The sequence below is a fragment of the Pseudomonas lijiangensis genome (assembly GCF_018968705.1).
GTDB classification, from domain to species: Bacteria; Pseudomonadota; Gammaproteobacteria; order Pseudomonadales; family Pseudomonadaceae; genus Aquipseudomonas; species Aquipseudomonas lijiangensis.
Map to the genome: position 1 here is coordinate 5,702,501 of NZ_CP076668.1, position 57,671 is coordinate 5,760,171.

Sequence of the window (57,671 nt, forward strand, 5' to 3'; positions counted from 1 at the left end):
ACCTTCGTCTTTCATGCGCCCCAGTCGCAGACACCCTTGCAGCGCCAGAGTGATTTCGGTCTGCATGTCAGCGAGCTTTTTCTGGATCAACTGATTTGCGGCCAGAGGACGCCCGAACTGCTTGCGGTCCAGCGTGTATTGCCGCGCCGTGTGCCAGCAGAACTCCGCCGCCCCGAGCGCCCCCCAGGAGATTCCGTAGCGGGCCGAGTTCAGGCAAGTAAAAGGGCCTTTGAGACCGCGCACATCCGGGAAGATGTTTTCTTCAGGCACAAAGACGTTGTCCATCACGATCTCGCCGGTAAGGGATGCACGCAATCCCACCTTGCCATGAATCGCTGGGGCACTCAGCCCGGCCCAGCCTTTCTCCAGGACGAAGCCACGAATGTCGCCCTCGTCATCCTTGCCCCAGACCACGAACACATCCGCGATAGGGCTATTGGTGATCCACATCTTGCTGCCGGTCAGGCGATACCCGCCGTCGACCTTGCGCGCCCGGGTGATCATCGCACCCGGATCGGAACCGTGATCAGGCTCGGTCAGACCGAAACAGCCGATCCACTCGCCGGACGCCAGCTTTGGCAGGTACTTCTGCTTCTGGGCCAGGGTGCCGAACTCATTGATCGGCACCATCACCAGAGAAGACTGCACACTCATCATGGAGCGATAACCCGAATCGACGCGCTCCACTTCCCGCGCAATCAGTCCGTAGCTCACGTAATTCAGGCCGCTGCCGCCGAACTCTTCCGGAATGGTCGCACCCAGCAAGCCGACCTCGCCCATTTCACGAAAGATGGCGGGATCGGTCTGCTCATGACGAAAGGCTTCAAGCACCCGGGGAGCGAGCTTGCTTTGGGCGAACTGTTCAGCACTGCGCATCACCATGCGCTCTTCTTCTGTGAGCTGTTGATCCAGCAGCAGCGGATCGATCCAGTTGAAGCTTGCTTTACCACCCATGACTCACTCCTCGCGTCGCTCGCAAATGTTGTGAAGTGATCCTAGACCCGCTTTCACAGGGCGACAAACGACGATTACTCAAGCTCTTGTGCTAATTTCTCACTCCGTAATCCCTATAACCGCCATATTTATCAACGACGAGTGAGGCCAGCGTATATGCGGCGAAAAATCCCCAGCACAGCCGCACTCGTCAGTTTCGAGTCCGCCGCTCGCCACGAGAGCTTTACCAAGGCGGCAAACGAGCTTTCACTGACCCAAAGCGCCATATGCCGACAGATCGGCAGCCTGGAAGAGTTCCTGGGCGTAGAACTGTTCCGACGTTCCAGGCGTGGCGTGAAGCTGACCGAAGCCGGCCTTTCCTACAGCCGTCGCGTTGCCGCGCAACTGGATGCAGTGGAGCGCGATACGCTGTCGATCATGGGTCAGCAAGGTGCCAATGTGATCGAACTGGCAGTCGTGCCTACTTTCGGCACGCAATGGCTGCTGCCGCGACTCAAGGATTTCCAGCAGCGCCACCCTGAAGTCACGGTCAACCTCACCAACCGGACTCGCCCCTTCCTGTTTGCCGACACCGATTTCGACGCCGCCATCTACTTTGGCGATGCCGACTGGCCAGGCACCGAAGCCCATCGCCTGATGGGCGAAAACCCCATGCCGATCTGCAGTCCGGCGTTCATGCAAGGTCGTGACAACCTGGATGCCAAGCAGATCGCCGAGATGCCATTGCTGCAACAGACCACGCGCCCTTACGCCTGGCGGCAGTGGTTCAACGCGCAGCACCTGAATATCCCCCGCGACATGACAGGTCCTCGGTACGAGCTATTCTCCATGCTTGCCCAGGCAGCGATGCATGAGATGGGAATAGCCCTGATCCCTCCTTTTCTGATCCAGCGTGAGTTACAGGAAAAACGGCTGGTCATCGCCAACACCCACGCACTCGACAGCATCAAGGCCTACCACTTGATGATTCCGGAGCGAAAAGTCGAATCAGCGTCTTTACGCGCATTCAGGGATTGGCTGATTGAGCAGGCAAAAGGCTACAGGCTGCCGCCAGCAAGGGATTGAGACACGAAACCAGAAAGTAGTGCAGCCTTATAAACACCTACAAATGTAAGGTTTTGTCGCTTCATGACAATCTTTCACCACGTCGCAAAAAATTGACTCATGCTCTTTATTTACGGGCTCTCTAGCTTATTTTTAAGAGTTGAGGGCAAATCACTGAAAAAATCCTCTTTTCCACACTTTCCAGATGGAATCTCCTGAAAGCCCTATAAATAAAGGCTTACAGCCATTACTTGCGACAATAGGTCACAGGATGACTTGTAGTTAATTTATAGTCTCGTTACAGAATGTGTTGAAGCCCTCCCGACTTCAATTGCAGAATGCTCCGCCCCCAAGGCTTTCAAGGCCTCGAGGCATGCTGATCGGCCACCCCAGACGCACCAGCCGTAGTGCGCTGGCCTATTTATGAAGATAAAAAGATCACGCAGGAGATTTGACGTGCACATTGGTGTTCCTCTTGAAACCCAAACGGGTGAAACACGGGTTGCTGCCACCCCGGAAACCATCAAAAAGCTGATCAGCCAAGGCCATAGAATCACTGTGCAAAGCGGAGCGGGCATCCATGCCAGCGTGCCGGACAGTGCCTATGAAACAGCGGGCGCCACCATCGGTGGAGCAAGCGAAGCCTTCGCAGGTGAGCTGATCCTCAAGGTCACAGCCCCCAACGACAGCGAACTGGCTCTGATAAAGAGCGGCACGATCGTCATCGGGATGCTCAACCCGTTCAATAACGAGACCATCGCCAGGCTGGCCGAACGCGGCATCACCGCTTTCGCTCTGGAAGCGGCACCGCGCACTTCCCGCGCGCAAAGCCTCGATGTGCTGTCGTCCCAGGCCAACATTGCCGGCTACAAGTCTGTGCTGCTGGCAGCCCATCACTACCCCCGCTTCATGCCGATGCTCATGACAGCTGCTGGCACCGTGAAAGCTGCCCGGGTTCTGGTGCTCGGTGCCGGTGTTGCCGGGTTGCAGGCCATTGCCACTGCCAAGCGACTGGGTGCGGTAGTAGAGGCTTCCGACGTGCGACCTGCCGTCAAAGAGCAGATCGAGTCCTTGGGCGCCAAATTCATCGACGTGCCGTACGAAACCGATGAAGAGCGCGAGTGCGCCGAAGGGGTTGGCGGCTACGCACGTCCAATGCCTGCAAGCTGGATGCAGCGTCAGGCCGTCGCCGTGCATGAACGCGCCAGACTGTCGGACATCGTGATCACCACCGCACTGATCCCCGGCCGCAAGGCGCCGGTGCTGCTCAGTGCCGAAACCGTGGCACAGATGAAGCCCGGCTCGGTGGTCATCGATCTGGCTGCGGCACAAGGCGGCAACTGCCCGCTGACAGTGGCCGATCAGGTGGTGGTGGAGCACGGCGTGACCATTGTCGGCCATACCAACCTGCCCGCTATGGTCGCGGCTGACGCCTCGGCGCTGTACGCACGCAACCTGCTGGACTTCATGAAGCTGCTGTTCGACAAGGACGGCCAGTTGCAGATCAATCTCGAAGACGACATCGTCGCCGCGTGCCTGATGTGCCGCGACGGCCAAGTCATTCGCAAGAACGGCTGAGGACAAGACAATGGAAGAGTTGATCTCCCCTGGTATCTATAACCTGATCATTTTTGTACTGGCGATCTATATCGGTTACCACGTGGTCTGGAACGTGACGCCTGCCCTGCACACGCCGCTGATGGCCGTGACCAACGCCATTTCCGCCATCGTGATTGTCGGCGCCATGCTCGCCGCCGCCCTGACGGTGACGCCGCTGGGCAAGATCATGGGCACGCTTGCCGTGGCCCTGGCTGCCGTGAATGTGTTCGGTGGCTTTCTGGTCACCCGGCGCATGCTGGAAATGTTCAAGAAAAAAGCACCCAAGGCAAAAGACGAGGTGCAGAAGTAATGAGCATGAATCTGGTCACCCTGCTGTATCTGGTCGCTTCGGTCTGCTTCATTCAGGCGCTCAAAGGACTCTCGCACCCCACAACCTCCCGTCGCGGCAACCTGTTCGGCATGCTGGGCATGGGCCTGGCGGTGATAACCACCGTCGGCCTGGTCTTCAAACTGGCGGCCCTTTCGACCGTCGAAGGCACCAGCGCGGGCATTGGCTATATCGTGGTCGGCCTGCTGGTCGGCGGCACGGCGGGGTCGATCATGGCCAAGCGTGTCGAGATGACCAAAATGCCGGAACTGGTCGCCTTCATGCACAGCATGATCGGCCTGGCAGCGGTGTTCATCGCCATTGCCGCCGTGGTCGAGCCGCAATCGCTGGGCATCGTGCGCAACCTTGGCGATTCGATCCCCACCGGTAACCGCCTGGAGCTGTTCCTCGGCGCAGCCATCGGGGCAATCACCTTTTCCGGATCGGTGATCGCCTTCGGCAAGCTGTCGGGCAAGTACAAATTCCGTCTGTTCCAGGGCACACCGGTACAGTTTGCCGGACAGCACAAGCTGAACCTGATTCTCGGGCTCGCCACGCTGTTCTTTGGCCTGACGTTCATGTTCACCGGCAACCTGACCGCCTTCGCCATCATGCTGGCCCTGGCCTTCGTGATCGGCGTGCTGCTGATCATCCCGATTGGCGGCGCTGACATGCCCGTGGTGGTGTCGATGCTCAACAGCTATTCGGGCTGGGCGGCAGCAGGTATCGGCTTTTCGCTGAACAACTCGATGCTGATCATTGCCGGCTCGCTGGTGGGCTCTTCGGGCGCGATTCTGTCCTACATCATGTGCAAGGCCATGAACCGCTCGTTCTTCAACGTGATCGGTGGCGGTTTCGGCGGCGCAACCGAAGCCGGTGGCCCGGCAGGTGCCAAGGAAGCGCGTCCGGTCAAATCCGGTTCGGCCGACGATGCCACGTTCCTGCTGACCAACGCCGACACCGTGATCATCGTTCCAGGCTACGGCCTGGCAGTCGCACGGGCGCAGCATGCACTCAAAGAGCTGACTGAAAAGCTGACCCATCACGGCGTCACCGTGAAATACGCCATCCACCCGGTCGCGGGCCGGATGCCCGGGCATATGAACGTGCTGCTGGCCGAGGCCGAAGTGCCTTACGACCAGGTGTTCGAGATGGAAGACATCAACTCTGAGTTCGGTCAGGCTGACGTGGTGCTGGTGCTGGGCGCCAACGACGTGGTCAACCCGGCAGCCCGCAACGACCCCAAATCGCCGATTGCCGGAATGCCGATCCTCGAAGCCTTCAAGGCCAAGACGATCATCGTCAACAAGCGCTCCATGGCCAGCGGTTATGCCGGTCTGGACAACGAACTGTTCTATATGGATAAAACCATGATGGTGTTCGGAGACGCCAAAAAGGTGATCGAGGACATGGTTAAGGCTGTGGAAAACGCTTAGCCTCCAACCCGCCTGAAAGAGCCCCAGTGCGTTCTGCGCCTGGGGCTTTTTGCATTCCGCGTAACAGTGTTTTGCCTTGAAAGGCCCTAATTAGAGCCCTCCAATGCGACCTTGGTCGCGGGACGGAAAAACCCCAAGTCTCTAGACTTGACCCTCGCTTCCACCTTCGAGACAGAATCCATGTACCGCGACCGTATACGTTTGCCTTCTTTGATGAGCAAGGTAATGAGCGCAGCAGAGGCTGCAGCGTTGATTGAAGATGGCATGACCGTCGGCATGAGCGGCTTCACCCGCGCCGGTGAAGCCAAGGCCGTTCCCCATGCACTGGCCGAACGCGCCAGAGTGTCGCCGCTCAAGATAAGCCTGATGACCGGCGCCAGCCTGGGCAACGATCTGGACAAGCAGTTGACCGAAGCCGGCGTGCTGTCTCGTCGCATGCCCTTCCAGGTCGACAATACGCTGCGCAAAGCCATCAATAACGGTACGGTCATGTTCATCGACCAGCACCTGTCCGATACCGTTGAACAGTTGCGCAACCGCCAGATCAAGGCAGTGGATCTGGCCGTCATCGAATGCGTGGCGATTACCGAAGAAGGCCATCTGGTGCTGAGCACGTCGGTCGGCAACTCGGCCAGCTTCGCGATCCTGGCCAAGCAGGTCATCGTGGAGATCAACCTGTCACAGCCGCTGGAGCTGGAAGGCCTGCACGACATCTATATTCCCAGCTATCGGCCGACCCGCCTGCCGATTCCGGTCCTGGATGCCGATTCGCGCATCGGCAGCAGCGCCGTCAAGATCGACCCGGCGAAGATCGTCGGTATTGTCATCAGCGATCAGGCCGACTCACCTTCAACTGTACTGCCGCCGGATGCCGAGACCCAGGCCATCGCCAACCATCTGGTGGAGTTCTTCAAGAAGGAAGTGCGCGAAGACCGGCTGACCAACCAGTTGATGCCGCTGCAGGCGGGGATCGGCACCATCGCCAATGCCGTGATGCACGGCCTGCTGGACTCGCCGTTCCATGACATGACCATGTATTCCGAAGTGCTGCAGGACTCGACTTTCGACCTGTTCGATGCAGGCAAACTGAGCTTCGCATCCGGCAGTTCCATGACCCTGTCCGCCGCCAAGCACGAGCAGGTGTTCTCGGACTTCAATCGCTACAAGTCACGCCTGGTGCTGCGCCCGCAAGAAATCTCCAACCACCCTGAAGTCATTCGCCGCCTGGGCATCATCGGCATCAACACGGCACTGGAGTTCGATCTGTACGGCAACGTGAACTCGACCCACGTCTGCGGCACCCGGATGATGAACGGCATCGGCGGCTCCGGCGACTTCTCGCGCAATGCCCACCTGGCCATCTTCGTCACCAAATCCATCGCCAAGGGCGGCTCGATTTCCAGTGTGGTGCCCATGGTGAGCCATGTGGACCATACCGAACACGATGTGGACATCCTCGTGACCGAGCAGGGTCTGGCCGATCTGCGCGGCCTGGCACCTCGCGAACGCGCCCGGATCATCATCGACAATTGCGTGCATCCAGACTATCGCGAGGCTCTGAATCAATACTTTGCGGCCGCCTGCGCCATCGGCGGACACACCCCGCACATCCTGCGCGAAGCACTGAGTTGGCACATCAATCTGGAAGAGACGGGTCGCATGCTGCCGACCTGAGGAACACAGTTGCAAGTTAGCAAGAGGTTTCTTTGCTCACTTTCCAGCTTCACTCAACCCATCTGAAACAAACTGTACTTCTGTACTGGTCAAAAAACGGCTCAAAACAGCAAAACTCACCAAGCTCGACCACAAAATGCACCATATAAGTGCTAACCGGTACAGTTGCCCCATTTATGAACAAAACAGTGCCTATAAACAGTTAACTGAACCATCACAATACAAATGAACTGTGTCTATAGATACTGGCCGACTGAGAGGAAGATAGGCACCAGTCAAGTCATTCTCTAAACCCGCCACAAGCGGAAGGAAGTCACACCATGGAACGTACAGTCAGTTCCGACCTGTTCAACGAAAGCACCGTCAACACCGCTCAAGCTGCATGGCCTCTGCGCGTACTCGCCAACCTGATGCTCTGGCAGCGTCGCCTCTCCAGCCGCCACCAACTGGCTCGCCTGGATGCACGTCTTCTCGCCGACGCAGGTATCAGCGAAGCACAGCGTTACGAAGAGCTGAGCAAGCCGTTCTGGCGCTAACTGAAGCGCCCGCTGGTCCAGACCTGAAAGGTCTCTCACCAGCACCCCAAATTGTTTAACACAAGGCCCGTCTCAGGTAACCGAGACGGGCCTTGTCGTTTGTGGACTGAAATATCCCGGAACAGGTACAGTTTTACCAAAGAGAATAAATACCTGTACAGTTTGGCCCATGGCTGCTGACAGGTGGGACCGGATTCATCCGGGAAGCTTCATTCGCTGCCAACAGAGATACAGAGAATGTACGGGCCTCTTCCCGGATAAATCCGGTCCCACACAGCCTGCACATCAACCATTCGCCCACCGGCCTGCACCCTGCAATGACAATCTCATGACGGCTGCGATAGGCTAATGCCCACTCCGTCACACTTTGGAATTCCACCATGACTCTGTTCCGTATCCTCGCTGCAGCCGCACTGCTGACAGCGGCTGCCAATGCAAACGCCACCAGCTTCATCGTCACGACCGATGCTGTCGTGGGTGCTGTGGCAGCTTCCAGCGAAGCCACTTCCGATGCCTCTTCTTCCTTGAGAGACGACAAGATCGTCCGCGCCGCCCGTGACGAAGCTGCCAGCTTCGTGGCCAGCGAAGGCGACATCCGCGGTGCTCAACTGGAAGGTGCGTTCCAGCACATTCGCCAGCAATACCCGAACCTGAGCGCAACAGATACACAACTGGCCCAGGCCATTCTGGCCATCTGAACCAGCGACCGGGGGTAGCTCAAGGCCAGGCATTGCGCTAGCCTTGGGCCTCGTTTTGCCAGCCATTGAAAGCCATGCGTTTATTACCTCTTCTGTTTGCAGCTCCAGTCGCCAGCCTGATCTGGGTCAGCCCGGCTCAGGCCTTCGATACGACAACACAGAGCCTGGTCATTACCGGATACGTCACCACTCAGGTCACCACGGCGCCTTTCGACAGAAAGCTGATCCTGGCCGCTCAGGATGATGCGGCTGCCTTCGTCGCCACTGACGGCCAGATCCGTGGTGTCCGGTTGGAATCAGCATTGCGCAACCTGCGAAACACCCAGTCAAAACTTCATGCCAGCGACCTTGAACTGGCAGAAACAATCCTCGTCCAATAGTCACTTTCGACCTCTTTGCGTAACTGGAGACGTTACATGCGTACCCCGCTGATTGCCGCTACCCTTGGCCTGCTAGTAATGGCAGACATTGCCCAGGCCCAGACCGTCGTGGCCACGAGCAATATCATCGTTCGCGCTTTCGGTCGTTCCATCGACTTCACCTCGGACACCACGACCTCCATTCGCGACTCCAAGGTCGTGATCCAGGCCAAAGACGACGCCGCCAGCTATGTCGCCAGCGACGGTGACATCCACGGCGCGCAACTCGATGCCGCTTTCGATACCCTGCGCACCCGCGTGCCTGAAGCACGTGATGCCAGTGACCGGACACTCGCCGAAGCCATTCTCGCTCTGTGAGACGACTTGGCGCCTGGCTGCTTGCCGGCGCATTGTCGCTGGTCGCATCCCATGCTCTTGCCAGCCTGACGCTTGAGCTGCAGACCGACGGCCTGACCCCAGCCCAACAACATGCGAGCCAGACACTCCTTGATGAAGCCATGCGCGCCCTGCCGCCCAGCTTCATCAAGGATCTGGACCGGCGTGTCGAAGTGCGCTGGTCGGGCGATATGCCTGAGAACGCCTATGGCCAGGCTGCCGGTCCCTACCAGCTTTATCTCAATACAAAACTGCTGGCGCCGTTGACCGACGGCTCGGCAGCCAACACCCAGACCGGACGCCCTCACGGCACGGTCCGGCGCGAAATGCTCGCCACGGTTCTGCACGAGCTGACCCACGTCTACGACCGCGCCCGCCTGTGGTCTTCAACGCAACGCGTCCTGATATTCCGCTGCTCACGCCAGCACAGTTCAGCAGGCAACATCGGCCTGCCTGACAGTTGCCGTGGCGAAACCGAGCGACGCTTCACCCTCAGCGATGACCCGCGCCTGCTGGACCTGGCAGGCTGGCCGCAATATGTCGGCCGACGCGGCGAGCGGGAGGAACACAACGGGCAGGTCGCACGCAGCCCGGACATCTACGAAACCACCAGCCCGCTGGAATTCGTGGCTGTGAACATGGAGTACTTCCTGCTCGATCCGGCCTACGCCTGCCGTCGTCCGGCCCTGTACGCCTACTACAAGGAACATTTCGGCTGGGCTCCGCCACAGAAAGACGAATGCCCGTCCTTCTTCCCGTACCTGAATGCGGGGAGCGATTTCGGACGCGAACCTCTGGGCAAGCTTGATCCGGAACGGGTCTATGAAGTCGACTACCTGCTGGCTGAAGCCAACCAGAACTGGGTAAGCCGCTGGGGCCACAGCATGTTGCGTCTGGTGATCTGCAAGCCGGGACGACCACGCGGGCCTGATTGCCGTCTGGATCTGGATCAGCATCTGGTCCTGTCTTACCGGGCATTCGTGGGCGATGTGCAACTGTCCAGCTGGGACGGCCTGATGGGCGCCTACCCGTCGCGACTGTTTGTGCTGCCGCTGGCCCAGGTCATCGACGAATACACCAAGACCGAACTGCGCAGCCTCGCCTCCGTGCCGATCAAACTGTCCCGCCCGGAAATCGAAGGGCTGGTGCAGCATGCGGCCGAGATGCACTGGAGTTACGACGGCAACTATTACTTCCTGTCCAACAACTGTGCTGTGGAAAACCTCAAGCTGCTACGCAGCGGCACCCATAATCCCAAGCTTGTCGGCCTGGACAGCATCCTGCCCAACGGCTTGCTGGAGGTGCTCAAAGGCCGTGGCCTTGCCGACACCAGCGTGCTGGACGATCCAAAGGAAGCGCTGCGCATGGGTTATCGCTTCGACTCCTATCGCGACCGCTATCAGGCGATGTTCGAGGTCTTGAAGAAGCATCTGCCCATCCCGCAGACCACGGTCGAAGACTGGCTGCTGCTGTCAGCCAAAGAACGCAGCCAGTGGTTCGATAAAGCCGATCTGCGCACCAGTGCCGCCATTCTGCTGTTGGAGCAGGCAAGCCTGCGCCGGCAATTGCTGCTGGCCCAGGACGAAGTGAAGCAACGCTATCTCGGAGCAAGGGAGCAGAAAGACGGCAGCGTCTCCCAGGCGTCAAAGACGCTGCAAGAGATTCTCGCCAGCAGCGGCTTTCTCAGCCGTCCGGCCGAACTGCTGGGCAGCAGTGGTTATGGCTTGCCACAGGCGGGCGAGTGGCAGCGGCTTGAAGCCGAGAGCAGCCAGCGCCAGAAGCAATTGAAGCGTCTGACCGGCGATCTCGACAAGGAAGTACGTGCCTTGCTTGAGCCGGAACGCGCCACTGAAATCGCGGCCAACGAAGCCAATCTCAAACAGATGGGTGAACACTTGCGCGAACTTCACAAAGCCGCAGGCGGCTTGCAGTTGCCTTGAATCAGCTGGCCTTCTTTTTAGGTTTCGGTTTCAGGTACTTGGTCAGGCCCTGAAACCACATCACCAGCGAGGTATTACCCTTGATCTGGATGTCCTTGTCCTGAATTCCCTTCATGAACGCCAGTTGCTTGTTGCTGGCCTGCATCGTGGCAAACCCGAAGGCCGCGTCGCGAAAGACAATGGCAAATGCAGGTTCGGCAACTACGCCACCGGCACTGCGAATGCGCTGGCCACTGACGATGAAATGACGAGCGACCTTGCCATCGGCAGTCTGCAACTGAAAGGTCAGCTCCTTGTCGGCAAGCTGCTGCTGAAACGCAGGATTGGTACGGCTGGCCCGAGCCATCAGAAGGCCCAGCATCCAGAGCAGGAAACGAAACTTCATACACATTGCCTCAGCAGAAAGTCAGCTCGGTCAGAGCGAATGGTGGGCAGTGTAGCGGGTTATAGCGGGCAATCGTGTAGGACAATCGTATTTTCGGCGAAGATCGGATCATTACTCCGGAAACGCCGCCCCGCGGGGAGAGCAGCGTTACCGAGCAGATCAGATCAGCGGATGCTGCTGATGCTGCCTTTGTTGCCCGTGACCTTCACATTCACCTTCTTGAAGATGAAGTAGTCCTGAACATTGACTTCATAGCGCGGCGCGACGATCAGGTCGGCACCGGACGATTTGACAGCCTTGTAGGCAGCCGCAGCCTTGGTTGTCGAAACCGGATCAGGCAGAGGCAGGCTCAGACCGCCACCACCACTGGCGCCACCATAAACAACGCCATCGGCGTAGTGGTTATCGCCACCAAAGCTCAGGAAGTTGAACAGAATGTTGGTCGACGATTCGCCGCTGATAGCATCGCCCACTTTGACGTCAGCCTTGAGATCCGTTTTGACCACGCCTTCCAGCGGTGCAGTCGGCTGGCTCACGTTGTAACTCACACAGCCACTGGTGGTAGCGATCAGAGTTGCAAGCGCAGCAGTCATCCATAATTTTTTCATTCTTGATTCCAAGGGTCATTTTTAATGAGGTGCAGCAGGGGCGGCACTTTAAGGAAATGAACCGTTGGAAAAAGTCAGGAGATTCCTACGCTAGAAGAGACAAATAACACCTTGAGGTAGGAAATTTCTAAAAACAATTCGAAAACAGTCAGGCCACTCAAAAACCTAATCAAACGACCATTTATGGCTGTATCAGACAAAAAAACGGGCACCCCATCCAATGGGTATGCCCGTCCGGTGACTGCTCGCCTCCCGCCAAGGCGCGCAGTGGATGTTATGGATTGACGCTGTCTTTCAGAGCCTTGCCAGGCTTGAAGGCAACGGTGTTGCTGGCTTTGATTTTCACAGGTTCACCCGTTTGCGGGTTCTTGCCGGTGCGGGCACCGCGATGGCGTTGCAGGAAGGTACCGAAGCCCACCAGTGTCACGCTGTCCTTGCGGTGCAGTGCGCCGGTGATTTCTTCGAGAATGGCGTTGAGAACGCGGTTGGATTGCTCTTTGGTGAGATCCGCTTTTTCAGCAATAGCGGCTGCGATATCTGGTTTACGCATGTATGAAGCCTCTTTACGGTTTTTTGTTTTTATGTCCCGTACTGCCTTATGCAAAGCAGCGACAAGGTGCCGCAACGGCTCTACGTAGCGGCAGACGTAACCGAGGATGGCATGCCGACGAGGCACGCGCCAGTACATGCGTAACGTTTATAGGACGAAAAAAGCGACCTATCCGACAAAACGCCCCATATTCAGGGCAATAACGCAGGTAACGTCTTGTTCAGGGCCAGTTTTTCCGACACCGCGGCTCCCGTCAGGGCGTAACCCAGCAATCGGCCTTCGGCGTCATGGCAGAGGGCTTTTATCTCTGCACCCTGGCCTTCGACACTCCAGGTTCCTTCGGTACCACGAGGAGGTGGCGAAACCACCAGAGGGCAAACCGGCGTCTTTACAGTGATTGGCATCGGGCCATATTTCACGGCAGTCGGCGTACCCGCGAGAGTCTGCGCCAAGGCACGGGCGCAGCTCATCAACGGCATGACGTACAACAGGTTCAGACCATCGACTTCAGCACAGTCACCCAGGGCATGGATATTGGCGTGGGAGGTCTGCAGGAGCCGATCAACCACGACGCCGCGCCCGGTCAGCAAACCTGCTGCGGCAGCCAGATCGACTCGTGGACGCAGGCCGATGGCCGAGACGACCAGATCGCAGGCAATCACTTGCCCATCGGAGAGATGCGCTTCAAGTGTCTGTTCATTGCGCTGAAGACGGGTAAGAACCGGCCCCAGATGGAAGCGAGCGCCAATGCCTTCGAGTCCCGCCTGCACGGCAGCCGCAGCAGCGGGAGGCAACAGGGTCGGCATGACCTGCTCGCAAGGCGCGACCAGATCGACTTCATAGCCGCCAATAATCAGATCGTTGGCAAACTCACAACCAATCAGGCCGGCACCCAGAATCAGGACCCGTTTTTTGCCTGCGGCTGCAGCGCGAAAACGGGCGTAATCCTCAAGGTCGTTGATCGGGAAAATAACGTCCTGTGCATCCCCTTCCACAGGCACCCGAATGGTTTCCGCTCCCAAGGCCAGCACCAGATCGCGGTAATACACCGCCTCTTCACCGATCCACAGCCGCTTGTGGCCTGGATCGATACCGCTGATGCGGGTATGAGTGCGCACCTCTGCCTTGAGCTGATCTGCCATGGCTCCGGGTTGCGCCATGCTCAGCTCGTCGGCTTGCTTGTTCTTGCCAAAGCCGGTGGACAGCATGGGCTTGGAGTAGGAGCGGCCATCATCGGCCGTAATGAGCAACAACGGCGTTTCGCCGTCCAGTTTGCGAAACTCGCGGGCGAGGTTATAACCCGCAAGGCCGGTGCCGATGATGACGACAGGTGCGCTCATTACTTCTCTCATCAAAAATCCAACGTCATGGTCAGACGCATTACTGTAGGACCGGATTTATCCGGGAAGGGCCTTTACGCTCACTGCATCTTCATCGTCAGTCACAGCGTTCCCGGATAAGTCCGGTCCTACACAAATCAGCCGATTTCAATCATTTCAAAGTCGATCTTGCCGACGCCGCAATCCGGGCAAAGCCAGTCTTCGGGTACATCTTCCCAGCGAGTGCCGGGCGCAATACCGTCATCGGGCCAGCCATCGGCTTCGTTGTAGACAAGGCCGCAGACAATGCATTGCCACTTTTTCATGGTTCGGGTCCCTCGATGATCAGGCTAAATACTGGCGCAGCGGTCGATTGCCACCGGTCCGGGTGCAGGAGTCAAATCCCCGCGAGGTTTGTACTGTCCACGGCAAGCATATGCAAGCCTGTTTGTGATACCGGGTACTCTGCCCATCGTCGGTCAACCCCGGCAATCATGCTAAGCTCGCACTCCTTGATGGCTGCCGATAATCGCTTACCGTGTCCCAGCAAAACCCCGCACTGCCTGCCCCCGTCTGGCTTGAACACGAGCAAATGGCCGATGTGCCAGGCCCCTTGATTCTCGACTGGCTGTTCAACCAGGACTCCCTGACCCGACGCCTGACGCGCCTGTCGTCAGACGGTTTCAGCGTCACGCTGCTGTTTGAAGGCTGGCAGCCGCTGCGCCCTGACGAATGCACCGCGCTTGAGCTACCCGACGCCAGCCTGGGCTGGGTGCGTGAAGTGTATTTACGTGGTAACGGCGAGAAGTGGGTATTCGCCCGCAGCGTTGCAGCACGCAGCGCTTTGCTCGAAGGCGGCTTGAACATGGATGAATTGGGAACACGCTCGCTGGGCGAGTTGCTGTTCAGCGACAAGGCCTTCGAGCGCGGACCGCTGCAGGTCTGTCGCTACCCAGAGGCCTGGCTGCCCGAAGCGGATGCCGCCTGCGATCTGTGGGCACGCCGCTCGTGCTTCAGCCGTGGCCCGCTGAGCGTGCTGGTCGCCGAGATTTTCCTGCCAAATTTCTGGAACGTGCTCATGAGCGAGGAACACTCCTGATGTACCTGTCGCTGCTCAAATCCCTCAATCGCCTGAACCCTCGCGCCTGGGACTTCATCCAGTTGACCCGCATCGACAAGCCGATTGGTGTCTACCTGCTGCTGTGGCCAACGCTCTGGGCCTTGTGGATTGCCGGTAAAGGCTCGCCCTCGCTGGGCAATGTGCTGATTTTCGTGACCGGCGTGTTCCTGATGCGTGCCGCCGGCTGCGTCATCAACGACTTCGCGGATCGCAAGGTGGATGGCCATGTAAAACGCACCGAGCAGCGTCCGCTGGTCAGTGGCAAGGTCAGTTCGCGAGAGGCACTGGCACTGTTCGCCATTCTGGTGACATTGAGCTTTCTGCTGGTGCTGTTGACCAATTCGACGACTGTCTGGCTGTCGTTCGGCGGTCTGGCGCTGGCCGCCTGTTATCCGTTCATGAAGCGTTATACCTATTACCCGCAAGTGGTCCTGGGTGCCGCGTTCTCGTGGGGAATGCCCATGGCCTTCACGGCAGAAACAGGCGCATTGCCTGCCGCCGCCTGGCTGCTTTACATCGCCAACCTGCTGTGGACTGTGGCTTATGACACTTACTACGCCATGGTTGATCGCGACGACGATCTGAAAATCGGCGTGAAATCCACTGCCGTGCTGTTCGGGGATGCCGACCGCATCATCATCCTGACGCTCCAGGGGCTGGCACTGGGCTGCCTGATCCTGGCCGGCGTGCGTTTCGAACTCGGCGCCTTTTTCTACACGGGTCTGCTGGTGGCCGCCGGCTGTTTTGCCTGGGAATACCGGACCACCCGCTTCAAGGACCGGGACGCCTGTTTCAAGGCTTTCCTGCATAACCACTGGGCAGGCCTGGTCATTTTCCTGGGTATTGTGGCGGACTACGCACTGCGCTGATTTCAGGCCCCATGCTAGCCTCATCCGAAGATGTCACACGACTGCAATAATTCCGTTATCTAATGCGCCCCAAGACAGTTAAATGACAAGAGGTTCGAGCATGGCTGGCAGGAGCATCCTGATCGTTGACGACGAAGCCCCCATTCGTGAAATGATCGCAGTCGCACTGGAAATGGCTGGCTATGACTGCATTGAGGCGGAAAACTCCCAGCAGGCCCACGCGATTATCGTTGACCGCAAGCCGGACCTCATCCTGCTCGACTGGATGCTGCCCGGCACATCCGGTATCGAACTGGCCCGTCGCCTCAAGCGCGACGAGCTGACCGGTGACATCCCGATCATCATGCTGACGGCCAAAGGCGAAGAGGACAACAAGATCCAGGGCCTGGAAGTCGGTGCCGACGATTACATCACCAAGCCGTTCTCGCCACGGGAACTGGTTGCCCGCCTCAAAGCCGTATTGCGCCGGGCGGGCCCGAGCGACGGCGAAGCGCCCATAGAAGTCGGCGGCCTGCTGCTCGACCCGGTCAGCCATCGCGTGACCATCGATGGCAAGCCCGCGGAAATGGGCCCTACCGAATACCGCCTGCTGCAATTCTTCATGACCCATCAGGAACGCGCCTACACTCGAGGCCAATTGCTGGACCAGGTCTGGGGGGGCAACGTCTATGTCGAAGAGCGCACCGTGGACGTCCATATCCGGCGCCTGCGCAAAGCTCTGGGCGATGCCTACGAGAATCTGGTACAAACCGTGCGCGGCACCGGCTATCGCTTTTCCACAAAAAGCTGAGAGCCGTTTGCATAGAGACACAAGGCAGCAGCCAATGTGTACCCGTCAAGGATGTACCTTTAATTGAATCGAAACTGGCACGGCACGCTGATACGCCACATGTTGCTGCTGGTCACCGCCTGCATGGTGGTCGGCCTGATCAGTGGCGAGTATGGCTGGAGCCTGGCTATCGGGCTGGGGCTTTACCTGGCCTGGACCCTCAAGCAACTGCTGCGCCTGCATGAATGGCTGAGCAACCACAGCACCGACGAGCCGCCACCTGATGGTTACGGCCTGTGGGGCGAGGTCTTTGACAGCATCTATCACCTGCAGCGCAGGGATCAGCGCGTACGGGGTCGCCTCCAGGCAGTCATCGACCGTGTCCAGGAGTCCACCGCCGCCTTGCGTGATGCGGTCATCATGCTCGACAGCGAAGGCAACCTGGAATGGTGGAACCGCGCCGCCGAAACGCTGCTGGGGCTCAAGACGCCTCAGGACAGCGGCCAGCCGGTCACCAACCTGGTGCGCCATCCACGCTTCAAGGAATACTTCGCTCAGGGCAACTACAGCGAACCGCTGGAAATCCCCTCGCCGACCAAGGATCACCTGCGCATCCAGCTGTTGATTACCCGCTACGGCAACAACGAGCACCTGATGCTGGTGCGCGATGTCACACGGATTCATCAGCTGGAACAGATGCGCAAGGATTTCGTCGCCAACGTTTCCCATGAGCTGCGGACACCGCTGACAGTAATCTTCGGCTATCTGGAAACGCTGCTCGACAACGTCGAAGAGGTCAATCCGCGCTGGGTTCGCGCGCTGCAACAGATGCACCAGCAAGGCGGGCGCATGCAGACGCTGCTCAACGATTTGCTGCTGCTGGCCAAGCTGGAAGCCACCGACTACCCCTCGGACAACCATCCGGTGGCCGTAGTGACGCTGCTCAAGACCATCAAGGCCGATGCTCAGGCCTTGTCAGCCAGCAAGAATCACCAGATCACCCTCGACGCGGAAAGCGACATGCAGCTCAAGGGCAGCGAAACCGAGCTGCGCAGCGCGTTTTCCAACCTGATCTTCAATGCCGTGAAATACACGCCGGCCGAAGGCAATATCCGTATTCGCTGGTGGACCGACGACCGCGGTGCGCACCTGAGTGTGCATGACTCGGGTATCGGCATCGAAACCAAGCATCTGCCGCGTCTGACCGAGCGTTTCTATCGCGTCGACACCAGCCGCGCCTCCAATACCGGCGGTACCGGCCTGGGCCTGGCCATCGTGAAGCATGTGCTGCTGCGCCATCGCGGCACACTTGAAATCAACAGCGTAATGGGCAAAGGCAGCGTATTTACCTGCCATTTCGCCGCCATTCAGTTGGCAAAACCCGGAGATGTGGATCCAGACTACTAGGCAAGCTTGCTGCGAGCCGCTACATTGCCCCGTTCATGGCGCCATTTCCTGTGCTGCACGCCCTTACCTTGAATAAAACGGATTCCGCAAAACCCCACCATGGACCCATCCCCTAGTTTCACCACGGCTTCACTCTTCGCCGATTTCGGCATGATTCTTTTCGCACTGTTCCTGGTCCTGCTCAACGGCTTCTTCGTTGCAGCAGAGTTCGCCATGGTCAAACTGCGCTCGACCCGCGTCGAGGCCATCGCCAAGAAAAACGGTTGGAGCGGCCACATCCTGCGCACGGTTCACGGGCAACTGGATGCTTACCTGTCGGCCTGCCAGCTGGGCATCACCCTCGCCTCCCTCGGCCTGGGCTGGGTCGGTGAACCGGCCTTCGCCCACTTGCTGGAGCCGCTGCTCAGTGCGATGGGCGTGGAATCCGCAGAAGTGATCAAAGGCGTGTCGTTCTTCACGGCGTTTTTCATCATTTCCTACCTGCATATCGTGATCGGTGAACTGGCTCCCAAATCCTGGGCCATTCGCAAGCCTGAGCTGCTGTCGCTGTGGACTGCGGTGCCGCTGTATCTGTTCTACTGGCTGATGTACCCGGCCATCTACCTGCTCAACGCCAGCGCCAACGCCATTCTGCGCATTGCCGGCCAGGGCGAGCCCGGCCCGCATCACGAACACAGCTACAGCCGCGACGAGCTGAAACTGATCCTGCACTCCAGCCGTGGCCAGGACCCCAGCGATCAGGGCATGCGCGTGCTGGCTTCGGCCGTGGAAATGGGTGAGCTGGAAGTGGTCGACTGGGCCAACTCCCGCGAAGACCTGGTTTCCCTGGACTGCAACGCGCCGCTCAAGGAAATCCTGGCCCAGTTCCGTCGCCACAAATTCAGCCGTTATCCGGTCTACGATGCCGAGAACAACGAATTCGTCGGCCTGCTTCACATCAAGGATCTTCTGCTGGAGCTGGCGGCACTGGACCATATTCCGGAGTCCTTCAACCTCTTCGAACTGATCCGCCCGCTGGAGCGCGTTTCACGGCACATGCCGCTGTCGCAACTGCTGGAGCAGTTCCGCAAGGGCGGCGCGCATTTTGCGCTGGTGGAAGAGGCTGACGGCAAGATCATCGGCTACCTGACCATGGAAGACGTGCTGGAAGTGCTGGTCGGCGACATTCAGGACGAGCACCGCAAGGTCGAGCGCGGCATCCTCGCCTACCAGCCGGGCAAACTGTTGGTACGTGGCGATACCCCGCTGTTCAAGGTCGAACGCCTGCTGGGCATCGACCTGGACCACATCGAGGCCGAAACCCTGGCTGGTCTGATCTACGAAACCCTGAAACGGGTGCCGGAAGAGGAAGAGCAGATGGAAGTCGAAGGCCTGCGCATCATCATCAAGAAGATGAAAGGCCCGAAGATCGTACTGGCCAAGGTGCTGAAGATCGATTGATTGCGTTCGCGAATGAATTCGCTCCTACGGTGGGAGCGAATTCATTCGCGAAGCTACAGAAGCCCTAATTCCCGCCCACAGCGAAGTTGGGCAGGCTCTGGACCGGCGTGGCGAATTCATAAGGAATGGATTCCAGCGCATTACCCGTATTGCGCTGGATGACAAAGTGCAAATGCGGGCCGGTGCTGTTGCCGGTATTGCCGGACCGCGCCAGCGGGCTGCCGACATGCACTTGCTGCCCTTCCCTGACACTCACCGAACCGCGCATCAGGTGCAGATAGACGCCCATGGTGCCGTCATTGTGCAGGATCCGCACAAAGTTGCCTGACGGGTTCGAGCCTCGGCCTGTCTGGTTGTTCTCGACTTTCACCACCGTGCCTGCACGCGCTGCGATGATGGGCGTGCCTTCCGGCATGGCGATGTCCATCGCGTAACGCCCTTTCGGACCGTAATGGCTGTATTTGCCACCAGGCCCCTGAGTCAGGCGGAACGGCCCGCCCACCCAGGGCAAAGGATACTTGTAGGCCTGAGTGGCCCGCTTCGAATCGCCCAGCGTGGAAGTCAGTATCGAGGCATAGTTCATGGCCTTGCCCGCCTGTTTGGGGCTCAGCACGATCATGCGTTCGTTGCTGCGCGCAGGCACCGTGCGGCGGATGGTTGACGAGGATCCCGTAATCCCCAGCACGTTACTCAGCCCGGAAAGCTTGAGCTCCACTTCAACCGGCGCATACAGGTCGTTGCGCACATACAGGCTATGCACGCCGCCTTCTTTCTTGACGCTCAAATGCACCTGCTTCTCGAAATGCTCGACCATCCGGTCCCGGAACACCACCACAGAAGCACCGGCGGTGGGACGGTCGGAAAAGGCAACGACGCCATCGGCATCGACGGTTTTATAGATCGTGACTGCTGCGGCCATTTGCGAGGCCAGCGTCAGGGCAGTCAGGATCAGCAAGCGTTCGAGCATCGGAAGTGTTCTGGATAATGGGCAACAGGGGCCAAGCCTAGCAGCGTTGGGGACAGAAAAGGACACTGCCGTATCAATAGGCCATGGACCGAGCGTCAATAAATGCACGCCAGGGTGCTGCTGCGCGGTATGTCCGGCACACCGCGCAGGTCAGGATAAATTATGAAAAGGTGTAATTTTTCAGGTAGGTCACGGAAAACAGTGCGTCAGGGAAGTCCAGTTTCAAACGCGGCAAGACAAATCCGCCGCACGAGCGACAGGTGTCGAGCACGGTAAAGAATCTGATATGGGTCAGGCGCGTGGTTGCCATGTCCTCTTTCAACACCGTCGCGATCAATCGCTCCGCATCGAGGTCACGGCTGAAATCCCGGATCACTGTACGAGAGGCATCCCGCACAACCGGCAGGCTGGTAAATCGTGGATCGGGATTGCGACCTGCCATTCGGCCACGGGCATCGCGGAATATGATGCCATCCAGTATCTGCTCGGTAGTTTCAGCAGAGTCGATCCGCAATTTGAGAGGTTTCGCTTTCTCTCCTCCGGAAAGCGCGTAATACACCACTCGATCCCCGGACTCGGTATAAACCTGTGCAAAGGAAAGATTTGCCCCCTTGATCTGTTTCAGAATCGCTTTTGTGGCCTTGGGAGTAACAATGCTCTGAATATTCAGCGCCTCCCATTTGTCTTTTGAACCCGCTACCGGCAAAAGCCTGTTGAGCACCTCCATGATGTGCTGCTTTTCGGGCACGCTTCTCTGGGCAATCTTCTTGAAGTCGGGAATGCATTGCTTGGCAAGTTCCACGAACTTCTTCTGGATCTCTTCGCCTGCCAGGATGTTACTGGCAAACCCCAGAAGCGCATTATCTTCCTTGTTGGCAAGACACCACTGCACATAGTCATCATAGGAAGAGATCTGCTGCCCCCATGAAACCTTCCACGCACTCCGTTCAGACTCATCGAGCAGATCGAACAGCAGACGCGCGATATTTTCACGATCCGTCTCTATATTCGGACGCTCCCGCACCAGCCTGTATTTCTCCGACACACGAATAAACTCATTGATCTCGTCAGCATCTGTAACACGGGAAAACCTCAACGCAGTCTGGGCAGACTCAGGGGTTCGCGTCTTGTAGAAAACACCCGTGTCAGGCTCCACGAAAATCCAGTCTGTATTCGCATGCTGCAGTCGCGCTCCGCGCAGCGTGCGAGTGTCCTTGACGCCATGAGCGATGGCTCCAAATTCGACAACAGGAGCGAACTCATAAATGAAGGCCGTATCTTCGGGGGAATAGTTTGGCGGCACCCCCAATCGACCTGAACCCGAAAGCACCCCATCCAGTTCCGGCAGGTAAACCGGTATTTCAGGTAATGAGAAAAGCTCCAGTTCCTCCTGGGAAAGCGGCATGACCATCTTCCCGACCGCTGCGGTCTGTGCCGACGTCGAGGGGGTTACTTCAGGTTGCTCGGCCCATTTGCAGAACTTCCCCTCATAAACGAAGACATCGAGACTTTGAGAGGTTTCTCCGGCCCCCGTGGTCAGTCTTTCCAGTGTGAACTCACGGGCATCCATGGCATGACTCGGATATTTGCCGGTTCGCTTGGGAGAGGTCGACCCAGGTACCAGTGGCTCTGGAACCGGCGTCGCCAGCTTGATACCAGTCGCGCAGGGCACCAGCTCCAGGTTGCGGCGTGCCCGGCACGCACTTTCGATTTCCTCCAGCCCGTATGCCTCGCTGGAGAGCTTGCTGACCGCCAGCTTGCGCATGGCAGCATCCGGTTTGCCAGCTTCGAGATGATAGCGTTCGCCATCGACCAGGATATCGAACACCCCTTCCCCTCTTTCAATGACATGGACACGACAGCCTTGGGCAATAGACAGCTCGGTGAAGCCATCCACTTTCGAAGTGACCGGCAATACAGTCGGATAGTGGCCAGGAACAATGCCTTCGCTTGCAGACAACACTGAAAACTCCAGCGGTCCGGTTTTCGAGATCGTTGTCAGTTTTTTCCCGAAAACTGCATCGGACTCAGGATCGAGCAGTCTGAAATCCGGCTCCTGCGCAGTACCGATATTGCGTACAACGACATCAGGTCGGCCATCGACAATGGCACGTCTGTCGAGCGCCTTCACCTTGGGGCTCCATGGGTGCTCAGCACTGTCCGTTACCCGATACATGCCCTTGTCGAAGCAAAGGCCGCTTTCCAGAGCCCCCCGGGAAGCAAAGATCCTTTTCAACGAGGGCACCTGCTCCAGTAACCTCGTCCAACCCAGCTTGCCAGCCTTGAAAGCGAGCCTGCCCACATCTCGCACGGCAAACAGGGCGCTCTGTTCTGCCAGCCCGACTATCAGACGAGCCACCGCCTTGCCAGTCAGGCTGAATATCGACAGCACACTCATTTCACCGGCCTTCAGGACAATCCGCGCCGTCGAGCCGACGAATTGCCCGGCAGGAATCAATGCGAAAGCCACCTCCGCCACACAGCCGACAATGACTCCGGCAGAGTGATTGTCGTGAGCCAGATCGGTGATACAGCCATAGAAGGGAATGATCAGACGTGCCGCAATATCGGCATATTCCCGCTCTTTGGCCCATAACTGTTCCCACTGGGTCACATGTTCATGTTCAGCCCTGCTTCTTTCCAGAAAGCGGGCGAGCAAATGGCCTGCGGCAACCTGCACAAAAGCATCAAGCCTGGCCTGCTCACTCCCGCCGGGAAGATAAATGAGTCCGGGGGCCGGAATCAGTGTTCCCAGGCGCGGCTGGTGGTATATCGCCGAAGAGCGAGAAGCCGTGCCCTTGAGATAAGCGTCGCTATCGAGGGGTAACAATGGGGTAATCGGTGCCTGGGCGATTTTTTCGGCATTACGCTGCCTTTTCTCGACCGTTTCCACGATATTCCCGCTAAAACCGGTTTCGAGTTGAACGGTGTACTGGAAGCGTTGCTGGACTTTACGGATGACCCCGCCAGCGGGGATCAATTCATGAAACACCTCCTCGGCGACCTTGTGCTCGTGAAAGTCAGCCCGATGATCACCCGGCTGGCAACGAATGAAGAGCCCCTGGACACCCTCTCCGTCAGCAAAGGCTACCCGGCTCACTTCACAGGTCGAGTTCAGCAGGGCCGTTCGATCTGCGACCTGCATCTCGGACAACAGGCGCCTCATGACTCTGGCTTCAGCACGGATCAGCGCTTGCCGGAATGAGTCGAACGCACCGTCATAGGCCTCGGGAATCGACGGTTTTCCTTTAATGTAAGCCTCTCCCATCATCACCAGCTCCACGATTGTGGCCTGTGGGCGCCCCACAGCCAGCAGACGATCAATGGAGTAGGTGTTCGAGATGGTAAAGCCATGTTCCTGCAGTATTGGCCAGTTGTGAACCTTGATGGCGACCTCCCAGAGTCGACGGTCAACATTGGCCTCGATCAGCATTTGTTCGGCAAGGCGCTTGCGATCCGGCGGTTTGATACTCAACAAGTCATTCAATTCAGAGGCGTGCAGCTCCTGCTGAGCCTTGAGATAGCTCAAGGCCTGCCTGACCTGCGCGGGGCTTGCCCGGTCGAGATCGTCGATACTCCACTCAATGGCGCCATGCGCAATGGCGTAACGCAAAGCCGGAATGACCAGGCTGTTTGCCCACAAGGCATGGACAGTGGCATCGGTTGACCGGGTCAACTGCGCGCTGATCTCGATAACCTCATCGTATTGAAGCGCAAGGGAATGGCCCGTTCGCAGGCTTTCGAGCAATGCCACACCATGAGTCAGCGCCACGCTTTGCAGCGATCGGCCGTATTGCAGATGATCGGGAACACCTTCCACCAGCAGCTCGGGCATCGTTTCGCGTAGCAACAGGTAATGCAGCATCTCGAGCACCGGCGAGGACACGCCGGGCAGGCGAGTCTTGATATCGTCCCGCAATCTCGCGCAAAGCTGGACATGACTGTAGCCACAGACCCACGCGCCGCGCAGCGTCTTTGCCAGCGGCTCGGCAAAGGCATCGGTGGCCCCGAGGAAGTAATCGACTATGGCACGCCCGGCCAGCGCCTGGGTAATACGCGGCGAGGCCTGCTGACTGCTCAGGGCTCCGAACCACTGCATGCGGTTGAGCAGCGAGGTAAACATGGCCTTGAACCGAGCGGTCTGGATCAACGCATACCAGGTATGTGCGGGCCTCCAGCGCAAGGCATCGGTTTCAGGCCTGCACAACAAACCGATCCCAAGCTCCCGGAACAGCTCATCGGCATTGTGCACTGCGCTCCAGGTGTCCAGGCGCGGCACATGAACATCCAGCCCCCGTGACGTGAGCATCAATTCGCTGACCTCGGGACTGGACTTGAGCGCCGAATCCAGCAGCACTGTGGCCAGCGCAATGGCTGACTCGAACGTCAGACCTGCATGCTTGAAACGCAGCTCGATCGCCAGCGAGAGCGCACGCATGCCAGGGGCAGCCTTTGCAGTGGCGATGGCCTGGGATAACCAGGCATCGTCATCGGAGTTCACGGCATAAGCGACTGCCTTGCGATAGAACTCGGCCCGACTGGCGAAAGGTGTGGGTGTCAGGAAGTCGATCTGCAAACCTGCGCAACGCGGGTCGTTTTCGGAGGTTGCCTTCAGATAGAACTCAAGTTGCCACCATGTCGCAACTTCCGCCAGCTTCTGATCGAGCGCAACCGACAAGGGCCGGTCACGGTATTCGCCGGACGGCAACATCCGGGCAATCGCGTCATAGACCACGCTCAACGGAGCACGGTCTTTTTCGTCCCTGGCGGCAGATATACCGCTATAAAGCACATGCCCGGAACTGTGCGCGATCCACTCACCGATAGACATCAAGCGGGCGCCACGCCTGAACTGCACCATCCACAGGCGAAGATCCTGCGGGACTGCCGTCAACAGCCCGCCAAGTTCAGGATAATCCTTGAGGTCCAGTACAACCTCCTCGCCCCGATAAGGGCGAAGCCCGTACAAATAGTCATTCAGTTGCGCCCTGCCCGTTTCGGAGCTGACCGTCGACTCGTCGAGCCACGCCAGTCGGGAAAAGAACTGATGCACCAACCAGGGCGTCACCTCGGACAGAGAGGTCGCCATTGCATCGGCATAGAGCTTCCAGGCTTTTTCGCTCTGGTAAATCAGAAACAGTTTCTGTCCCTGAGGCGCTCTGGGGTTTGCAATGCTGGCGTTCGAGAAACTGCTGTCATCCCCGAGCAGATGCTGGAGAACGAGTCGGGTCACCCGAAAATGCTCTTCGGGCAAGGCCTGAGCATCGACCCTGTAGTGTTCGCCAGCATCGACGCCCAGGGCGTGATGGATATTGAAGAACAATCGACGGGCACTGATGGTCTGGATATTCAGCGATTGAGTTATGGTAGGCGTCATTTGGGTAGTCTCGTATGCATATTTCATGCGGCGAGACAGACGGAACAGGCAATAACCAGCCTCCGAAACCGGAAAGCCAGCATTTATTACGCAGGAAAGTTCTGAAACGGGGATATCTGGAAGATCGTCTCGCGGATAAATCCGCTCCTACCACAGGAGCGAATTCATTCGCGAAGGGGTCGACAATCAGGCGCCAGGAACGAAATGCTTCTGGGCGGTGCCGCGGGCGATCAGGCGCGACAGGTAGTCGAGCTTCTGGGCATCCTGGTCGACGAAGCGGAAGGTCACTTGCAACCATTCGCTGTCAGGCTTCTGCTCGAAGGCGACGACGGCATGCAGGTAGCCATTCAAGCGTGCCACCTCATTGTTCTCACCCTGCTCAAGGTCAATCACGGCGCTGTCGAGAATCTGCGGCAGTGCGTCGGTGCGACGAATCAGCAGCAAGGCTTCTTTCAGGCTCAGGGTCTTGATGACGCATGGCTGATTACCGTTGGGCAGACGCAACTGGCCTTGGCCACGCCCTGCCGGCTCGGAGGTCTTGGCGGCCACTGGCGGTGCCTTGGCGATGCCTGCCGATGCAGGTGCCGCCGGTGCAGCAGGTGCTGCGCTACGGACCACTTCGGCCTTGCCGCCGGTCAATGCGCTCAGGGAGTCATTGAGCGGAGAGTTCATGCGCGCCGGAGCACCGGACATCACCAGATCAAGCTTGCCCACCTTGGCCAGGGCCTTCTTGACCTTGGTCAACAACTGTTCGTTGGTGAACGGCTTGCCAACGAAATCGGTTACGCCAGCCTGGATGGCCTGGACGACGTTTTCCTTGTCGCCACGACTGGTCACCATGATGAATGGGACGGTCTTGAGGTAATTGTCTTGCTCACGACACCAGGCCAACAGCTCCAGCCCGGACATTTCAGGCATTTCCCAGTCGCAGAGAATCAGATCGTAGGTCTCGCGAACCAACAACGCCTGGGCCTTGCGGCCGTTGACCGCATCCTCGGTATGAATACCGGGGAAATAATTGCGCAGCCCTTTTTTTACCAAGTCGCGGATGAAAGTCGCGTCATCCACCACCAATACACTGACTTTACTCATCGACGCTCCTGCGGGCGTGTTCACCTTGAAGGTGAACCGCGGTATGCCAACACGCCCTTTGTTTCGGCAAGCATAGCGTTGGTAGGTAGCCAACTGCCATATTGAATGACTGCGCCAGCACGGAAGTTCGCGGGCGGTTGCAAATCTTAATCCTCTGAACGAAAAACGCCCAGCTTATGCCGGGCGTTTTTTCGCAGGCAATCTTAATTATCGTCAGTCTTACCCGGAACATTAGAGGTTTCGCTCAGGATACCCTGTACTTCTTCCTTCATGCGCTTGAGACCCATGTGGCGTACGTCCGTACCACGCACCAGATAGATCACCAGCTCGGAAATGTTACGGGCGTGGTCACCGATACGCTCCAGCGAACGCAGGACCCAGATCACGTTCAGTACACGGGAGATCGAGCGCGGGTCTTCCATCATGTAGGTCGCCAGCTCACGCAGCGCGGTCTTGTATTCGCGGTCGATGATCTTGTCGTACTGGGCGACAGACAGTGCCAGCTCCGCATCGAAGCGTGCGAACGAATCCAGCGCATCGCGAACCATGTTGCGCACCTGGTCGCCGATATGACGCACTTCCACATAACCGCGCGGCGCTTCGCCCTCTTCGCACAGTTGAATGGCGCGACGGGCGATCTTGGTGGCTTCGTCACCGATACGCTCAAGGTCGATCACCGACTTGGAAATGCTGATGATCAGGCGCAGGTCGGAAGCCGCAGGCTGGCGACGGGCAAGAATGCGCAGGCATTCTTCGTCGATGTTGCGCTCCATCTGGTTGATCCGGTCGTCGACTTCCCGGACCCGCTGGGCCAGGCCCGAGTCGGCTTCGATCAGGGCCGTGACGGCATCGTTGACCTGCTTCTCGACCAGGCCACCCATTTCGAGCAAGTGGCTGCGAACTTCTTCGAGTTCGGCGTTGAACTGTTGCGAGATGTGATGTGTATGGCTGTCTTTGTGGATCATGCTGGGTGTCCTTGGAACGTCCGGTTAATTGCGAAAACGCAGCGGTGGTTCAGGGCTGACGGAGCACGTCCTAGCCGTAACGACCGGTGATGTAGTCTTCTGTCTGCTTTTTGGTCGGGTTGGTGAACAACGTATCCGTATCACCGAACTCGACGAGTTTGCCCATGTGCATAAAAGCGGTGTAATCCGAGACCCGTGCCGCCTGCTGCATGTTGTGGGTAACGATCACAATGGTGTATTTGGATTTCAGTTCGTAGATCAGTTCTTCAACTTTCAGCGTCGAAATCGGATCGAGCGCCGAACAGGGTTCGTCGAGCAGCAGGACTTCCGGCTCCACGGCGATAGTGCGGGCAATCACCAGACGCTGCTGCTGACCGCCGGACAGACCAAGCGCCGACTCATGCAGCCGGTCCTTGACCTCATCCCACAAGGCCGCACCTTTGAGTGCCCACTCGACAGCCTCGTCGAGTACGCGCTTTTTGTTGATCCCTTGAAGACGCAGGCCGTAGACCACGTTCTCGTAGATCGTCTTGGGGAACGGGTTCGGCTTCTGGAACACCATGCCGACGCGGCGGCGCAGCTCGGCAACTTCCTCGCCCTTGCTGTAGATGTTGTGCCCATAGAGGTTGATAGCGCCTTCTACCCGGCAGCCATCGACCAGATCGTTCATGCGGTTGAAGGTGCGCAGCAGCGTCGACTTGCCGCAACCGGACGGGCCGATGAACGACGTCACCTTCTGCTTGGGAATGTTCAGGCTGACATCGAACAGCGCCTGCTTTTCACCGTAAAACAGGTTCAGGCCCGGAACTTCAATTGCCACGATTTCATCGGCCAGATGCAAACCTGACTTGTTGCGCCCCAGGGCCGACATGTTGACGCCGCGGTTTGAGCCTTCGTGTTGCATGGATTGCTCCTGTGCGAACTTTTCGCATCATCGAACCGCCCTGCCAGTGCGGGGCGGTACTTTCGGATCAGTTGTCGAGCGCCTTGTACTTCTCGCGCAAATGGTTACGAATGGCGACCGCCGACAGGTTGAGCAAGGCGATCACCAGCACCAGCAGCAAGGCCGTGGCATATACCAGCGGACGTGCGGCCTCGACATTGGGGCTCTGGAAGCCCACGTCATAAATATGGAACCCCAGGTGCATGATCTTCTGATCCAGATGCAGGTAGGGGTAGTTGCCATCCAGCGGCAGAGACGGTGCCAGCTTGACCACACCCACCAGCATCAAGGGCGCGACCTCGCCTGCGGCACGGGCCACCGCCAGGATCAGACCGGTCATCATTGCCGGGCTGGCCATGGGCAAGACGATTTTCCACAGGGTCTCGGCCTTGGTCGCACCCAGCGCCAGCGAACCTTCACGCAGACTCAGGGGAATGCGCGCCAGACCTTCTTCGGTGGCCACGATCACCACCGGAACGGCCAGCAGTGCCAGAGTCAGCGACGCCCACAACAGGCCCGGCGTGCCGAAAGTCGGCGCAGGCAGCGCTTCGGGGAAGAACAGGTGGTCCAGAGAGCCGCCCAGCACATAGACAAAAAAGCCCAGGCCAAACACGCCATAGACGATGGCAGGCACACCGGCCAGGTTGTTCACGGCAATGCGGATCAGCCGCGTGACCGTGCCCTGGCGTGCGTACTCACGCAGATAGACCGCTGCCAGTACGCCAAACGGGGTGACAATCACGGCCATGATCAGCGTCATCATCACCGTGCCGAAAATGGCCGGGAAAATGCCGCCTTCGGTGTTGGCTTCCCGTGGATCCTCGCTCAGGAATTCCCAGAGTTTCTTGAAGTAGAAACCGATCTTGGTGAAGAACCCCATGGCATTGGGCTGATAGGCATGCACCACTTTGCCCAGACTGATCTCCACCTCTTTGCCGTTGGCATCGCGGGCGGTCAGGCTGTCCCGGTCGAACGCCTGATGCAGGCCGCCAAGCCGCTCTTCGATCACTTTATAGCGGGCATCCAGCTCGGCCCGCTCGGCAGCCATGTCCGCCTGAGCCGTCGCATCGAGCCGGCCTTCCAGCTCAAGTTTGCGGGCCTGCAGGCGCAGACGCTCGATACCGTAGTTGATGGCGCCAATATCTTTCTTTTCCAGGCTGTAAAGCTCGTCGGCCAGCTTCTCGACACGCTTGATGCGCTCTTGCAGGGTCGGCCAGGCCGCTTCGCCTTCAGCCACGACCGTGCCGTTTTCCTTGACGTTGACCAGATAGCCGTAGAAGTTGCCCCACTCACGTCGCTCCAGGGTCATCAGTTCGGCAGGCAGGCTCTCTCCGGTCAGCCATTCACCGACCACCCAGGTGAAATCGCTGGGGTTCAGGTCACGGTTGCCGACCTTGAACAGCTCGCGGGTCATGAATTCGGGGCCATTTTCCGGGACAGGCAAGCCAGCCCCTTTGAGACGCGCAAGCGGCACCTGCTCCTGCTCGACCCGCTCGCCGATCAGCACATGCGGGGGCTGACCGGGCACATCGTATTGCGCATGCACCAGATCCGCCGGCCAGAAATGCCCCAGGCCACGCACGGCAATCACCGCCAGCAGCCCGATGGTCATGATCACCGCGATGGAAACAGCGCCCGCACTCAGCCAGACGCCGGGGGCGCCGCTTTTGAACCAGCTCTTGAGAGAGTCCCGTTTCACTAAGTTCTGCCTTCCTTAAAGCGACGAGTATTTCTTGCGCAGGCGCTGACGAATCAGCTCTGCCAGGGTGTTCATGACAAAAGTGAACACCAGCAGCACCAGCGCCGCGAGGAACAGCACGCGATAGTGACTGCCTCCCACTTCCGACTCGGGCATTTCCACGGCAACGTTGGCCGCCAGAGTGCGCATGCCCTCGAACAGGTTCATGTCCATGATCGGCGTGTTGCCGGTGGCCATCAGCACGATCATGGTTTCACCCACGGCACGGCCCATGCCGATCATCAGCGCCGAGAAGATGCCGGGGCTGGCCGTCAGGATCACCACGCGGGTCAGGGTCTGCCAGGGCGTCGCGCCAAGGGCCAGCGAACCCAGGGTCAGGCTGCGCGGCACGCTGAAGACCGCATCTTCGGCAATCGAGTAGATATTGGGGATGACCGCAAAGCCCATGGCGATACCCACGACCAGTGCATTGCGCTGATCGTAGGTGATGCCCAGGTCATTGCTGATCCACATGCGCATGTCGCCGCCGAAGAACCAGTTCTCCAGATGCGGGCTCATGCCCAGGGAGAACCAGCCCACCAACAACACCACCGGCAGCAGAATCGCGCTTTCCCAGCCATCGGGCACACGCAGGCGGATCGACTCGGGCAAGCGGGTCCACAGGAAGCCTGCCAGCAGAATGCCGATAGGCGTCAACAGCAGCAGGCTGAAGATGCCGGGCAAATGGCCTTCCAGATACGGCGCCAGGAACAATCCGGCAAAGAAGCCGAGGATCACCGTCGGCATCGCTTCCATCAGCTCGATGACCGGCTTGACCTTGCGGCGCATGCCCGGTGCCATGAAGTAGGCGGTATAGATCGCGGCAGCAATGGCCAGCGGCGCAGCCAGGATCATGGCGTAGAACGCGGCTTTCAACGTGCCATAGGTCAGCGGCGCGAGGCTCAGCTTGGGCTCGAAATCGCTGTTGGACGCCGTGGACTGCCAGACATACTGAGGCGAATCGTAGTTTTCGTACCAGACCTTGCCCCACAACGAACTCCAGGACACTTCCGGGTGCGGGTTATCCAGCGTCATGGGCAGCAGCAGGCCTGAACTCTCGACCAGAATCTGGTTGGCCCGTGGCGACAACGCAAGAATGCCCGAGCCTTCCACCACCTGATCGACCAGCAAGGTGCGATGGGCCGTGCTGTGGAATACGCCCAGCTTGCCGGAAGCATCGAGAGCGATGAAACCCTTGCGACGTTGCTCGGCCCTGATCTGCACGATCGGCGCGTGGCTCATCTTGAAGTCGCGAACGCGCATGAAGCGCTGCTCGCCATCGGTATCACGGGCCATGAACCACTGGCTCATGCTGCCCTTGGAGTTACCGATGATCAGTGAAATGCCGCCCACCAGTTGAGCGCTGGCGGTGATTTCCGCGTTGCCGTCTTCCAGCAGCTTGTAACGACCATTGAGGGTACGGTCACGCAGGCTGAACACATCGGCCTGGGCACGGCCATTGATCACATACAGCCATTGCTGGCGAGGATCGATATAGATGGCTTTGACGGCAGCGGACATCTGCGGCAGATCGATATGGCTCTGCTCGCGGGTCATCTCGCCCGTCATCATGTTCTCGGTCTGCTCCAGCGCCAAGACGTGCAACTGGGTGCCGGTTGAACCTGCAACCTTGAGATTGTCGCCACTGGCGCTGACGGTAACGTACTCCACCGGCCGGCCCTGATCGTCCAGCACCAGCGGCGTCTCGCCGTAAGGCCAGGCAATGCTCGGGGTGATGGTTTTCTTGTTGTCCGGATAAGTCGTCTGGTAGGCATGCTTGAAGATCAGCACCTGACCATTGGACAGACCCAAGGCAATCAGCGGCGCGCCGGGCTGATCCTTGCCGATGGACGCAACGGTCACTCCGGCCGGCAGCGGCAGGCTGATGCGCTGCAGTTCGCTGCCCTCCTTGATATCAAAGAAGATCACTTCGCCCTTGTCGGAAACCCGCATGCCGATCTGGTTCTGCTCTTCGATGGTAATCATCAGCGGCTTGCCCGCGTCCTGCATCCAGGTAGCGTTCAGCGGCGTCTTGACGCTCAGGCTGGCACCCTTGAACAACGGCGCGACGACATAGGCGAGGTAGAAAAAGATCAGCGTGATAGCGGCCAGCACGGCAAGGCCACCGATGGCGACATACCAGCGGGTCAGGCGGTCCTTGAAGGCACGAACGCGGCGCTTGCGCAGCATCTCGGGCGTATTGAAATCAATGCGCGCTGGAGGTGAACTCTGATTCATTCTCGATTTAGCCAGATCATTCATGCGCGCACACCGTAACGGCCTTATATGACAAAAACATTACAGTAAGGTGACGCAAAAAAGCCCGCCGCCCAGGAAAACCGGCAGCGGACTGTTCAATTGCTTGCGAGGCCAATCCTTCAGCCTCCCCTCATGCTGCTGTTATTTCGAAGCGACACCCGAGGTACCTTGCAGGCCCAGATCGGCCAATGCCTTTTCCACCACGCGGGACGGCAACGGGATGTAACCGTCCTTCATCACCACTTCCTGGCCCTGTCTGGACAGCACCAGCTTCAGAAATTCGGCTTCCAGCGGTGCCAGAGGCTTGTTCGGCGCCTTGTTCACATATACGTACAGGAAACGCGACAACGGGTAAGTGCCATTCAAGGCGTTGGCTTCATTGTCCTCGACGAACTCTGTGCCTTCCTTCTTGGCCAGCGGTACAGTCTTGACGCTGGAAGTCTTGTAGCCGATACCCGAGTAACCAATGCCGTTCAGCGAGCTGCTGATGGCGCTGACCACCGAAGCCGAACCCGGCTGCTCGTTGACGTTGGCCTTGAAGTCACCTTTGCATAGCGCCTCTTCCTTGAAGTAGCCATAGGTGCCGGACACCGAGTTACGGCCAAACAACTGGATCGGCTTGCTCGCCAGGTCGCCGGTCACGCCGACATCGCCCCAGGTTTTGGCATCAGCCTTGGCACCGCACAGACGGGTCACGGAAAAAATCGCGTCCACTTGCTGCATGGTCAGGCCCTTGATCGGGTTGTCCTTGTGCACGAACACGGCCAGGGCATCCACGGCGACCGGAATGGCGGTCGGCTTGTAGCCATGCTTCAACTCGAACGCCGACAACTCGCCGTCCTTCATCTTGCGGCTCATCGGCCCGAGGTTGGCAGTGCCTTCCGTCAGGGCTGGCGGCGCAGTGGAGGAACCTGCGGCCTGAATCTGGATGTTCACGCTTGGGTATTCTTTCTTGTAGGCCTCGGCCCACAGGGTCATCAGGTTTGCCAGGGTATCGGAACCCACGCTGGAGAGGTTTCCGGACACACCCGTGGTTTTTGCGTAAGGCTTGATCGCAGGGTCAACAGCAGCGAAGGAATTGGCTGTCGCAACTGCGGCGGCAGCGAATGTCAGTGCGGTCATCCAGCTCTTGAGTGTCATGCCTTGCGCTCCTGCAGGGGATGTAGAGGATCTGAGACCTGCCGTCATTGGTGGGCCGTATGAATACTCTATGAATTGATTGTGACAATAAGATGAAAAGGCCGTCCCCCTTTCGGGATGACGGCCTTCATGCAAGACAAAATGCTTCAGCGAGAGGCAATCAGCGCTTCTTGGAGAGCAGATACAGGCCCAACGCCATGCCCAGGCCGCTCAGCGCCGCCACGTACCAGGCCGGAGCCATCGGGCTGGTCTTGAGCATCAGGGTCACGACCATCGGGGTCAGGCCGCCGAAGATGGCATACGCGACGTTGTAGGAGAACGACAGCCCCGAGAAACGCACCACAGGCGGGAACGCCTTGACCATGACGTACGGCACGGCGCCGATGGTGCCGACGAACAGACCGGTCACGGCATACAGCGGGAACAGCCAGTCCGGATGGGCGGCCAGCACATGGTAGAAAGTCCAGGAGCTGATCAACAGACCCGCGCTGCCCAGCAGCAATACCAGGCCCGCGCCGATACGATCCGCCAGCGCGCCCGCACCGATACAACCCAGACTCAGGAAAATGATCGCCAGGCTGTTGGCCTTCAAGGCAGTGGCCGCCGGAAATTCGTATTTGGTCTGCAGCAGGGTCGGCGTCATCAGGATCACGACGATGATCCCGGCCGACAGCAGCCAGGTCAGCAGCATCGACAGCACAACGGCACCGCGATGATCACGCAGCACGCCCTTGAGCGGCAGCTCTTCGGCCAGCGCCTTGCGCTGTTGCAGTTCGGCAAACACCGGGGTTTCGTGCAGCAGACGACGCAGGTAGACCGACATCAGGCCGAACACACCGCCCAGCAGGAAAGGAATGCGCCATGCGTAGTCGGAAACCTCGACCGGTGTGTAGATGCTGTTGATCACGGTCGCCACCAGCGAACCGATCAGGATGCCCGCCGTCAGGCCGGCCGTCAGCGTTCCACAGGCATAACCGACATAACGGGCCGGAACGTGCTCGGACACGAATACCCAGGCGCCCGGCACTTCACCGCCAATCGCAGCGCCTTGAATGACGCGCATCAACAGCAGCAGGATCGGTGCCCACATGCCGATTTGAGCGTAGGTTGGCAGCAGACCCATGATCAGGGTCGGCACGGCCATCATCAGAATGCTCAGGGTGAACATTTTCTTGCGGCCCAGCAGGTCACCGAAGTGCGCCATGATGATGCCGCCCAGCGGTCTTGCCAGATAACCGGCAGCAAAAATGCCGAAGGTCTGCATCATGCGCAGCCAGTCGGGCATGTCCGCCGGGAAGAACAGCTTCCCGACCACCGCCGCGAAGAAGACGAAAATGATGAAGTCGTAAAACTCCAGCGCCCCACCCAGGGCTGAAAGCGACAAGGTTTTGTAATCGCTGCGGGTCAAAGGCCGCGCTGGCTTCGCGGAATCTAAAGGTACGGATGACATGACAAGGCTTCTCTTTGGGCTTTTCTTTGAATGAGCGAACGACAGCTACGCTGGCTGCGGCGGGGTGGCGTGCAGAAGCGATTGTCCGGGGCAATTGTGCAGATAGGCACCAAAATTGCGTGTACAGGCAGTCTTGTCACCTGTAGAGGTCAGGCAAGATAGCAAATTGTTTCAAAAAACACCTAGCAGAAGCGGCGCTCGGTAAAAAGAAAGCCCAATGGTCGTGCTGTGACGCAACGCCCGATATACTCGCAGACCGTCACGCGCATCGGGAAACTGCGCAAAAACCTCTTTAGCCAGCGGCTTTCGCAGAGTTTCCCTTTTGGAGCCATAGGTCGGCTGAACACACAATGTTCACCGACGTAGTTTTGAATGGCACCTGTCAACCGCGGTAGAAAACAATGAGAGTCATGGGTCAGAGGCACCCTAGGCATGATTGAGCTCGAACAAGAAGATCCAACCCCACAAGGCGACCTGGCCTTGCAAATTACAGCCCTGCCCCGTGAAACCAATGGTTTCGGCGATATCTTTGGCGGCTGGCTGGTGTCACAGATGGACCTTGCAGGCACCGCAATGGCCAGCAAGATCGCCGGCGGGCGTGTCGCCACCGTTGCGATCGACCGCATGGCATTCCTGGTGCCGGTGGCCGTTGGCGAACAGCTTTCCTTCTATACACGGACCCTGGAAGTCGGCCGTACCTCGATCAAGATGATGGTCGAAGTCTGGAGCGACGACCCGTTGAGCAGCGAATGGCGCAAGGTCACCGAAGCCGTGTTCGTCTTCGTGGCCATCGACAGCAGCGGCCGGACACGTTCGGTCCCGGCACGGCGGTAAATTGCCGTTCGGGCAAAGACCGGCCGGTTAAGGCTAAACTCCTCGACCTTGAAAGCGTCTATTCATGTCACGGTCCTTGAGTGAGAACTTCGCATGCCAACACCGCAGGTTGAATCCGTAAAATACGACGAGCTGAATTGCTGGCGTATCCGTCATGGCGATGCAGAGCTGCTGGTTGCCCAGCAAGGCGCGCACATCCTCAGTTATCAGGTCGCAGGCCAGGAGCCTCTGATCTGGCTGAACGATGGTGCGCTGTTCAAGCAAGGCAAACCGATTCGTGCCGGTATTCCGGTTTGCTGGCCATGGTTCGGCAGCCTGGAGCGCAACCCGCAAAGCGTACAGGCGATGCGCCAGAGCAGCGAGCCCGCCAAAGCCCACGGGGAAGTCCGCACGCTGGACTGGGAACTGCTGGGGATTGGTGAAGATGGCGATGCGCTGCTGGTGGAGTTCGTCCTGCCGCAGGCTGAAGGTCATTTACCCGGCTGGCCGCACAACGTTGCCCTGAAACTCAGCATCCGCCTGGACCATGCACTCAATGTCAGCCTGGTCAGCTACAACAACGGAAGCGAAACCGTAAGCTTCAGCCAGGCGCTGCACACTTACTTCGCAATCAGCGATATTCACCAGATCCACATCGAAGGCCTCGATGGCCTGCGCTATATCGAAACCCTGGAAAACTGGGAAGAACGCCAGCAGAGCGGCGATCTGACGTTCGTCGGCGAAACCGACCGCATCTACAAAGATACGCCGCCATTGCTCAGCATCGTCGATCCAGAGTGGAAACGCCGGGTTCACATCCAGACCAGCGGCTCGAAATCCGCTGTCCTGTGGAACCCGTGGATAGACAAGACCAGCAAGCTCGTCGACATGAAGCCCGATGGCTGGCAGCGCATGGTCTGCGTCGAAACCGCCAACGTGCTGGACGATGTCGTGACTCTGGCGCCACAGGACATGCATGTCCTGGGGATCAGTATCTGGAGTGAAGCGCTCTAAACCCGGCTATCAGAGGTCCGAGTCGACCACGACGCGGACCTTTGAGGCATCCATCGCATAGGCCGCATCGGCCAGATCGTTACTGACCTTCTCAACTTTCAGCGTACCCACTACCCACAAAGGTGTGTAGATATCATCCAGTTTCAGGCCTTTGGGGTAACGAACCAGCACCAGTTGGTTCGGAGGCGGTGGCGGCACGTGGATGCAGGCACCCGGATAAGGGACGAGGAAGAATAAAGTACTGTGGCCCTTGGCATCGGTTTCCAGCGGTACCGGATAACCGCCGAGGCGGATCGTCTTGCCATTCATGTCGGCCACGGTCTTGGTCGAATACATGACGGCGGGCAGCCCTTTGCTCTGCTTCAAACCACCCTTGCTGTCGAAGGTCCCCATGGCTTCAGGGGAGTTGTGATCGATTTCGGGCATGGCTTCGAGGGCTTTCTGGTCCGACTTGGGCATGAGCTCAAGCCAGTCGGTCTCGGGAATCTCGGCATGCACGAGGCCGGATACCAGTAACAGGGTCATCAACAGAAAACGACGCATCATAGAGCTCGGCAAGGGCAGGAAAGACTGCGGCGCATTCTAGCCCTCTGCACATTGCAGAGGGCCATTAAATGAAGATCAGCTCTTCTTTTTAATCATGCCGAAGATAAACAGCAGGATGATTGCACCGACCAGCGCGCCCAGGAAACCTGCGCCCTCACCCGCCTGATAGATGCCCAGCGCCTGACCGCCATAGGTCGCAGCCAGAGAACCGCCGATGCCCAGCAGAATGGTCATGATCCAGCCCATGCTGTCATCGCCTGGCTTGAGAAAGCGCGCCAGCAGGCCGACGATCAAGCCGATAAAGATGGTTCCGATAATGCCCATGTCATTTCCCCCAGTGTGTTGGACACGCCAAGACCCGATTGCAGCCTTGGCTTACTGCTATCTGAGAACACGGAGAGAGGATTGGTTCCAGGCCCCTTGAAAACAAAGGGCCCGGAATCAGAGGCAATCAGTTTTGAATCAGTGCCTCGACCAGCTTGACCTGACGGTCCAGGGTCGCACGATCGGCGCTGCGCACGGTGGCATGACCCACCTTGCGACCGGCCTTGAAGGCTTTGCCGTAGTGATGCAGATGGCAGTCATCGATGGCGATGACCTTGTCCACGGCTGGTACTTCACCGATGAAGTTCAGCATTGCGCTCTCACCGACCTTGGCCGTGGAGCCCAATGGCAGACCGGCAACCGCCCGCAGGTGGTTCTCGAACTGGCTGCACTCGGCGCCTTCGGTGGTCCAGTGCCCGGAGTTGTGGACACGCGGCGCGATTTCATTGGCTTTCAGGCCGCCATCGACTTCAAAGAACTCGAAGGCCAGCACGCCGACATAATCGAGCTGCTTGAGGACACGACCGACGTAATCTTCAGCCAGTGCCTGCAACGGGTGATCGGTACTGGCAATGGAAATGCGCAGGATGCCGTTATCGTGAGTGTTGTGTACCAGCGGATAGAAGCGTGTTTCACCATCGCGGGCACGCACGGCGATCAACGAAACCTCACCGGTGAAAGGTACGAAACCTTCCAGCAGGCAAGGCACGCTGCCCAGCTCGGCAAAGGTATCGACCACATCGGCAGCCGTGCGCAGGACTTTCTGGCCCTTGCCGTCGTAACCCAGGGTGCGGGTTTTCAGCACGGCAGGCAGGCCGATGCTGGCCACGGCTGCATCCAGGTCAGACTGAGACTGGATATCCGCGAACGCAGGCGTCGGGATGCCCAGGTCCTTGAACATGCTTTTCTCGAACCAGCGATCGCGAGCGATGCGCAAGGCGTCGGCGCTCGGATAGACCGGCACGAACTGCGACAGGAACGCCACGGTTTCGGCTGGCACGCTTTCAAACTCGAACGTCACCAGATCGACTTCATCGGCCAACTGACGCAGGTGATCCAGATCGCCGTAATCGGCACGCAGATGCTCACCCAGCGCGGCAGCACAAGCATCCGGTGCGGGGTCGAGAAAGGCGAAGTTCATACCCAGCGGCGTACCTGCCAAAGCCAACATGCGGCCCAGCTGGCCGCCACCGATTACACCGATCTTCATGGAAAAACCTCAGGCGTGGCGCGGGTCTGGATTGTCCAGCACGCTGTCTGTCTGCTCAGTGCGGAATTTCTTCAGCACTGCATGGAATTGAGGATGCTTGGCGCCCAGGATACTGGCGGACAACAGAGCGGCGTTGATCGCGCCTGCCTTGCCGATGGCCAGGGTCGCCACAGGAATGCCTGCCGGCATCTGCACGATGGACAGCAGGGAATCGACGCCCGACAGCATCGAGGACTGAACCGGAACGCCCAGTACCGGCAAGTGTGTCTTGGCAGCACACATGCCCGGCAAGTGAGCAGCACCGCCAGCACCGGCGATGATCACTTCGATGCCACGGCCTTCGGCTTCTTCAGCGTACTGAAAAAGCAGATCCGGCGTCCGGTGGGCAGACACCACTTTGACTTCATACGGGATGCCGAGCTTTTCCAGCATATCGGCGGTGTGGCTAAGGGTGGACCAATCGGACTTGGAGCCCATGATCACGCCAACCAGTGCGCTCATCGTCGTGCCTCTCATCGGGCGCCCGCAGGCGCGTCAAAAAACAACAAGCCACGCGGGAAGGCCGGCGTGGCTTGTTGTAGGAATAATGGCCGATTCAACCGGCCAAAGGCCGCGCAGTATACCTCAAAGCGCAAGGATGACAGCCCCCCTGACGACCATCTGCATGCAAAGCTCGCCAACAGCCTGCAAGACAGCCCCATGAGCGACAAATCCGCAGCAGCCATTCCTACAGATTGTGTCTGCCCTCCACTACTTCTCGCGAAGCAAAAGCCAACTGACAAACCTTCGTAATTTCCCGTTACCTCTTTGACTCACCCACTCAATGAACGACATGACGCGTTCCGATAAAAACTGCAACTCTGTTAATGGATTAACTTATATGAAAATGAATTTCAAAAAACGCTCAGGGATACTGAGTGCATTGCTGTTGATAACCCTCCTGTCTATTGGCATCAGTGAAGCCCAGGAAAAACGGCCCTTGTTCCTGTATGTATTCCTGCATGACGACATACCCGCTGCCGAGCGGGTCAATCTGAAGAAAGATTATTTTTCATGGATGATAAAAGACCTTGAAAGCTTCACGGGCCGCAGGGTCTATCTCGATATCATTGATAAAAAATCAACGCTGAGCGGCTTTCGCTATCAAACCACTGACCTGCAAAGAGGCCAGCAGGAATGGGATAGTTTTGTAGATCGCCATATTCAGGAAAACAATCTTCCCCGAAACGGGACAACTAAATTCCTGCTCCTGACCCGCAACCCTGTCAATGAAAAAACGCTGGGTTATACCCGTGAGAGGCACTATGCAGCGATAGCCTCCATACAGACCTATACCACAGCAGCCCATGAAATAGGTCATATGCTGGGTGGACTTCATGAGCACTCGGAAGTGTTATTCAGAGGCGGCTGGTGGTGTGAAACCAATATAACGCCCACTCGCCAACAGATAAGAGCCAATTGCTATATCTACAGTGCCCAGAATAAAAAGAACATAGCCGAGCACTTGAATCAGTTCCCGTAAACCCGCCTGCAAGTTCATCTGACGCGGCACAGCCTTCATTGAGCGGTGCCGCCCTCCAGCTTGCGCCACAGCAACCGGACATTGGCCTTGCGCACCAGCGCACAGCGATACAGGCGGATTTCCAGAGGGACGTGCCAGTGCGGCCCACCGCACACCACCAGTTCGCCACGTTCCAGTTCAGCCCGCACACTCAGGTGCGGCACCCAGGCAATCCCCAGCCCTTCGAGCGCCATGCCTTTGAGGCTGTCGGCCATTGCCGTTTCATACACGGTGGTAAATCGCAGGCTGCGCTGACGCAGTAACAGATTCACCGAACGCCCCAGAAAAGCACCGGCGCTGTAGGCCAGCAGCGGCACACTCTGCTCATTCTCCAGATCGAACAGCGGCTGGCCGTTGGCATCGGCGGCGCAGACCGGCAGCATTTCGGTGTGGCCCAGATGCAGTGACGGGAAAATTTCCGCATCCATCTGCAGGGCGGCATCCGGGTCATAGAAGGCCAGCATCAGATCACAGCCACCTTCGCGCAATGCATGAACGGCATCGCCGACGTTGGTCGCCACGAGCCGGGTCGCAATGTTCAAACCTTCATTGCGCAACTGGGCAATCCAGCGGGGGAAGAACCCCAGCGCCAGGGAATGTGCCGCCGCGACCTGAATGACTTCACCCTGACCGCCTTCCAGATGGTGCAGATGGCGCACCACTTCACCGAGCTGTTCGACAACGGTGCGAGCCGTCACCAGAAACAACTGCCCGGCAGCTGTCAGTTCAACAGGGGTCCGAGAACGGTTGACCAGCGTCAGCCCAAGGGCCGATTCCAGACTGCGGATGCGGCGGCTGAAGGCTGGCTGCGTCACGAAACGACGCTCTGCCGCCTGGGAAAAACTGCGGGTGGCAGCCAGGGCACTGAAATCTTCCAGCCATTTGCTTTCCAGGTTCATCACGTCCTCCCGGACATTCGGGGCATGAATGAATTCACCCCGATCAAACAAGACGCAACAAACAAAACATGTGGGAGGCAGCTTGCTGGCGAAAAAGGCTGAGAACCGGCAGATATTCTGCGTCTGTACGCTAGAGTCGCCAGCAAGCTGCCTCCCACAAAGTGATTTATGACCTTAACTGATCGGCCTTGCTCCTACTGCGCAACGACATGCCCCCTTTAACAGGGACATTTACTCCGCATATGCCGATTCATTTTGCCGTGCAATTTGCCAGATAACGTCGCCTCTGCGACAAAAACAAATACAAGTGCGACATTTTGTCCTGTTTACGAACAAAGAGAAACCCACGTCACATGTGCATTATGCCGTTATTGCATAGGGCAGCGTTTAACAGCATTGGTCAACTTACCGCTCAAACCCCAACATTCGCGGCGTTCCGGCATTGTTGTGCCTTATTTGAGACGATATCTATCATGTCCTCGCCTGCATCACTGCGCATCGAAAAAGACCTGCTTGGTGTTCTCGAAGTACCTGCTCACGCCTACTACGGTATTCAGACCCTGCGAGCAGTGAATAACTTTCACCTCTCCGGCGTACCGCTTTCGCACTACCCGAAACTGGTCGTTGGACTGGCCATGGTCAAGCAGGCGGCAGCTGATGCAAACCACACGCTGGGACACCTCAACGATGCCAAGCACGCAGCCATCAGCGAAGCGTGTGCACGTCTGATTCGCGGCGACTTCCACGATCAGTTCGTCGTCGACATGATTCAGGGCGGCGCTGGCACTTCAACCAACATGAATGCCAACGAAGTCATCGCCAACATCGCATTGGAAGCCATGGGCTTCGAGAAAGGCGAATACAAGCATCTGCACCCCAACAACGACGTGAACATGGCTCAGTCGACCAACGACGCATACCCGACGGCCATCCGTCTGGGCCTGCTGTTGGGCCATGACGCCATGCTCGCCAGCCTCGAAAGCCTTATCCAGTCTTTCGCCGCCAAGGGTGAAGAATTCAGCCACGTTCTGAAAATGGGCCGTACCCAGTTGCAGGACGCTGTTCCGATGACACTGGGTCAGGAATTCCGTGCCTTCGCCACCACCCTGACCGAAGACCTGAACCGCCTGCGCACCCTGGCTCCGGAGCTGCTGACCGAAGTGAACCTGGGCGGTACTGCAATCGGTACCGGCATCAACGCCGACCCGGGCTACCAGAAGCTGGCGGTCGAGCGCCTGGCAATCATCAGCGGCCATCCACTGGTTCCTGCTGCCGACCTGATCGAAGCGACTTCCGACATGGGTGCCTTCGTACTGTTCTCCGGCATGCTCAAGCGTACTGCGGTCAAGCTGTCGAAGATCTGCAACGACCTGCGCCTGCTGTCCAGCGGCCCACGTACCGGCATCAACGAAATCAACCTGCCAGCGCGTCAGCCGGGCAGCTCGATCATGCCAGGCAAGGTCAACCCGGTCATTCCGGAAGCCGTCAACCAGGTCGCCTTTGAAATCATCGGCAACGACCTGGCCCTGACCATGGCAGCCGAAGGTGGCCAATTGCAGCTCAACGTCATGGAGCCGCTGATCGCCTACAAGATCTTCGACTCGATCCGCCTGCTGCAACGTGCCATGGACATGCTGCGCGAGCACTGCATCGTCGGCATCACTGCCAACGAACAGCGCTGCCGTGAACTGGTCGAGCATTCCATCGGCCTGGTCACCGCACTGAACCCTTACATCGGTTACGAAAACTCGACCCGTATCGCTCGCATCGCCCTGGAAAGTGGCCGCGGCGTACTGGAACTGGTCCGCGAAGAAGGCTTGCTCGACGACGCAATGCTGGATGACATCCTGCGTCCGGAGAACATGATCGCTCCGCGTCTGGCCCCTCTGAAGGCCTGACCGAAAATGATTTTCGCAACATGCTCACCAGGTTGAGGGCCTAGACACCCCTCACCTTTTGGGGGTCTGGGAGTGATTCTCCAGACCCTTTTTTTTGCCTGCTTGCTGACGACCCAAAGGAGGGCATCAAGCACCTGAAAAGCCCGTTTTTGCTGAGGTCCTGGCAAAAGCATTCGTTTCGCACCGCAAATGAAGATTCAGTTACACAACAAAGCGGCTACAGACGTAAAAACTTTGCACCGGTATAGTGCGCCCCCTCAAAAGTAGCGAGGAATAACAAAAATGTTGGAAATGATTAACGACTTCCTCTCCGGAAAGGTCCTCATCGTCCTTATCGTAGGCCTTGGTGGTTACTTCACGATCCGCTCGCGTTTCGTTCAGTTTCGTCACTTCTTCCACATGTTCGCGGTCTTTCGCGACAGTCTGCGTAGCAGCTCGGGTCAACTGAGTTCGTTCCAGGCACTGATGCTCAGCCTTGCGGGCCGCGTCGGAGCAGGCAACATCGCAGGTGTCGGCCTTGCCGTAACACTGGGCGGCCCGGGTGCCGTATTCTGGATGTGGGTGACCGCGCTGGTCGGCATGTCCAGCAGCTTCATCGAGTGTTCCCTCGCTCAGCTCTACAAACGCAAAGACTCCGAAGGCCAGTTCCGCGGCGGTCCGTCGTTCTACATCCAGCACGGTCTGGGCAAACGCTGGCTGGGTATGGTCATGGCGGTCCTGCTGATCATGACTTTCGGTCTCTCCTTCAACGGCCTGCAATCCCATGCCGTGACCGACTCGCTCAATAGCGCCTTCGGCGTAGACCACACGACCACCGGTATCTGCCTGGTCGTACTGCTGGGCCTGGCGTTCATCGGTGGCATCAAGCGTATCGCTGCCATTTCCGACCTGCTGGTACCGGTCAAGACCCTGATCTACATCGCAGTGACCATCTACGTCATCGCCATTCAGATCGACCACGTTCCAGCCATGCTGCTGACCATCGTCAAAAGCGCCTTCGGTCTTGACCCTGTGTTCGGTGGCCTGATCGGCAGCGCAATCGTGATGGGCGTCAAACGTGGCGTCTTCGCCAACGAAGCCGGTCTGGGCAGTGCCCCGAACGTTGCCGCCGTTGCACAGGTCGAGCACCCGGTTGCCCAAGGCGTGGTTCAGGCGTTCAGCGTATTCCTCGACACCTTCGTGATCTGCACCTGTACGGCCTTGCTGATCCTGCTGTCCGGTATCTATGACGTGGGCTACAGCGGCAACGGTATCGTTCTGGCACAGAACTCTCTGGCAGCCGTAGTAGGCGACTGGGGCCGGATCTTCATCAGCGTTGCGCTGGCACTGTTCGTATTCACCTCGATCCTTTACAACTACTACCTGGGCGAAAACAGCCTGCGCTTCCTGGTAGGCGAGAAGATCCAGGCCATCATCGGCTTCCGCGTCGTGGTTCTGGCTCTGATCTTCTGGGGTGCAGTGGTTGACCTCAAGACGGTGTTCGCCTTCGCCGACATCGCCATGACCCTGCTGGCCTTCGTCAACCTGATTGCCCTTGCCCTGCTGTTCAAGGTCGCCATGCGTATCATGCGTGACTACGATGCCCAGCGTAAGGCAGGCATCAAGATCCCGGTCTTCGATTCCAGCAAGTTCCCGGATCTGGATCTGGACCGCAACGCCTGGCCAGCCAACCCGACGCAACAGCCTCAAGGCAGCGTTGACGCGGCAGCCAAACCAGCTTCACAAGCACACTAACCACCGAAACGCCGCAGGAGAGAACCATGGCTCATGATGCACCCCAACCCGCTCAGCGAGTGATGGTTCTTTACACCGGCGGCACCATCGGCATGCAAGCCAGTGCCAATGGCCTGGCTCCAGCATCAGGTTTCGAGGCAAGGATGGCCGGGCAACTGGCCGACCTGCCGGAACTGGTGGTTCCACAGTGGCGTTTTCGCGAGATGTCGCCTCTGATCGACAGCGCCAACATGACGCCCGATTACTGGCTGCGCCTGCGTGCAGCGGTGATCGAAGCCGTGGATGAAGGCTGCGACGCGGTGCTGGTGCTGCATGGCACCGACACCCTGGCCTACAGCGCTGCTGCGACCAGCTTCCAGTTGCTGGGGCTCGATGCACCGGTCGTCTTTACCGGCTCCATGCTGCCTGCCGGCGTCCCGGACAGCGATGCCTGGGAAAACGTCAACGGCGCCCTGCTGGCACTGGGTTCGGGTCTGGCGTCGGGTGTTCACCTGTACTTCCACGGAGAACTGATGGCCCCAACTCGTTGCGCGAAGATCCGCAGCTTCGGTCGTCATCCGTTCGCACCACTGCAACGCTCCCGTGGCGGTCAGGCGGCTACCTCGTTGCCCGAGGCGCTGGATTATCGCCAGACCAAGGCGCTGGCGCATGTCGCAGCATTGCCACTGTTCCCGGGCATCGGGGCCGCGCAGATCGATGGTCTGATCGACAGCGGTATCAAAGGTCTGGTGCTGGAATGCTACGGCAGCGGCACCGGCCCGAGCGATAACCCCGCGTTCCTGGCCAGCCTGGAGCGAGCGCAGCAACAGGGCGTTTGCGTGGTCGCGATCACTCAATGCCATGAAGGGGGTGTCGAACTGGACGTCTACGAAGCGGGCAGCAAGCTGCGCGGCGTGGGCGTATTGTCCGGTGGCGGCATGACCCGCGAAGCAGCGCTTGGCAAACTGCATGCGCTGCTGGGTGCTGGTTTGAAGATTGAAGAAGTCCGGCGTCTGGTGGAGCTGGATCTGTGTGGAGAGCTGCGTTAAGCAACTCTCCCACGCAGAAAGCAGGACCTAAAAGGTAGCCGCAGTGCTACCTTTTTCATTTGCGACAAACACTGTATTCCCTCCTTCCTGCCACTTGATGACCTGCCTCGGGTCATTCTCGCTGCGCACGATGCATTTCCATTCATAGCGGGTATTGTCGGCAAGCCGGATGTGCCCTCGCCAGGCCGGATACTGGCTCAGATCATCCAGGCGCACGGCTTTTGCGGGATTCCACTCGCCCAGTTCGAAACCCGATCCCACCACATACACACTTTCGCCGACCCGGGTTTCACCCTTGTCGCAGCGAAACTGCACATCGACCCCCTTGGCACGCCAGATCCGTATGGCGCCGTTGTCGCCCGCAACCAGCGCCTGACTGAAACTGGCTGGCACACTCTCGCTCTTGAAGTCGGAGCCAAGCGCAACCAGCAGCATCTGTTGCGAGCCAGTCACCTCGGCAACCAGCCCTGAGTGGTTGTCCAGAAAGCTGATCGCGGAATCGGCCTTGATACCGGCCGTGCGGCGTATTTCTATCAACTGGCGCAGCAGTTGGCCCCGCGGCCAGTCATACATGTCCGGCCAGTAGACGACAGGTGTGCCTGGGCTGCTGAGAATGTAGGCATAGGCCTGATCCCTGAGAGGCTCGGGCAGGGACCAGTGATGCTGACCGCCATTGGCGCCCGGCGAATAACCGGTGTCATGGTTATCCACAAAGGTCACGGCTGCCGCGCGCCAGGCTGGATCGGGATTGCCGTTGAGCCCATATCGCCATTCGGCAATCCCGGCGTTCTGCATGCGCTCCTTGAGCGCGAAATCGAATACCGTGCAATGCGACTGATCGGACCAGACTTTCAGACTGTCCTGCCAGGTAGCGTTATGTCGCCAGTCATTGGCAGGGTATTCATTCGGTGCCTTCCAGAGCTCACCCACGCAGAACTGCTGGTCACCGAAGGCTTTCATCCAGTTATCCACAGTCGTAGCGCTGTAACCTTTTACAAAATCGAAACGCAGGCCATCGGCGGAATAGTTGTCCCGCAGATTCAGGAACTCGTTCTTGAAGAGATTGAACACCTCGGGCTTTTGCGTATTGAGGTCGGCATCGCCGCCCATGAAAGGATCACCATCGTCACACTGGGCGCAACCGTCGCGCCAGGCCGTCTTGTCGCTCAGGGCATCCTTGAGAGCAGGCCCGACGTGTTGTCGATCCATATGGTTGGGCACCACGTCATAGATCACTTTGACATTGCCAACGCTCAAGGCATCCACGGCCTGCCTGAGTTCGGCATCGCTGCCATAGGCGCTGTTCTTGTCGAAGTCCTGCCAGAAATACCCTTCGCCACCACCCGAAGCGCCCGACCCAGGATCGCTCCAGCGTGAGGTATCACGCCAGGGCACCGGCATCCAGACCGAGGTAAAGCCATCGGCGCGGATCTGCGCAGCCATGGTCTTGAGCGTGCTGTACCAACTCCCGGGGCTTGAGCGGCTGGAATTCCAGTGAAACCCCTGCAGCACGATTTCATCATTGCCATCGCTACGAGTGCCCTCGGGGGTATTGCCGCGAAGATCTTCTGCACTGGAGACCTGAGCCACCAGCAAAAGGACTGAAATCGCACCGAGCTTGAAAAGGTTCATGGCGATACTCCTCAGGAAGAAGGAAGTTATCGCCAGAGTAGGCACCGTCCGTGGGCGTGTAACCTGATAGAACTGACAGGACGTCCTTTCAGTTTTTCACGAAAAGGCTCGCCCTTATTCCTGCAGCGCCGGGACTTGTCTGGACTTGCTTTCCACCTCGGCACCTTTGAGCATCGAATCCAGATTACGCTCGATGTTCTCGCACAGCGCGGTCATCTGGATTTCGTGTTCGCTGGCACGAAACGGGCTTTGCAGGTCTGTACCGATCTTTTCGATGGCCAGCAGCATGAAGCCCACGACCGTCGACGCCAGCGGCGTGAACCAGCCGAGGGTTTCCACCAGACCGATAGGCACGATCAGGCAGAACAGGGTGATGAACAACCTGGGGAATGCGACGTAGGGATACGGCAGCGGGGTGTTGGCAATCCGCTCCATGCCGCCCTGGCAGTTGGAGAGATCCACCATCGTCGATTCGAGGCGCGCCAGGCGAATGCTGTCCAGGCGCCCGGCCTTGTATTCGTTGGCAATCAGTGCAGCGCTGGCATTGAGCAGGTCGTTGGGGAAGTTATTGGTGTCCAGACGGCGCTCGAACTCTTCGCGGGGAATCAGGGCCTGTATATCGGCCTTGGTGATGTCACCCTTCAAATGCGCCGCCAGGGCTTTCACGTAAGCCACATGGCGACGCAGTAACAACGCCTTGATCGGATTGATGCCGTCCTCATCATCAATCAGCGTCAATACCTGACGGGAGAAGCTGCGGGAGCTGTTGACCAGTGCGCCCCACAAGGTTCGGGCTTCCCACCAGCGGTTGTAGGCGCTGGAGTTACGAAAGCTGATCAACACCACCAGGGACGAACCCAGCAGCGTCAACGGCATCGATGGCAGGGTGATCTTGCGCTCCAGGTACAACATGAAGTCGACCGTCACAATCACGTCCCAGATCAGCAGCCAGAAAAGCGACCACCCCACATAACCGATTGTCTTGTTCAGAAACCGGCACTTCTCCATGATCGCCTGACGCAAAGAATCACCTCGTCGATAAAAGTGCGGGACTGCAAATACCCGACCTACTACCGAGGGTTTGAATGCCTTTAGCGCAGATGGTTCGCCATCGACCGCTTTTTATGCCAGACAATCGGACGCCCTCAGCAGCCGCTCAAGGCCACTTGAGGGCGTTCCGAAGCGAAAAAGAATGGCCGGAAACGGACACCGACAACGTTGCCGGCATAAGCCGCCATCAGCCACAGCCAGCCATGCAGACTGCCCGAGGCAATACCGCTGAAGTACGCGCCAATGTTGCAGCCATAAGCCAGACGAGAACCGTAACCCAGCAGCAGACCGCCCACCACGGCAGCGATCAGCGAGCGCGCCGGGATATTCAGATTCGGTGCAAAACGCCCCGCCAGCCCGGCAGCCAGCAAGGCCCCGATCATGATGCCGACGTCCATCACGCTGGTAATGTCTTCCCAGACCGGAGCCGCCAGCGCCTTGGCATTAGCAGGCATCTGCCAGAATGCCCAGCTGCCGACATCCACGCCAAGGCTGCCTGCCACTTTGGCACCCCACAGGGCGAAAGCCGACGTGATACCCCAAGGCCGTCCGGCCAGCGCCAGAGTCGCATAGTTCAACAACGCCAGGGCCACCGCACCCCAGACCAGAATCCAGGGACCGCGCACGAAGCGCTGCAGGCCACGGTGCTCACTGGTGACAGGCGCTTCAAGCTCGCCATGACGGCGTTTTTCCAGGCGTACCGTCAGCCACGCAATGAACGCGAATACCGCCAGGCTCAGGCCAAGAGCGGGGATCACGCCAAAGCTTTTGACGATGGACGTGGCCGGGAAGGATGGCAGGGAGAACCACCAGTCGACATGGTGAGTCGCAATCAGGGAGCCGAGAATGAAGAACAGCAGAGTCACCAGCATCCGCGCATTGCCGCCACCGGCAGTGAACAGTGTTCCCGAGGCACACCCGCCGCCCAGTTGCATCCCGATACCGAAGATGAACGCTCCGAACACCACCGAAACACCTGCCGGTGCGACCAGCCCGTTTACCGGCTGACCAAACAGCGTGCCCGCGCCCAATGCCGGGAAGAACAGCACAACCGCCAACGCCAGCATGACCATCTGGGCACGCAAGCCTGCGCCACGTCGCTCCTTGATGAAGACCCGCCACGCAGATGTGAAACCGAATGCAGCGTGATAAAGCGTAAGGCCCAGTGCAGCACCCACGATCAGCAACAGCACCTGACGCACATTGGTGCTACTGAGCAAAAAAAGCGCAGCGAACAACAGCAGTAGAACAGCGACCAACGTCGCACCGGGCTTGCGCGAAGGCGCAGCCGAAAGGGAAGTACTCATTGGGAAAATCTCAGCAGGGAAAACAGTCCCGCGCAGTATATCCCCTCGTTGTACGCCACTGGGGCTCTGGTCCGATAACCACGGCCCTGTCGATCACCAGACCCGACGCAACCTGGCCAGTGCATCGGCAATGGCAGCTTCCGGCACGCCTGCAAATCCGAGGACCAGCCCGGCGCGGTTATCCACAGGCTCGGCGGAGTCCGGCAGCCAGTAATCGCTCAAGGCATTGATTTCGACACCGACACTCTCGGCCTTTTCGATCAGTTCGCGCTCACGGGCCAGGCTGTCCACGCGGACCATGACGTGCAAGCCGGCCACGACCCTGGGCATCGCGCCACAGCCCGGAAGATTATCCGGCCAGCCTTCCAGCAGTGCATTGCGACGGCTCAAGGCCGCACGGCGCATGCGACGAATATGGCGCTGGAAGTGACCGGTCGCGATAAATTGCGCCATCACCGCCTGGGTGCTGACCTCGGAATGGCGCATGTCCACGCCCCGACGCTGGCTGAACGGCTTGACCAAACCCTGAGGCAAGACCAGATACCCGAGACGCAACGCCGGAAAAACCACTTTGCCGAACGTCCCGACATACAGAACCCGCCCTGCCCCATCCAGCGCCGCCAAGGGTGCCAGCGGCGCGCCGCTGTAGCGGTACTCGCCGTCGTAGTCATCCTCGACGATCCAGCCCTGGTTGTTTTTTGCCCAGGCCAGCAATTCCAGGCGGCGCGCCAGGCTCATGACCACGCCGGTCGGGTATTGGTGGGACGGCGTGACATAAGCCAGTTTGCAGGCGCTCTGCTCAAGGTCAGCACAGCGCATGCCGTCTTCATCCACGGCAATCCCATGCAAACGGGCACCGGCCACGGCAAAGGCATGACCCGCCGCCCGATAGCCGGGGTTTTCCACAGCAACCCCGTCGCCCGCCTCCAGCAGCAACTGTGCACAAAGGCTGATTGCCTGTTGCGCACCATTGGTGATCACTATTTGTTCAGCCGAACAATGCAGCCCGCGGGATGAACGCAGGTAGGAGGCAATCAGCTCTCTGAGTCGCCACTCTCCGGCCGCTTCGCCATAGCCCAATAGCTGAAGGTCCGGCTTGCGCCAGAAAGCCGCATGCAGCTTGCCCCACTGGGCAAAGGGGAAAAGATCGAAAGCCGGTACACCGACCCGAAAGGCTCGCGGCGCCCCCTTGAGCGGCGCATTCAGATGATGCTTTTGCAGAAGCTCCATCGCCGGACTGTGGATAACTTGATTCGGCGCATTCTGAAGATTTTCGGAGGAAAATGTGGATAAACCTGTGCGTAACCCTGTTGATAACCCTGTGGACAGTTCAGTGGATAATTTCTTTGCGGATAAATTATCAACAACTGCTGTTTTATCAGGCAACTGAGCCACATAGGTCCCGTCGCCGATACGCCCCTCAATGAAGCCCTCGGCATAGAGCTGATCGTAGGCTCGCATCACGCTGTTACGAGAAATCGACAAGGATTCGGCCAGATCACGGCTGGCAGGCAAGCGCGTGCCACTGGCAAGACCGCCTTCGAGAATTCGCTCGCGCAAGACCTGATAAAGCTGCCGACTCAAGCCCTTGCGCCGATCCAGCTCCACACCGGCAAGGTCCAGGGGAAACGCGGGAGTGCCTGAATGCATGAAATTGGCCTCATGAAATCTGTCGGTAATGGCTCTTACAAGGAACCAATAGCTTGCCTAGGATTGAGCCATTAACCAAGGACATTGCCATGTACACACCCAAAGCCTTCAGTGATAGCGACACGTTGCAGTTGCAGGATTTGATGGACCAGACCCGGCTGGCGATTCTCGTCACCCAGGGCGAAGACGGCCTGCAGGCCACTCACCTGCCGCTGTTACTGAACCGGGAGCAAGGCCACAACGGCACGCTCTACGGCCATCTGGCCAAAGCCAACCCTCAATGGCGAGCGCTTGAAAACCAGACTCAGGCCCTGGTGATATTTCCCGGTGGCGATGCGTATGTGAGCCCGTCCTTCTACCCGAGCAAGGCCGAGCACGAGAAAGTCGTACCGACCTGGAATTACCTGGCCGTTCACGCCTATGGCAAGGCAGAGGTTTTCACCGATGCCGAACGCCTGCACCAACTGGTCGGCAGCCTAACCGACAAGCACGAATCACGTCGTGCCCAGCCGTGGTCCATCAATGACGCGCCGGCCGAGTACATCGAAAAGATGCTGGGCGCGATTGTCGGCTTCGCCCTGCCCATCGAGTCGCTACAGGGCAAACGCAAACTCAGTCAGAACCGCAGCGCCCCGGACATTGCAGGCGTACGCGACGGCCTGGCTGCCAGCCATGACCCGAAAGATCAGGAAATCGCTCGCTTGATGAGCTGAAGGAGACTGTCATGACTGCTGTTCAAATCCGTCCCGTAACGGCCGACGATCACGACGCATGGCTGCCGCTGTGGCTGGCCTATCTGCGCTTTTACAAGACCGAACTGGCCGAGAGCATCAGTGACGTCACCTGGCAGCGCTTTCTGGACACCGCCGAACCTACCCACTCGGCGTTGGCCTGGCGGGATGGCAAAGCCGTGGGCATGGTGAATTTCATCTACCATCGTTCCAACTGGAGCATCAGGAATGCCTGTTACCTACAGGACTTGTTCGTAAGCCCCGAACAGCGCGGCACAGGCACCGGCAGGCTGCTGATCGAGCATGTCTACGCGACCGCCAGGGCCAATGATTGCGACAAGGTTCACTGGCTGACTCACGAAACCAACGCCACGGCCATTCAGCTTTACGAGCGCATTGCCGAACGCGGCGGCTACATCCAATTTCGCAAGGCCCTTTGAGGCAGGAAGTCTGCTCATGTCCGACACCCCGATCCAGTGGCAACCCGCATCACTTCCAGGCAACAAGACGCTGGAAGGCCGCTTCATTCGCCTGGAAAAACTCGACCCGGCCCGCCATGGAGATGATCTCTGGCTTGTACTCAATGGCCCGGACTCAGACCCTAAACTCTGGGATTACCTGCCTTACGGTCCGTTCAACGAACGCGAGGCTTTCGACACCTGGCTGCAGAGGCATGCCAGCGATACGGACCCATGGTTCTACAGCGTGGTCGACCAGAACACAGGCGTGACCGAGGGCGTGATCAGCCTGATGTCCATCGTCGCCGCCCATGGCCGGATAGAAATAGGCCACGTGACCTTCGGCGGTCGCATGCAGCGCACTCCCAAGGGCACAGAGGCCATCTACTTGCTGGCCAAAGAAGCCTTTGCCCTGGGCAATCGTCGCCTGGAATGGAAATGCAACGCCAACAACGCCCGCTCCCGGCGTGCGGCAGATCGCTTCGGCTTCAGCTACGAAGGACTCTTTCGCCAGCACATGGTGGTCAAGGGAGTGAACCGGGATACCGCCTGGTATTCGATCCTCGACAGCGAATGGCCCGAACTGCAAAAGGCTTTCGAGTCCTGGCTGGCTGTGGATAACTTCAAGGATGGGCAGCAGGTGAAGGGGCTGGAAGCGTTTCGCGGATGACATAAAAAAGGGGAGCCACATGTGCTCCCCCGAGGAAAATCGTTTTATGCCGATCAGTTGAGGCATACCTGTCACTTGTGGGAGGGGCCTTGGCCGCGACGACTTGCTTGAAGGCAACACATTTTCAGCGCCTTCACAGGCCTTTTCGCCAGCAAGCTGCCTCCCACAAGTTCCTAAAGCAGGTTGTCATTCGATCTCGACCAGGATCTCGCCAGGGTTGACCCGATCACCCTTGGCCACATGAATGGCAACCACCTTGCCCGCGATGGACGCCTGGACTTCAGTCTCCATTTTCATCGCTTCGGTAATCAGCACCGCCTGACCCGCCTTGACCATATCGCCTTCCTTGACCAGCACATCGACGATGTTGCCGGGCATGGTGGTGCTGACATGGCCCGGTGCATGGGCTTGTTTGCGTTTGCTGGCCCCGCCGCCGACGAATTCGTTGAGCGGCTCGAACACTACTTCTTCCGGCATGCCGTCGATGGAGAGGTAGAAGTGACGCTTGCCCTCGGCCTTGACGCCTACACCCGTGATGTCCACGCGGTAGGTTTCGCCGTGAACGTCGATCACGAACTCGGTCGGCACACCTTCGCCGCCCACCTTGCCGACGCTGCCAGCTTCCGGGATGGGCAGCAGCTCTTCAGGTTTAAGGGTGCCCGCAGCGCGCTCTTCGAGGAACTTGCGGCCGATGTCCGGGAACATGGCGTAAGTCAGCACGTCCTCTTCGGATTGCGCGAGGTCACCGACTTCACCGCGTAGCTTGGTCATTTCCGGCTTGAGCAGGTCGGCCGGGCGCACGTCGATCAGTTCTTCGCTGCCGATGGCCTGACGACGCAGTTTGGCATCCACTTCACCCGGCGCCTTGCCGTAACCGCCTTGCAGGTACAGCTTCACTTCGTTGGTGATGGTCTTGTAACGCTCGCCCGCCAGCACGTTGAAGAACGCCTGGGTGCCCACGATCTGGGAAGTCGGCGTCACCAGCGGCGGGTAACCCAGATCTTTGCGGACCCGTGGGATCTCGGCCAGCACTTCGCCCATGCGATTGAGCGCGCCCTGCTCCTTGAGCTGGTTGGCCAGGTTGGAAATCATCCCGCCCGGCACCTGATTGACCTGCACGCGGGTATCGACTGCCGTGAATTCGCTCTCGAACTGGTGGTACTTCTTGCGCACGGCATAGAAATACAGACCGATTTCCTGCAACAGCTCCAGATCCAGGCCGGTATCGAACTCGCTGCCCTTGAGAGCGGCAACCATGGATTCGGTGCCCGGATGGCTGGTGCCCCAGGCAAAGCTGGAGATGGCGGTGTCGATATGGTCGGCCCCGTTTTCGACGGCCTTGAGCTGACACATGGCCGCCAGACCAGCAGTGTCATGGGAATGGATAAAGACCGGGAGCGATTGCTCGGCCTTCAGCGCCTTGACCAGTTCGCCTGTGGCAAAAGGTGTCAGCAGACCGGCCATGTCCTTGATCGCCACCGAGTCGCAACCCATGGCTTCCATCTGGCGAGCCTGTTCCACGAAGGCACTGATGGTATGCACCGGGCTGGTGGTATAGGCGATGGTGCCCTGGGCATGCTTGCCCGCCGCCTTCACCGCTTCGATGGCAACCTTGAGGTTACGCACATCGTTCATGGCGTCGAAGATACGGAACACATCGATACCGTTTTCCGCCGCCTTGGCGACAAACGCCTTGACCACGTCATCGCTGTAATGGCGATAGCCCAACAGATTCTGGCCGCGCAGCAGCATTTGCAGACGGGTATTGGGCAAGGCCGCACGCAACTGGCGCAGGCGCTCCCACGGGTCTTCCTTCAGAAACCGTACACAGGCATCAAACGTCGCCCCGCCCCACACTTCCAGCGACCAGTAGCCGACCTTGTCGAGCTTTTCGCAGATCGGCAGCATGTCTTCGGTACGCATGCGGGTCGCCAGCAACGATTGGTGAGCGTCGCGCAGGATGGTGTCGGTGACAAAGATTTTCTTCGGCATTTTGGAGCTCCTTATAGCTGCAAGCTTCAAGCTGCAAGCCGCAAGAAAAAGCCGATTCGCTCTTCCTTGTAGCTTGTCACTTGCAGCTTGCTGCTCAAACTTTTACAACCCTGCGTGGGCAGCAATGGCGGCGGCGATGGCCAGGGCCAACTCTTCGGGTTTGCGCTTGATCGAGTAGTTGGTCAGTTCAGGATGGCTTTCAACGAAACTGGTATTGAACTGGCCACTACGGAATTCCGGGTTACGCAGGATTTCCTGGTAATAGGCTGCCGTGGTCTTCACACCTTGCAGGCGCATGTCGTCCAGGGCACGCAGGCCACGGTCCATCGCCTCTTCCCAGGTCAGCGCCCAGACAATCAGTTTCAGGCACATGGAATCGTAGAACGGCGGAATCGTGTAGCCGGTATAGATCGCCGTATCGGTCCGCACGCCAGGGCCACCGGGCGCGTAATAGCGGGTGATCTTGCCGAAACTGGGCAGGAAGTTGTTCTTCGGGTCTTCGGCATTGATCCGGAATTGCAGGGCAAAACCGCGATGAATGATGTCTTCCTGCTTGATCGACAACGGCTGACCGGACGCGATACGGATCTGCTCGCGCACGATATCGATGCCGGTGATCTCTTCGGTAATCGTGTGCTCCACCTGAACCCGTGTGTTCATTTCCATGAAATACACCTCGCCATCGGCGAGCAGGAATTCCACGGTCCCGGCATTCTCGTAACCCACCGCCTTGGCGGCACGCACCGACAAGTCGCCGATATAGGCGCGCTGTTCAGGCGTCAGTTGCGGGCTGGGAGCGATTTCGATCAGCTTCTGGTTACGGCGCTGGATGGAGCAGTCGCGCTCGAACAGGTGCACCACATTGCCGAAGCTGTCGCCAAGAATCTGCGCCTCGATGTGCTTGGGATTGACGATGCACTTTTCCAGAAAGACTTCCGCCGAACCGAAAGCCTTGGTGGCTTCGGAAATCACTCGCGGGAACGCCTGCTCCAGTTCTTCGCGGCTGTTGCAGCGGCGAATACCGCGACCGCCACCACCGGAAGTTGCCTTGAGCATCACCGGATAACCGATACGGTCGCCTTCGATCAGGGCTTCATGAATGTCCGCGACGTTGCCTTCGGTGCCCGGCGTGACCGGGACACCGGCCTTTATCATGCTGCGACGCGCTTCGGTCTTGTCGCCCATGCGGCGAATGACTTCTGCGGACGGGCCGATGAACTTCACCCCGCGCTCTGCACAGATTTCCGCCAGTTCGGCGTTTTCCGAGAGGAAGCCGTAACCGGGATGCAGTGCATCGCATCCGGTTTCCACTGCCAGGTTCACCAGCTTGCGCGGGTTGAGGTAACCGGCGAGAGGTTCAGCGCCAATGCTATAGGCTTCGTCGGCACGTTTGACATGCAGGGCATGCCGGTCGGCGTCTGAAAAGATCGCAACCGAGCGGATGCCCATTTCGGCGCATGCACGCACGATACGAACGGCAATCTCTCCGCGGTTGGCGATCAGGATTTTTGTTATCACTGGCATTTCCTCGACCATAAGGACTATCGAACCGGCAGAGCCGGTCGGCGCAGGGCCGCATGACGCAGTGTAGTTACTGGCTTTTTGTAACTGCGTATGTGACTGAATGACGCAGGGCCACCCTATGCCTGATCAGCGATTAATAAAAATGAGTAAAAATTGGGATAGGCATAAGCAAAAGCTTATAGTTGGTGCTCAAATCAGCAGCAGGAGTTATTGAAAATGCGTAAGTCATTGATGCGTATGACATTGCGTCAGTTACGGATTTTCAATG

At 58.5% G+C, this 57,671-nt stretch carries 51 protein-coding genes (2 of these 51 running past the window's edge); 25 read left to right on the plus strand and 26 right to left on the minus strand.

Features of this window, described 5'->3' with window-relative positions:
- Positions 1–954 carry the 5' portion of an acyl-CoA dehydrogenase gene (locus KQP88_RS24420; protein ID WP_200994362.1) on the minus strand. The gene continues 228 nt to the left of window position 1, outside the view, so 954 of the gene's 1,182 nt are visible here — the first part of the coding sequence; the start codon lies at positions 952–954; its stop codon lies off the left edge, out of view.
- Between the two features lie 156 nt (positions 955–1,110).
- Here KQP88_RS24420 and KQP88_RS24425 point away from each other — a divergent pair, with 156 nt between their 5' ends.
- The 10 genes from KQP88_RS24425 (at position 1,111) to KQP88_RS24470 (ending at position 10,964) form a co-directional block, all read left to right on the plus strand.
- Positions 1,111–2,019 carry a LysR family transcriptional regulator gene (locus KQP88_RS24425; RefSeq protein WP_216704420.1) on the plus strand — a complete coding sequence of 303 codons (909 nt, stop codon included), beginning with the start codon at positions 1,111–1,113 and terminating at the stop codon, positions 2,017–2,019.
- 435 nt (positions 2,020–2,454) lie between these two features.
- Positions 2,455–3,576, plus strand: a complete 1,122-nt coding sequence (locus KQP88_RS24430; RefSeq protein ID WP_216704421.1) for a Re/Si-specific NAD(P)(+) transhydrogenase subunit alpha — start codon at positions 2,455–2,457, stop codon at positions 3,574–3,576.
- Between the two features lie 10 nt (positions 3,577–3,586).
- The gene (locus KQP88_RS24435) at positions 3,587–3,907 is read left to right on the plus strand and encodes an NAD(P) transhydrogenase subunit alpha (protein ID WP_025262526.1); all 321 of its coding nucleotides are present in this window, start codon (positions 3,587–3,589) and stop codon (positions 3,905–3,907) included.
- On the plus strand, positions 3,907–5,361 hold the full coding sequence (locus KQP88_RS24440) for an NAD(P)(+) transhydrogenase (Re/Si-specific) subunit beta (RefSeq protein ID WP_216704422.1): 1,455 nt from the start codon (positions 3,907–3,909) through the stop codon (positions 5,359–5,361). Before KQP88_RS24435 ends, KQP88_RS24440 begins: the two co-directional genes overlap by 1 nt.
- Positions 5,362–5,541: 180 nt before the next feature.
- Positions 5,542–7,035 carry an acetyl-CoA hydrolase/transferase family protein gene (locus KQP88_RS24445; protein WP_216706038.1) on the plus strand — a complete coding sequence of 498 codons (1,494 nt, stop codon included), beginning with the start codon at positions 5,542–5,544 and terminating at the stop codon, positions 7,033–7,035.
- Between the two features lie 320 nt (positions 7,036–7,355).
- Positions 7,356–7,571, plus strand: coding sequence for a DUF1127 domain-containing protein (locus tag KQP88_RS24450; RefSeq protein WP_025262529.1), 216 nt, complete (start codon positions 7,356–7,358; stop codon positions 7,569–7,571).
- A gap of 380 nt (positions 7,572–7,951) precedes the next feature.
- Positions 7,952–8,269, plus strand: coding sequence for a DUF2388 domain-containing protein (locus KQP88_RS24455; RefSeq protein ID WP_216704423.1), 318 nt, complete (start codon positions 7,952–7,954; stop codon positions 8,267–8,269).
- A gap of 74 nt (positions 8,270–8,343) precedes the next feature.
- On the plus strand, positions 8,344–8,649 hold the full coding sequence (locus tag KQP88_RS24460; protein WP_025262531.1) for a DUF2388 domain-containing protein: 306 nt from the start codon (positions 8,344–8,346) through the stop codon (positions 8,647–8,649).
- 36 nt (positions 8,650–8,685) lie between these two features.
- Positions 8,686–9,006: a DUF2388 domain-containing protein gene (locus tag KQP88_RS24465; protein WP_025262532.1), complete on the plus strand. Its 321-nt coding sequence runs from the start codon at positions 8,686–8,688 to the stop codon at positions 9,004–9,006.
- Complete coding sequence (locus KQP88_RS24470) at positions 9,003–10,964, plus strand: DUF7844 domain-containing protein (protein ID WP_216704424.1); 1,962 nt, start codon at positions 9,003–9,005, stop codon at positions 10,962–10,964. Before KQP88_RS24465 ends, KQP88_RS24470 begins: the two co-directional genes overlap by 4 nt.
- A 1-nt stretch (position 10,965) precedes the next feature.
- On the opposite strand, the gene KQP88_RS24475 is transcribed toward KQP88_RS24470, so the two are convergent.
- The 5 genes from KQP88_RS24475 to KQP88_RS24495 all read right to left on the minus strand — a co-directional run bounded on the left by KQP88_RS24475 (position 10,966) and on the right by KQP88_RS24495 (position 14,152).
- Positions 10,966–11,349, minus strand: a complete 384-nt coding sequence (locus KQP88_RS24475; RefSeq protein ID WP_216704425.1) for a helicase — start codon at positions 11,347–11,349, stop codon at positions 10,966–10,968.
- Positions 11,350–11,513: 164 nt separating this feature from the next.
- A complete protein-coding gene (locus tag KQP88_RS24480; RefSeq protein WP_216704426.1) occupies positions 11,514–11,957 on the minus strand; it encodes a hypothetical protein in 444 nt (147 codons plus the stop codon).
- A 274-nt stretch (positions 11,958–12,231) separates the two neighbouring features.
- On the minus strand, positions 12,232–12,507 hold the full coding sequence (locus KQP88_RS24485; RefSeq protein ID WP_025262535.1) for an HU family DNA-binding protein: 276 nt from the start codon (positions 12,505–12,507) through the stop codon (positions 12,232–12,234).
- Between the two features lie 191 nt (positions 12,508–12,698).
- Entirely contained in the window at positions 12,699–13,847 is a 1,149-nt protein-coding gene (locus tag KQP88_RS24490) for an NAD(P)/FAD-dependent oxidoreductase (RefSeq protein ID WP_216704427.1), read from the minus strand.
- A 137-nt stretch (positions 13,848–13,984) separates the two neighbouring features.
- Positions 13,985–14,152 (minus strand): rubredoxin, encoded by a 168-nt coding sequence (locus tag KQP88_RS24495; RefSeq protein ID WP_216704428.1) that lies wholly within the window; start codon positions 14,150–14,152, stop codon positions 13,985–13,987.
- Between the two features lie 212 nt (positions 14,153–14,364).
- Between KQP88_RS24495 and KQP88_RS24500 the strand changes: the two genes are divergently transcribed.
- The 5 genes from KQP88_RS24500 to KQP88_RS24520 all read left to right on the plus strand — a co-directional run bounded on the left by KQP88_RS24500 (position 14,365) and on the right by KQP88_RS24520 (position 19,431).
- Entirely contained in the window at positions 14,365–14,925 is a 561-nt protein-coding gene (locus KQP88_RS24500; protein ID WP_216704429.1) for a chorismate--pyruvate lyase family protein, read from the plus strand.
- On the plus strand, positions 14,925–15,815 hold the full coding sequence (gene ubiA, locus KQP88_RS24505) for a 4-hydroxybenzoate octaprenyltransferase (protein ID WP_216704430.1): 891 nt from the start codon (positions 14,925–14,927) through the stop codon (positions 15,813–15,815). The genes KQP88_RS24500 and ubiA overlap by 1 nt, the downstream gene beginning before the upstream one ends.
- Positions 15,816–15,915: 100 nt before the next feature.
- Positions 15,916–16,605: a phosphate regulon transcriptional regulator PhoB gene (gene phoB / locus KQP88_RS24510; protein WP_216704431.1), complete on the plus strand. Its 690-nt coding sequence runs from the start codon at positions 15,916–15,918 to the stop codon at positions 16,603–16,605.
- Between the two features lie 63 nt (positions 16,606–16,668).
- Positions 16,669–17,991 carry a phosphate regulon sensor histidine kinase PhoR gene (phoR, locus tag KQP88_RS24515; protein ID WP_216704432.1) on the plus strand — a complete coding sequence of 441 codons (1,323 nt, stop codon included), beginning with the start codon at positions 16,669–16,671 and terminating at the stop codon, positions 17,989–17,991.
- A 99-nt stretch (positions 17,992–18,090) separates the two neighbouring features.
- Positions 18,091–19,431: a hemolysin family protein gene (locus KQP88_RS24520; protein WP_200994375.1), complete on the plus strand. Its 1,341-nt coding sequence runs from the start codon at positions 18,091–18,093 to the stop codon at positions 19,429–19,431.
- Between the two features lie 64 nt (positions 19,432–19,495).
- Here the strand turns inward: KQP88_RS24520 and KQP88_RS24525 are convergent, their stop codons facing one another.
- The 9 genes from KQP88_RS24525 to KQP88_RS24565 form a co-directional block, all read right to left on the minus strand.
- The gene (locus tag KQP88_RS24525) at positions 19,496–20,398 is read right to left on the minus strand and encodes a peptidoglycan DD-metalloendopeptidase family protein (protein WP_200994376.1); all 903 of its coding nucleotides are present in this window, start codon (positions 20,396–20,398) and stop codon (positions 19,496–19,498) included.
- Between the two features lie 160 nt (positions 20,399–20,558).
- The gene (locus KQP88_RS24530; protein ID WP_216704433.1) at positions 20,559–25,775 is read right to left on the minus strand and encodes a deaminase domain-containing protein; all 5,217 of its coding nucleotides are present in this window, start codon (positions 25,773–25,775) and stop codon (positions 20,559–20,561) included.
- A gap of 186 nt (positions 25,776–25,961) precedes the next feature.
- Entirely contained in the window at positions 25,962–26,867 is a 906-nt protein-coding gene (locus tag KQP88_RS24535) for a response regulator (protein WP_216704434.1), read from the minus strand.
- A 203-nt stretch (positions 26,868–27,070) separates the two neighbouring features.
- On the minus strand, positions 27,071–27,832 hold the full coding sequence (phoU, locus tag KQP88_RS24540) for a phosphate signaling complex protein PhoU (RefSeq protein WP_117167847.1): 762 nt from the start codon (positions 27,830–27,832) through the stop codon (positions 27,071–27,073).
- A gap of 70 nt (positions 27,833–27,902) precedes the next feature.
- Positions 27,903–28,736 (minus strand): phosphate ABC transporter ATP-binding protein PstB, encoded by an 834-nt coding sequence (gene pstB / locus KQP88_RS24545; RefSeq protein ID WP_200994378.1) that lies wholly within the window; start codon positions 28,734–28,736, stop codon positions 27,903–27,905.
- A gap of 67 nt (positions 28,737–28,803) precedes the next feature.
- Entirely contained in the window at positions 28,804–30,474 is a 1,671-nt protein-coding gene (gene pstA / locus KQP88_RS24550) for a phosphate ABC transporter permease PstA (RefSeq protein WP_216704435.1), read from the minus strand.
- 15 nt (positions 30,475–30,489) lie between these two features.
- Positions 30,490–32,523 (minus strand): ABC transporter permease subunit, encoded by a 2,034-nt coding sequence (locus KQP88_RS24555; RefSeq protein WP_200994431.1) that lies wholly within the window; start codon positions 32,521–32,523, stop codon positions 30,490–30,492.
- 390 nt (positions 32,524–32,913) lie between these two features.
- Positions 32,914–33,912, minus strand: a complete 999-nt coding sequence (locus KQP88_RS24560; RefSeq protein WP_200994380.1) for a phosphate ABC transporter substrate-binding protein PstS family protein — start codon at positions 33,910–33,912, stop codon at positions 32,914–32,916.
- Between the two features lie 160 nt (positions 33,913–34,072).
- A complete protein-coding gene (locus KQP88_RS24565) occupies positions 34,073–35,362 on the minus strand; it encodes an MFS transporter (RefSeq protein WP_216704436.1) in 1,290 nt (429 codons plus the stop codon).
- Positions 35,363–35,794: 432 nt separating this feature from the next.
- On the opposite strand from KQP88_RS24565, the gene KQP88_RS24570 reads away from it, so the two are divergent.
- Both KQP88_RS24570 and KQP88_RS24575 read left to right on the plus strand, forming a co-directional pair.
- Entirely contained in the window at positions 35,795–36,196 is a 402-nt protein-coding gene (locus KQP88_RS24570) for an acyl-CoA thioesterase (RefSeq protein WP_025262552.1), read from the plus strand.
- Between the two features lie 93 nt (positions 36,197–36,289).
- A complete protein-coding gene (locus tag KQP88_RS24575; RefSeq protein ID WP_216704437.1) occupies positions 36,290–37,189 on the plus strand; it encodes a D-hexose-6-phosphate mutarotase in 900 nt (299 codons plus the stop codon).
- A gap of 9 nt (positions 37,190–37,198) precedes the next feature.
- Here KQP88_RS24575 and KQP88_RS24580 read toward each other — a convergent pair whose 3' ends face one another.
- The 4 genes from KQP88_RS24580 to purE form a co-directional block, all read right to left on the minus strand.
- A complete protein-coding gene (locus KQP88_RS24580) occupies positions 37,199–37,732 on the minus strand; it encodes a DUF3299 domain-containing protein (RefSeq protein ID WP_025262554.1) in 534 nt (177 codons plus the stop codon).
- A 78-nt stretch (positions 37,733–37,810) separates the two neighbouring features.
- Positions 37,811–38,059 (minus strand): GlsB/YeaQ/YmgE family stress response membrane protein, encoded by a 249-nt coding sequence (locus KQP88_RS24585; protein WP_025262555.1) that lies wholly within the window; start codon positions 38,057–38,059, stop codon positions 37,811–37,813.
- A gap of 127 nt (positions 38,060–38,186) precedes the next feature.
- Positions 38,187–39,269, minus strand: coding sequence for a 5-(carboxyamino)imidazole ribonucleotide synthase (locus KQP88_RS24590; RefSeq protein WP_216704438.1), 1,083 nt, complete (start codon positions 39,267–39,269; stop codon positions 38,187–38,189).
- Between the two features lie 9 nt (positions 39,270–39,278).
- Positions 39,279–39,770 (minus strand): 5-(carboxyamino)imidazole ribonucleotide mutase, encoded by a 492-nt coding sequence (gene purE / locus KQP88_RS24595; RefSeq protein ID WP_025262557.1) that lies wholly within the window; start codon positions 39,768–39,770, stop codon positions 39,279–39,281.
- A 331-nt stretch (positions 39,771–40,101) separates the two neighbouring features.
- On the opposite strand from purE, the gene KQP88_RS24600 reads away from it, so the two are divergent.
- Positions 40,102–40,791: a hypothetical protein gene (locus tag KQP88_RS24600; RefSeq protein ID WP_216704439.1), complete on the plus strand. Its 690-nt coding sequence runs from the start codon at positions 40,102–40,104 to the stop codon at positions 40,789–40,791.
- Positions 40,792–40,826: 35 nt separating this feature from the next.
- On the opposite strand, the gene KQP88_RS24605 is transcribed toward KQP88_RS24600, so the two are convergent.
- On the minus strand, positions 40,827–41,729 hold the full coding sequence (locus tag KQP88_RS24605) for a LysR substrate-binding domain-containing protein (protein WP_200986382.1): 903 nt from the start codon (positions 41,727–41,729) through the stop codon (positions 40,827–40,829).
- Between the two features lie 473 nt (positions 41,730–42,202).
- On the opposite strand from KQP88_RS24605, the gene aspA reads away from it, so the two are divergent.
- The 3 genes from aspA to KQP88_RS24620 all read left to right on the plus strand — a co-directional run bounded on the left by aspA (position 42,203) and on the right by KQP88_RS24620 (position 46,389).
- The gene (aspA, locus tag KQP88_RS24610) at positions 42,203–43,627 is read left to right on the plus strand and encodes an aspartate ammonia-lyase (RefSeq protein ID WP_198727915.1); all 1,425 of its coding nucleotides are present in this window, start codon (positions 42,203–42,205) and stop codon (positions 43,625–43,627) included.
- Between the two features lie 282 nt (positions 43,628–43,909).
- On the plus strand, positions 43,910–45,361 hold the full coding sequence (locus tag KQP88_RS24615; RefSeq protein ID WP_216704440.1) for an alanine/glycine:cation symporter family protein: 1,452 nt from the start codon (positions 43,910–43,912) through the stop codon (positions 45,359–45,361).
- 26 nt (positions 45,362–45,387) lie between these two features.
- Positions 45,388–46,389, plus strand: a complete 1,002-nt coding sequence (locus tag KQP88_RS24620; protein ID WP_200994386.1) for an asparaginase — start codon at positions 45,388–45,390, stop codon at positions 46,387–46,389.
- Between the two features lie 27 nt (positions 46,390–46,416).
- Here the strand turns inward: KQP88_RS24620 and KQP88_RS24625 are convergent, their stop codons facing one another.
- The 4 genes from KQP88_RS24625 to pdxR form a co-directional block, all read right to left on the minus strand.
- The gene (locus KQP88_RS24625; RefSeq protein WP_216704441.1) at positions 46,417–48,021 is read right to left on the minus strand and encodes a glucan 1,4-alpha-maltotetraohydrolase domain-containing protein; all 1,605 of its coding nucleotides are present in this window, start codon (positions 48,019–48,021) and stop codon (positions 46,417–46,419) included.
- 114 nt (positions 48,022–48,135) lie between these two features.
- Positions 48,136–49,029: a bestrophin family protein gene (locus tag KQP88_RS24630; protein ID WP_216706039.1), complete on the minus strand. Its 894-nt coding sequence runs from the start codon at positions 49,027–49,029 to the stop codon at positions 48,136–48,138.
- A 137-nt stretch (positions 49,030–49,166) separates the two neighbouring features.
- Positions 49,167–50,378 (minus strand): YeeE/YedE family protein, encoded by a 1,212-nt coding sequence (locus tag KQP88_RS24635; RefSeq protein ID WP_025262569.1) that lies wholly within the window; start codon positions 50,376–50,378, stop codon positions 49,167–49,169.
- A gap of 93 nt (positions 50,379–50,471) precedes the next feature.
- Complete coding sequence (gene pdxR / locus KQP88_RS24640) at positions 50,472–52,028, minus strand: MocR-like pyridoxine biosynthesis transcription factor PdxR (protein WP_216704442.1); 1,557 nt, start codon at positions 52,026–52,028, stop codon at positions 50,472–50,474.
- A gap of 89 nt (positions 52,029–52,117) precedes the next feature.
- On the opposite strand from pdxR, the gene KQP88_RS24645 reads away from it, so the two are divergent.
- Genes KQP88_RS24645 through KQP88_RS24655 form a run of 3 tightly spaced genes read left to right on the plus strand, consistent with a single transcriptional unit; the run spans position 52,118 to position 53,887 of the window.
- Positions 52,118–52,741, plus strand: a complete 624-nt coding sequence (locus KQP88_RS24645) for an FMN-binding negative transcriptional regulator (protein WP_216704443.1) — start codon at positions 52,118–52,120, stop codon at positions 52,739–52,741.
- Between the two features lie 11 nt (positions 52,742–52,752).
- A complete protein-coding gene (locus KQP88_RS24650) occupies positions 52,753–53,199 on the plus strand; it encodes a GNAT family N-acetyltransferase (RefSeq protein WP_216704444.1) in 447 nt (148 codons plus the stop codon).
- Between the two features lie 16 nt (positions 53,200–53,215).
- Entirely contained in the window at positions 53,216–53,887 is a 672-nt protein-coding gene (locus KQP88_RS24655) for a GNAT family N-acetyltransferase (RefSeq protein ID WP_200994392.1), read from the plus strand.
- Positions 53,888–54,073: 186 nt separating this feature from the next.
- On the opposite strand, the gene oadA is transcribed toward KQP88_RS24655, so the two are convergent.
- Positions 54,074–55,879 carry a sodium-extruding oxaloacetate decarboxylase subunit alpha gene (gene oadA / locus KQP88_RS24660; protein ID WP_216704445.1) on the minus strand — a complete coding sequence of 602 codons (1,806 nt, stop codon included), beginning with the start codon at positions 55,877–55,879 and terminating at the stop codon, positions 54,074–54,076.
- A gap of 102 nt (positions 55,880–55,981) precedes the next feature.
- Positions 55,982–57,397, minus strand: coding sequence for an acetyl-CoA carboxylase biotin carboxylase subunit (locus KQP88_RS24665; RefSeq protein WP_198727927.1), 1,416 nt, complete (start codon positions 57,395–57,397; stop codon positions 55,982–55,984).
- 222 nt (positions 57,398–57,619) lie between these two features.
- Between KQP88_RS24665 and KQP88_RS24670 the strand changes: the two genes are divergently transcribed.
- Positions 57,620–57,671, plus strand: partial view of a LysR family transcriptional regulator gene (locus KQP88_RS24670; RefSeq protein WP_216704446.1) — the 5' portion only. 902 nt of this gene lie beyond the right edge of the window; 52 of the gene's 954 nt are visible here — the first part of the coding sequence; its start codon is at positions 57,620–57,622; its stop codon lies off the right edge, out of view.

What these genes read in the sequence shown, in the direction of transcription:
- KQP88_RS24535 (WP_216704434.1), bottom strand. Translation starts at nt 26,867, where the DNA reads ATGAGTAAAGTCAGTGTATTGGTGGTGGATGACGCGACTTTCATCCGC.
- KQP88_RS24480 (WP_216704426.1), bottom strand. Translation starts at nt 11,957, where the DNA reads ATGAAAAAATTATGGATGACTGCTGCGCTTGCAACTCTGATCGCTACC.
- KQP88_RS24530 (WP_216704433.1), bottom strand. Translation starts at nt 25,775, where the DNA reads ATGACGCCTACCATAACTCAATCGCTGAATATCCAGACCATCAGTGCC.
- KQP88_RS24645 (WP_216704443.1), top strand. Translation starts at nt 52,118, where the DNA reads ATGTACACACCCAAAGCCTTCAGTGATAGCGACACGTTGCAGTTGCAG.
- KQP88_RS24440 (WP_216704422.1), top strand. Translation starts at nt 3,907, where the DNA reads ATGAGCATGAATCTGGTCACCCTGCTGTATCTGGTCGCTTCGGTCTGC.
- phoU (WP_117167847.1), bottom strand. Translation starts at nt 27,832, where the DNA reads ATGATCCACAAAGACAGCCATACACATCACATCTCGCAACAGTTCAAC.
- KQP88_RS24580 (WP_025262554.1), bottom strand. Translation starts at nt 37,732, where the DNA reads ATGCGTCGTTTTCTGTTGATGACCCTGTTACTGGTATCCGGCCTCGTG.
- KQP88_RS24570 (WP_025262552.1), top strand. Translation starts at nt 35,795, where the DNA reads ATGATTGAGCTCGAACAAGAAGATCCAACCCCACAAGGCGACCTGGCC.
- KQP88_RS24495 (WP_216704428.1), bottom strand. Translation starts at nt 14,152, where the DNA reads ATGAAAAAGTGGCAATGCATTGTCTGCGGCCTTGTCTACAACGAAGCC.
- KQP88_RS24635 (WP_025262569.1), bottom strand. Translation starts at nt 50,378, where the DNA reads ATGAGTACTTCCCTTTCGGCTGCGCCTTCGCGCAAGCCCGGTGCGACG.
- phoB (WP_216704431.1), top strand. Translation starts at nt 15,916, where the DNA reads ATGGCTGGCAGGAGCATCCTGATCGTTGACGACGAAGCCCCCATTCGT.
- aspA (WP_198727915.1), top strand. Translation starts at nt 42,203, where the DNA reads ATGTCCTCGCCTGCATCACTGCGCATCGAAAAAGACCTGCTTGGTGTT.
- ubiA (WP_216704430.1), top strand. Translation starts at nt 14,925, where the DNA reads ATGTACCTGTCGCTGCTCAAATCCCTCAATCGCCTGAACCCTCGCGCC.
- pstB (WP_200994378.1), bottom strand. Translation starts at nt 28,736, where the DNA reads ATGCAACACGAAGGCTCAAACCGCGGCGTCAACATGTCGGCCCTGGGG.
- KQP88_RS24520 (WP_200994375.1), top strand. Translation starts at nt 18,091, where the DNA reads ATGGACCCATCCCCTAGTTTCACCACGGCTTCACTCTTCGCCGATTTC.
- KQP88_RS24450 (WP_025262529.1), top strand. Translation starts at nt 7,356, where the DNA reads ATGGAACGTACAGTCAGTTCCGACCTGTTCAACGAAAGCACCGTCAAC.
- KQP88_RS24445 (WP_216706038.1), top strand. Translation starts at nt 5,542, where the DNA reads ATGTACCGCGACCGTATACGTTTGCCTTCTTTGATGAGCAAGGTAATG.
- KQP88_RS24600 (WP_216704439.1), top strand. Translation starts at nt 40,102, where the DNA reads ATGACGCGTTCCGATAAAAACTGCAACTCTGTTAATGGATTAACTTAT.
- KQP88_RS24625 (WP_216704441.1), bottom strand. Translation starts at nt 48,021, where the DNA reads ATGAACCTTTTCAAGCTCGGTGCGATTTCAGTCCTTTTGCTGGTGGCT.
- KQP88_RS24615 (WP_216704440.1), top strand. Translation starts at nt 43,910, where the DNA reads ATGTTGGAAATGATTAACGACTTCCTCTCCGGAAAGGTCCTCATCGTC.
- KQP88_RS24475 (WP_216704425.1), bottom strand. Translation starts at nt 11,349, where the DNA reads ATGAAGTTTCGTTTCCTGCTCTGGATGCTGGGCCTTCTGATGGCTCGG.
- purE (WP_025262557.1), bottom strand. Translation starts at nt 39,770, where the DNA reads ATGAGCGCACTGGTTGGCGTGATCATGGGCTCCAAGTCCGATTGGTCC.
- KQP88_RS24605 (WP_200986382.1), bottom strand. Translation starts at nt 41,729, where the DNA reads ATGAACCTGGAAAGCAAATGGCTGGAAGATTTCAGTGCCCTGGCTGCC.
- KQP88_RS24650 (WP_216704444.1), top strand. Translation starts at nt 52,753, where the DNA reads ATGACTGCTGTTCAAATCCGTCCCGTAACGGCCGACGATCACGACGCA.
- KQP88_RS24435 (WP_025262526.1), top strand. Translation starts at nt 3,587, where the DNA reads ATGGAAGAGTTGATCTCCCCTGGTATCTATAACCTGATCATTTTTGTA.
- KQP88_RS24465 (WP_025262532.1), top strand. Translation starts at nt 8,686, where the DNA reads ATGCGTACCCCGCTGATTGCCGCTACCCTTGGCCTGCTAGTAATGGCA.
- KQP88_RS24425 (WP_216704420.1), top strand. Translation starts at nt 1,111, where the DNA reads ATGCGGCGAAAAATCCCCAGCACAGCCGCACTCGTCAGTTTCGAGTCC.
- KQP88_RS24460 (WP_025262531.1), top strand. Translation starts at nt 8,344, where the DNA reads ATGCGTTTATTACCTCTTCTGTTTGCAGCTCCAGTCGCCAGCCTGATC.
- KQP88_RS24455 (WP_216704423.1), top strand. Translation starts at nt 7,952, where the DNA reads ATGACTCTGTTCCGTATCCTCGCTGCAGCCGCACTGCTGACAGCGGCT.
- KQP88_RS24590 (WP_216704438.1), bottom strand. Translation starts at nt 39,269, where the DNA reads ATGAAGATCGGTGTAATCGGTGGCGGCCAGCTGGGCCGCATGTTGGCT.
- KQP88_RS24575 (WP_216704437.1), top strand. Translation starts at nt 36,290, where the DNA reads ATGCCAACACCGCAGGTTGAATCCGTAAAATACGACGAGCTGAATTGC.
- oadA (WP_216704445.1), bottom strand. Translation starts at nt 55,879, where the DNA reads ATGCCGAAGAAAATCTTTGTCACCGACACCATCCTGCGCGACGCTCAC.
- KQP88_RS24620 (WP_200994386.1), top strand. Translation starts at nt 45,388, where the DNA reads ATGGCTCATGATGCACCCCAACCCGCTCAGCGAGTGATGGTTCTTTAC.
- KQP88_RS24490 (WP_216704427.1), bottom strand. Translation starts at nt 13,847, where the DNA reads ATGAGCGCACCTGTCGTCATCATCGGCACCGGCCTTGCGGGTTATAAC.
- KQP88_RS24655 (WP_200994392.1), top strand. Translation starts at nt 53,216, where the DNA reads ATGTCCGACACCCCGATCCAGTGGCAACCCGCATCACTTCCAGGCAAC.
- pdxR (WP_216704442.1), bottom strand. Translation starts at nt 52,028, where the DNA reads ATGCATTCAGGCACTCCCGCGTTTCCCCTGGACCTTGCCGGTGTGGAG.
- KQP88_RS24555 (WP_200994431.1), bottom strand. Translation starts at nt 32,523, where the DNA reads ATGCAGGACGCGGGCAAGCCGCTGATGATTACCATCGAAGAGCAGAAC.
- KQP88_RS24485 (WP_025262535.1), bottom strand. Translation starts at nt 12,507, where the DNA reads ATGCGTAAACCAGATATCGCAGCCGCTATTGCTGAAAAAGCGGATCTC.
- KQP88_RS24630 (WP_216706039.1), bottom strand. Translation starts at nt 49,029, where the DNA reads ATGGAGAAGTGCCGGTTTCTGAACAAGACAATCGGTTATGTGGGGTGG.
- KQP88_RS24565 (WP_216704436.1), bottom strand. Translation starts at nt 35,362, where the DNA reads ATGTCATCCGTACCTTTAGATTCCGCGAAGCCAGCGCGGCCTTTGACC.
- KQP88_RS24585 (WP_025262555.1), bottom strand. Translation starts at nt 38,059, where the DNA reads ATGGGCATTATCGGAACCATCTTTATCGGCTTGATCGTCGGCCTGCTG.
- KQP88_RS24560 (WP_200994380.1), bottom strand. Translation starts at nt 33,912, where the DNA reads ATGACACTCAAGAGCTGGATGACCGCACTGACATTCGCTGCCGCCGCA.
- KQP88_RS24525 (WP_200994376.1), bottom strand. Translation starts at nt 20,398, where the DNA reads ATGCTCGAACGCTTGCTGATCCTGACTGCCCTGACGCTGGCCTCGCAA.